This is a genomic window from Noviherbaspirillum aerium, from assembly GCF_008929045.1.
GTDB lineage: Bacteria > Pseudomonadota > Gammaproteobacteria > Burkholderiales > Burkholderiaceae_D > Noviherbaspirillum > Noviherbaspirillum aerium.
Genome location: NZ_VFAH01000019.1, coordinates 55,669 through 107,328, shown reverse-complemented (window position 1 = coordinate 107,328; position 51,660 = coordinate 55,669). Strand labels below are relative to the sequence as shown.

Annotated in this window: 49 protein-coding genes and 1 pseudogene (1 of these 50 only partly in view); 22 read left to right on the top strand and 28 right to left on the bottom strand. The window is 62.6% G+C overall.

Annotation, left to right across the window (positions count from 1 at the left end):
• Window positions 1-118: 118 nt before the first annotated feature.
• From FH061_RS22325 to FH061_RS22310, 4 genes and pseudogenes are all read left to right on the top strand, one after another.
• A complete protein-coding gene (locus FH061_RS22325) occupies window positions 119-1,384 on the top strand; it encodes an IS256 family transposase (RefSeq protein WP_151638042.1) in 1,266 nt (421 codons plus the stop codon).
• A gap of 59 nt (window positions 1,385-1,443) precedes the next feature.
• Window positions 1,444-2,304 (top strand): annotated as a pseudogene (locus tag FH061_RS22320) (DcrB-related protein); the annotation flags it as partial.
• A gap of 51 nt (window positions 2,305-2,355) precedes the next feature.
• The gene (locus FH061_RS22315; protein ID WP_192805202.1) at window positions 2,356-3,558 is read left to right on the top strand and encodes a PAAR domain-containing protein; all 1,203 of its coding nucleotides are present in this window, start codon (window positions 2,356-2,358) and stop codon (window positions 3,556-3,558) included.
• A gap of 36 nt (window positions 3,559-3,594) precedes the next feature.
• Window positions 3,595-4,338, top strand: coding sequence for a hypothetical protein (locus FH061_RS22310; protein ID WP_151638039.1), 744 nt, complete (start codon window positions 3,595-3,597; stop codon window positions 4,336-4,338).
• A 433-nt stretch (window positions 4,339-4,771) separates the two neighbouring features.
• Here the strand turns inward: FH061_RS22310 and FH061_RS22305 are convergent, their stop codons facing one another.
• Both FH061_RS22305 and FH061_RS22300 read right to left on the bottom strand, forming a co-directional pair.
• A complete protein-coding gene (locus FH061_RS22305) occupies window positions 4,772-5,446 on the bottom strand; it encodes a GNAT family N-acetyltransferase (RefSeq protein WP_151638038.1) in 675 nt (224 codons plus the stop codon).
• A 141-nt stretch (window positions 5,447-5,587) separates the two neighbouring features.
• Entirely contained in the window at window positions 5,588-5,947 is a 360-nt protein-coding gene (locus tag FH061_RS22300) for a DUF2917 domain-containing protein (protein WP_151638037.1), read from the bottom strand.
• 129 nt (window positions 5,948-6,076) lie between these two features.
• Here FH061_RS22300 and FH061_RS22295 point away from each other — a divergent pair, with 129 nt between their 5' ends.
• The 4 genes from FH061_RS22295 to FH061_RS22280 all read left to right on the top strand — a co-directional run bounded on the left by FH061_RS22295 (window position 6,077) and on the right by FH061_RS22280 (window position 10,032).
• A complete protein-coding gene (locus FH061_RS22295; RefSeq protein ID WP_225984810.1) occupies window positions 6,077-7,012 on the top strand; it encodes a LysR family transcriptional regulator in 936 nt (311 codons plus the stop codon).
• Between the two features lie 182 nt (window positions 7,013-7,194).
• Window positions 7,195-7,497, top strand: coding sequence for a hypothetical protein (locus FH061_RS22290; RefSeq protein WP_151638036.1), 303 nt, complete (start codon window positions 7,195-7,197; stop codon window positions 7,495-7,497).
• A 238-nt stretch (window positions 7,498-7,735) separates the two neighbouring features.
• On the top strand, window positions 7,736-8,938 hold the full coding sequence (locus FH061_RS22285) for an O-antigen ligase family protein (RefSeq protein WP_151638035.1): 1,203 nt from the start codon (window positions 7,736-7,738) through the stop codon (window positions 8,936-8,938).
• Entirely contained in the window at window positions 8,935-10,032 is a 1,098-nt protein-coding gene (locus tag FH061_RS22280; protein ID WP_192805201.1) for a glycosyltransferase family 4 protein, read from the top strand. Before FH061_RS22285 ends, FH061_RS22280 begins: the two co-directional genes overlap by 4 nt.
• Before the next feature lie 113 nt (window positions 10,033-10,145).
• Here FH061_RS22280 and FH061_RS22275 read toward each other — a convergent pair whose 3' ends face one another.
• On the bottom strand, window positions 10,146-11,006 hold the full coding sequence (locus FH061_RS22275) for a glycosyltransferase family 2 protein (protein WP_151638033.1): 861 nt from the start codon (window positions 11,004-11,006) through the stop codon (window positions 10,146-10,148).
• Between the two features lie 250 nt (window positions 11,007-11,256).
• Between FH061_RS22275 and msbA the strand changes: the two genes are divergently transcribed.
• The 4 genes from msbA to FH061_RS22255 all read left to right on the top strand — a co-directional run bounded on the left by msbA (window position 11,257) and on the right by FH061_RS22255 (window position 15,076).
• Entirely contained in the window at window positions 11,257-12,996 is a 1,740-nt protein-coding gene (gene msbA / locus FH061_RS22270) for a lipid A export permease/ATP-binding protein MsbA (RefSeq protein WP_151638032.1), read from the top strand.
• Window positions 12,993-13,583 carry a peroxidase-related enzyme gene (locus FH061_RS22265; RefSeq protein ID WP_151638031.1) on the top strand — a complete coding sequence of 197 codons (591 nt, stop codon included), beginning with the start codon at window positions 12,993-12,995 and terminating at the stop codon, window positions 13,581-13,583. The genes msbA and FH061_RS22265 overlap by 4 nt, the downstream gene beginning before the upstream one ends.
• Window positions 13,584-13,593: 10 nt before the next feature.
• Entirely contained in the window at window positions 13,594-14,643 is a 1,050-nt protein-coding gene (gene waaF / locus FH061_RS22260) for a lipopolysaccharide heptosyltransferase II (RefSeq protein WP_404822495.1), read from the top strand.
• 124 nt (window positions 14,644-14,767) lie between these two features.
• On the top strand, window positions 14,768-15,076 hold the full coding sequence (locus FH061_RS22255) for an endonuclease domain-containing protein (protein ID WP_404822494.1): 309 nt from the start codon (window positions 14,768-14,770) through the stop codon (window positions 15,074-15,076).
• A gap of 207 nt (window positions 15,077-15,283) precedes the next feature.
• On the opposite strand, the gene hutI is transcribed toward FH061_RS22255, so the two are convergent.
• From hutI to hutU, 5 genes are all read right to left on the bottom strand, one after another.
• Window positions 15,284-16,525 (bottom strand): imidazolonepropionase, encoded by a 1,242-nt coding sequence (gene hutI, locus FH061_RS22245; protein WP_151638030.1) that lies wholly within the window; start codon window positions 16,523-16,525, stop codon window positions 15,284-15,286.
• Entirely contained in the window at window positions 16,509-17,114 is a 606-nt protein-coding gene (locus tag FH061_RS22240) for a HutD/Ves family protein (RefSeq protein ID WP_151638029.1), read from the bottom strand. Before FH061_RS22240 ends, hutI begins: the two co-directional genes overlap by 17 nt.
• A 7-nt stretch (window positions 17,115-17,121) precedes the next feature.
• Window positions 17,122-18,087 (bottom strand): formimidoylglutamase, encoded by a 966-nt coding sequence (gene hutG / locus FH061_RS22235; RefSeq protein WP_151638028.1) that lies wholly within the window; start codon window positions 18,085-18,087, stop codon window positions 17,122-17,124.
• An 18-nt stretch (window positions 18,088-18,105) separates the two neighbouring features.
• On the bottom strand, window positions 18,106-19,644 hold the full coding sequence (hutH, locus tag FH061_RS22230) for a histidine ammonia-lyase (RefSeq protein ID WP_151638027.1): 1,539 nt from the start codon (window positions 19,642-19,644) through the stop codon (window positions 18,106-18,108).
• A gap of 347 nt (window positions 19,645-19,991) precedes the next feature.
• On the bottom strand, window positions 19,992-21,710 hold the full coding sequence (gene hutU / locus FH061_RS22225; RefSeq protein ID WP_151638026.1) for a urocanate hydratase: 1,719 nt from the start codon (window positions 21,708-21,710) through the stop codon (window positions 19,992-19,994).
• A 191-nt stretch (window positions 21,711-21,901) separates the two neighbouring features.
• Between hutU and hutC the strand changes: the two genes are divergently transcribed.
• Window positions 21,902-22,621: a histidine utilization repressor gene (hutC, locus tag FH061_RS22220; RefSeq protein ID WP_151638051.1), complete on the top strand. Its 720-nt coding sequence runs from the start codon at window positions 21,902-21,904 to the stop codon at window positions 22,619-22,621.
• Window positions 22,622-23,258: 637 nt separating this feature from the next.
• Here hutC and FH061_RS22210 read toward each other — a convergent pair.
• Both FH061_RS22210 and FH061_RS22205 read right to left on the bottom strand, forming a co-directional pair.
• The gene (locus FH061_RS22210; protein WP_151638025.1) at window positions 23,259-24,332 is read right to left on the bottom strand and encodes a D-hexose-6-phosphate mutarotase; all 1,074 of its coding nucleotides are present in this window, start codon (window positions 24,330-24,332) and stop codon (window positions 23,259-23,261) included.
• 39 nt (window positions 24,333-24,371) lie between these two features.
• Window positions 24,372-24,743 carry a SirB2 family protein gene (locus FH061_RS22205; RefSeq protein ID WP_151638024.1) on the bottom strand — a complete coding sequence of 124 codons (372 nt, stop codon included), beginning with the start codon at window positions 24,741-24,743 and terminating at the stop codon, window positions 24,372-24,374.
• Window positions 24,744-25,069: 326 nt separating this feature from the next.
• Between FH061_RS22205 and FH061_RS22200 the strand changes: the two genes are divergently transcribed.
• Window positions 25,070-25,315, top strand: coding sequence for a hypothetical protein (locus FH061_RS22200; protein ID WP_151638023.1), 246 nt, complete (start codon window positions 25,070-25,072; stop codon window positions 25,313-25,315).
• A 324-nt stretch (window positions 25,316-25,639) separates the two neighbouring features.
• On the opposite strand, the gene FH061_RS22195 is transcribed toward FH061_RS22200, so the two are convergent.
• The 3 genes from FH061_RS22195 to FH061_RS22185 all read right to left on the bottom strand — a co-directional run bounded on the left by FH061_RS22195 (window position 25,640) and on the right by FH061_RS22185 (window position 26,727).
• Window positions 25,640-25,873: a DUF1653 domain-containing protein gene (locus FH061_RS22195; RefSeq protein WP_225984809.1), complete on the bottom strand. Its 234-nt coding sequence runs from the start codon at window positions 25,871-25,873 to the stop codon at window positions 25,640-25,642.
• Window positions 25,874-25,880: 7 nt separating this feature from the next.
• The gene (locus FH061_RS22190; RefSeq protein ID WP_151638022.1) at window positions 25,881-26,300 is read right to left on the bottom strand and encodes a PaaI family thioesterase; all 420 of its coding nucleotides are present in this window, start codon (window positions 26,298-26,300) and stop codon (window positions 25,881-25,883) included.
• Between the two features lie 70 nt (window positions 26,301-26,370).
• Window positions 26,371-26,727: a MarR family winged helix-turn-helix transcriptional regulator gene (locus FH061_RS22185; protein ID WP_225984812.1), complete on the bottom strand. Its 357-nt coding sequence runs from the start codon at window positions 26,725-26,727 to the stop codon at window positions 26,371-26,373.
• Between the two features lie 230 nt (window positions 26,728-26,957).
• Here FH061_RS22185 and FH061_RS22180 point away from each other — a divergent pair, with 230 nt between their 5' ends.
• A complete protein-coding gene (locus tag FH061_RS22180) occupies window positions 26,958-28,064 on the top strand; it encodes an alpha/beta fold hydrolase (RefSeq protein ID WP_225984808.1) in 1,107 nt (368 codons plus the stop codon).
• Between the two features lie 24 nt (window positions 28,065-28,088).
• Here the strand turns inward: FH061_RS22180 and FH061_RS22175 are convergent, their stop codons facing one another.
• Window positions 28,089-29,234 carry a GGDEF domain-containing protein gene (locus tag FH061_RS22175; protein ID WP_192805198.1) on the bottom strand — a complete coding sequence of 382 codons (1,146 nt, stop codon included), beginning with the start codon at window positions 29,232-29,234 and terminating at the stop codon, window positions 28,089-28,091.
• A gap of 173 nt (window positions 29,235-29,407) precedes the next feature.
• Window positions 29,408-30,319 carry a helix-turn-helix transcriptional regulator gene (locus FH061_RS22170; RefSeq protein WP_151638019.1) on the bottom strand — a complete coding sequence of 304 codons (912 nt, stop codon included), beginning with the start codon at window positions 30,317-30,319 and terminating at the stop codon, window positions 29,408-29,410.
• Between the two features lie 212 nt (window positions 30,320-30,531).
• On the opposite strand from FH061_RS22170, the gene FH061_RS22165 reads away from it, so the two are divergent.
• Complete coding sequence (locus FH061_RS22165) at window positions 30,532-31,425, top strand: DMT family transporter (protein ID WP_151638018.1); 894 nt, start codon at window positions 30,532-30,534, stop codon at window positions 31,423-31,425.
• Between the two features lie 458 nt (window positions 31,426-31,883).
• Here the strand turns inward: FH061_RS22165 and FH061_RS31510 are convergent, their stop codons facing one another.
• The 4 genes from FH061_RS31510 to FH061_RS22145 all read right to left on the bottom strand — a co-directional run bounded on the left by FH061_RS31510 (window position 31,884) and on the right by FH061_RS22145 (window position 36,227).
• On the bottom strand, window positions 31,884-32,702 hold the full coding sequence (locus FH061_RS31510) for a general secretion pathway protein GspB (protein ID WP_151638017.1): 819 nt from the start codon (window positions 32,700-32,702) through the stop codon (window positions 31,884-31,886).
• A gap of 3 nt (window positions 32,703-32,705) precedes the next feature.
• Entirely contained in the window at window positions 32,706-34,535 is a 1,830-nt protein-coding gene (locus FH061_RS22155) for an ExeA family protein (protein WP_151638016.1), read from the bottom strand.
• Window positions 34,536-34,670: 135 nt separating this feature from the next.
• On the bottom strand, window positions 34,671-35,213 hold the full coding sequence (locus tag FH061_RS22150) for a CHRD domain-containing protein (protein WP_151638015.1): 543 nt from the start codon (window positions 35,211-35,213) through the stop codon (window positions 34,671-34,673).
• Between the two features lie 105 nt (window positions 35,214-35,318).
• On the bottom strand, window positions 35,319-36,227 hold the full coding sequence (locus FH061_RS22145; RefSeq protein WP_151638014.1) for a LysR family transcriptional regulator: 909 nt from the start codon (window positions 36,225-36,227) through the stop codon (window positions 35,319-35,321).
• Between the two features lie 64 nt (window positions 36,228-36,291).
• Here FH061_RS22145 and FH061_RS22140 point away from each other — a divergent pair, with 64 nt between their 5' ends.
• Both FH061_RS22140 and FH061_RS22135 read left to right on the top strand, forming a co-directional pair.
• Window positions 36,292-37,500, top strand: a complete 1,209-nt coding sequence (locus tag FH061_RS22140) for a YbfB/YjiJ family MFS transporter (RefSeq protein WP_151638013.1) — start codon at window positions 36,292-36,294, stop codon at window positions 37,498-37,500.
• Window positions 37,501-37,554: 54 nt separating this feature from the next.
• A complete protein-coding gene (locus FH061_RS22135; protein WP_225984807.1) occupies window positions 37,555-38,163 on the top strand; it encodes a carboxymuconolactone decarboxylase family protein in 609 nt (202 codons plus the stop codon).
• On the opposite strand, the gene FH061_RS22130 is transcribed toward FH061_RS22135, so the two are convergent.
• Window positions 38,129-38,887 (bottom strand): hypothetical protein, encoded by a 759-nt coding sequence (locus tag FH061_RS22130; protein ID WP_151638012.1) that lies wholly within the window; start codon window positions 38,885-38,887, stop codon window positions 38,129-38,131. The genes FH061_RS22135 and FH061_RS22130 overlap by 35 nt on opposite strands.
• A gap of 104 nt (window positions 38,888-38,991) precedes the next feature.
• On the bottom strand, window positions 38,992-40,644 hold the full coding sequence (locus tag FH061_RS22125) for a hypothetical protein (RefSeq protein ID WP_151638011.1): 1,653 nt from the start codon (window positions 40,642-40,644) through the stop codon (window positions 38,992-38,994).
• A gap of 216 nt (window positions 40,645-40,860) precedes the next feature.
• Between FH061_RS22125 and FH061_RS22120 the strand changes: the two genes are divergently transcribed.
• Window positions 40,861-41,223, top strand: coding sequence for a hypothetical protein (locus FH061_RS22120; protein ID WP_151638010.1), 363 nt, complete (start codon window positions 40,861-40,863; stop codon window positions 41,221-41,223).
• Between the two features lie 41 nt (window positions 41,224-41,264).
• Here the strand turns inward: FH061_RS22120 and FH061_RS22115 are convergent, their stop codons facing one another.
• Window positions 41,265-41,948, bottom strand: coding sequence for a methyl-accepting chemotaxis protein (locus FH061_RS22115; RefSeq protein WP_151638009.1), 684 nt, complete (start codon window positions 41,946-41,948; stop codon window positions 41,265-41,267).
• 604 nt (window positions 41,949-42,552) lie between these two features.
• Here FH061_RS22115 and FH061_RS22110 point away from each other — a divergent pair.
• A complete protein-coding gene (locus FH061_RS22110; RefSeq protein ID WP_318841042.1) occupies window positions 42,553-43,779 on the top strand; it encodes a malic enzyme-like NAD(P)-binding protein in 1,227 nt (408 codons plus the stop codon).
• 269 nt (window positions 43,780-44,048) lie between these two features.
• Here the strand turns inward: FH061_RS22110 and fghA are convergent, their stop codons facing one another.
• The 6 genes from fghA to FH061_RS22080 all read right to left on the bottom strand — a co-directional run bounded on the left by fghA (window position 44,049) and on the right by FH061_RS22080 (window position 48,728).
• Complete coding sequence (fghA, locus tag FH061_RS22105) at window positions 44,049-44,894, bottom strand: S-formylglutathione hydrolase (RefSeq protein ID WP_151638008.1); 846 nt, start codon at window positions 44,892-44,894, stop codon at window positions 44,049-44,051.
• A 401-nt stretch (window positions 44,895-45,295) separates the two neighbouring features.
• Window positions 45,296-46,402 (bottom strand): S-(hydroxymethyl)glutathione dehydrogenase/class III alcohol dehydrogenase, encoded by a 1,107-nt coding sequence (locus FH061_RS22100; protein WP_151638007.1) that lies wholly within the window; start codon window positions 46,400-46,402, stop codon window positions 45,296-45,298.
• A gap of 171 nt (window positions 46,403-46,573) precedes the next feature.
• Complete coding sequence (locus FH061_RS22095; RefSeq protein ID WP_192805197.1) at window positions 46,574-47,194, bottom strand: class I SAM-dependent methyltransferase; 621 nt, start codon at window positions 47,192-47,194, stop codon at window positions 46,574-46,576.
• Window positions 47,195-47,366: 172 nt separating this feature from the next.
• Window positions 47,367-47,777, bottom strand: a complete 411-nt coding sequence (locus FH061_RS22090) for a DUF2721 domain-containing protein (RefSeq protein ID WP_151638005.1) — start codon at window positions 47,775-47,777, stop codon at window positions 47,367-47,369.
• A gap of 19 nt (window positions 47,778-47,796) precedes the next feature.
• A complete protein-coding gene (locus FH061_RS22085; protein ID WP_151638004.1) occupies window positions 47,797-48,075 on the bottom strand; it encodes a hypothetical protein in 279 nt (92 codons plus the stop codon).
• Window positions 48,076-48,092: 17 nt separating this feature from the next.
• Window positions 48,093-48,728: a LysE family transporter gene (locus tag FH061_RS22080; RefSeq protein ID WP_151638003.1), complete on the bottom strand. Its 636-nt coding sequence runs from the start codon at window positions 48,726-48,728 to the stop codon at window positions 48,093-48,095.
• A 513-nt stretch (window positions 48,729-49,241) separates the two neighbouring features.
• On the opposite strand from FH061_RS22080, the gene FH061_RS22075 reads away from it, so the two are divergent.
• Both FH061_RS22075 and FH061_RS22070 read left to right on the top strand, forming a co-directional pair.
• Window positions 49,242-50,129, top strand: coding sequence for a hypothetical protein (locus tag FH061_RS22075; RefSeq protein ID WP_225984806.1), 888 nt, complete (start codon window positions 49,242-49,244; stop codon window positions 50,127-50,129).
• A 70-nt stretch (window positions 50,130-50,199) separates the two neighbouring features.
• Window positions 50,200-51,660, top strand: partial view of a S8 family serine peptidase gene (locus FH061_RS22070; protein WP_225984805.1) — the 5' portion only. 894 nt of this gene lie beyond the right edge of the window; the window shows 1,461 of its 2,355 coding nt (coding positions 1-1,461); the start codon lies at window positions 50,200-50,202; its stop codon lies beyond the right edge, outside the window.

The following is a 51,660-nucleotide window of genomic DNA, read 5'->3' as shown; positions in this document are numbered from 1 at the left end:
GAGTTAAAGTCGGAAGTGGTGTACGGCAGGGAACTGAGGCGGGAGTAAGGCGGTAGAGGTTTTTGTTGGACAATTTGATTGTCGAAGTCAAAACCAACCAACAAAGGAAACCTCCACCATGCGTAAGTATGAGCAAGAACCGGCAAATGGTCTACCGGAAATCGGTGTCGGCCTGGACGAATTGGTGCGCCGCGGGGCTCGGCAAGTCATTCAGCAAGCCATCGAAGCCGAGCTGGCCCAGTTACTGGAGCAGTATGCCAACGTAAAGACGCTCTCAGGACGACAGGCGGTGGTCCGTAACGGCTATCTACCAGAACGCGACGTGCTCACCGGTGTCGGGCCAGTGGCAGTCAAAGTGCCGAAGGTACGCGACCGCAGCAGCATGGGAGTCAAGTTCAACTCATCGATCGTGCCGCCTTACGTACGTAAGTCACCGCGGGTCTCGGCGGCCTTGCCGTGGCTGTACCTCAAAGGCATCTCCACGGGCGACATGGGCGATGCCTTGTCGGTACTGCTGGGCGATGAGGCCAAGGGCTTATCGGCCAATGTGGTCAGCCGCCTGAAGGCACAATGGTCGGATGAATGGCGGCAATGGGACCGGCGTGATCTGAGTACGGCACGCTATGTGTACTGGTGGGCCGATGGCATCCACACCGGCGTCAAGAGCGAAGGCGCCGACGGTCAATGCCTGCTGGTGATCATCGGTGTCACGCCAGAAGGCAGGAAGGAGCGTGTTGCCATTGCCGACGGCTTCCGTGAATCAAAGGCGTCATGGCAGGAGGTGCTGCTGGACTTGAAGGCACGTGGTTTGCAGGCTGGCCCCTTGTTAGCCACCGGCGATGGCGCCATGGGCTTCTGGGCGGCACTGGAGGAGGTGTTTCCGGCAACCAGAGCACAGCGCTGCTGGTTCCACAAAATGGGCAATGTGTTGAATGCCTTGCCGGCATCACAGCAGGCCAAAGCGAAGGCGGCCATGCAAGACATCTTTATGGCCGCCACCAGAGATGATGCCATGGCGGCGTTCAACCGCTTCATCGCCACTTACGGAGCGAAGTATCCAAAAGCGACCGACAAGCTCGTTCAGGACAAAGTCAGTCTGCTGGCGTTCTATGACTTCCCGGCCGAGCACTGGCAACATGTACGCACCACCAATCCGATCGAGTCGACGTTTGCGACGGTGCGGCATCGAACCACGCGCTCGCGCAATTGCCTGTCGCGGGCGACATTCCTGGGACTGGCGTTCAAGCTGATGGAGGAGGCCGAGAAATCATGGCGCAGGATTCGTGGCGCTGACAAGATCGGACCACTGCTTGACGGTGTGCCGTTCAGAGACGGAATACCGGTGCAAGACGATCCACCGGAACAACAGAAACTCGCCGCCTGAACAACCTATGCTTCAGATGCCGCATCCACCAGATTTGACATTAGCTCGAAGTCACTTTTACCCTTCCCGATGGGCTACGCGACAAAACAGTCCATATGTTTGTCCTGAACGACGAAGGGCCCAATGATTTCAGCATTGTCGTATCCCGTTCAGCTGCATCTGCCACAGAGACACTGGAAGAGCATGTACAGCGTCTGAAACAGGAGTTGACTACGACGCTGCCGAAGTGCGAGCTTATGGATGTGTCTGATCGTCAGTATGACGGCTACCCTGCTGCGGAACTGCGGTATCGATGGTCAAACAATGGCGTGATACTGTATCAGCGCCAAGCCGTCGCATTGATCAAGTCGAGCAATACGGATCACCATGCTGCGCTGATGATCACCGCGACGTGTCCGCAACCTTTCAGCGAGCAGTGGGACAAGGCATTCGCTGATCTTCTGGATAGCGTGCGCATACGGGACGCGCATAGGATTTCAACATTTGACACTGGTAATGAGACATCTGCGGAATTGAATGAAGACGAAGTGCCGGAAGAGAGCCACGCAGCTAGCGAGCTACAACATATCTTTGCACTTTCCATTCGCGACCGTGTGCTGCACGTATTCGATGACGAAGAGCAGGCGTGCCGGCGCGTCAATGCGCTGGAAGTGGAAGACGGCATGTGGGCCTTCTTCAACACCGAGGGAAAGCCCTTGCAGGCGGAGTTCACTACGCCTAATACCGGAAAGATCTGGCGCAGCGAAGGCAAGTATCATCTGCGTAGGCCGACTTTGCCGACCATGCTTTCACTCGAGTCCCATGTTGACAGGATTGTCAGGGTAGTCGGAGCCTCTCCCCTTGACAGTATTGCCGCGATCCGACTCCATCTCGAACGGCAGGCGGGGGCAATGGGCGCTGGCGTCGATGCCAGGCTGTAAACGATGCGGAAAGCAGCAAGATTAGGCGACCCGATCGGTCACAGTCCCAGCATGAGCTGGCTTCTTCGCGGCCTGTTGATCGGGGCCGCAATTGCGGTTGCCGGTGTGGCTATCGCGGGCACTGGAGGCCTGGCTGCCGCGGCGATAGTCGGCGCCTCCGCCGCCGCAGGCGCAGGGCTCGGCGAACTGTTCAGCACCATGAGCTGGGCTCCGAAGGAGCAATGCGGCTTTATTGTTGGCGCATGCTCTTCGAATGTCTTTACCAACGGCATCAGGGCGGCACGTGCGCATGTGGATGTTGCGCAGTGCTCGAAACATTCCATGCCGCACCCGCCAATTGCTACAGGCAGTGCGACTGTTTTCATCAATGGCCTTCCGGCAGCGCGCATCGAGGATTCAATTGCCTGCGGTGCTGTGATCACAGGCGGATCCAATAATGTCTTCATTGGCGGCGGAGTTGCGCAGACTGACCCAATCCAGCCGGAGAACCCGGTGCCAGGATGGGTGCATACCGCTTTGTTTGCTGTCGGACTGGGAGCGGCAATCGTACTCGGCGGGCCGATCCTAGCGGCTGCGGGAACATTTGGCGGTCTGGTTGGCGGCGACATTGGGGGCCGGGTTGGAGAACGGTTTTTCGGTGTAGGAAGCGATGGGCAGAAGTGGTCGATGCTTGCGGGATCGTTGGCCGGAGGGCTTCTAGGGGTGAAGGGGGTGCCTAAGCAGTTCAATTTTCATGTAGATCCTGCTGCTCTCGGTATGAGCGGCGGAAACATAAAATTTTCTCCAAAATATAAAACCAAACCGATGGATTCAGGCTATGCGACCGAAGAAATACCCGGAAATAGTGCGCCGAACTGGCGTGACTTGCCTGGCGGGGCTTTAGTAAAGTATCTGTCTCCAATGCAAAGAGAAAAGGCAAAGCTTCATTTCAAAGATGGAAAAATTTATACGGACAAAGGTAGGCTATTTGACACATCGAATGCCAATGGCGGCAAAGCTATTTTTGTTATGGACGAATCTGGAAAGTTTTATGCTTCCAATCATCATGATGTTGGTGAATTTCATCATTCAAGTTTGCTGGCTGGCAAGCCAGTTGCAGCAGCAGGGGAGATTGATGTTACAGAGGGAGTAATAACTGCAATATCAAATCGAAGCGGACACTACAAGCCATCTCATGACCATCTTATGCAAGCAATAAAAGAGCTGCGAGAAAATGAAATTGACATGCGCTTTGTTTTGATTGATGTTTATTAGTGCGAGACGTTTTTTTAAATACGCCGAGGTGAATTGGTGAGCATTAACAATGAAGTTGCTGGCGCATTAAAGGCAATGTTGATGCCGGCGCGCTGGCATGGATTACGAAGAAACGAGATAGATCGGGTCATGGGTGGGCTAATTTATCCCAAGATATTCAGATATCCGCCTAAATGGTATCTAGTTAAAATTGTGGAGCTTTTGAGTTTGAAGGTGGATTTGACTTCGTTTCTATCAGATAAGCATCCCAGCGAAACTGATCAGGAGGTTAGAAATTTTTTGTCAGACTTGGCAGCGGAGATTGAGAAAACTTTTCCGAATATCGCCCGGTCTGGTCAGCGTGTGAGAATCTCTGGGTATTGGTTTGGAGATGGAACTGGTGCATTTGCATCTCATTTCAATGAAGGTGACATACTGCCTTATCTTGAAAGCGAAACTATAGTATGGGAAAGGAAAGATGACATTGCAGTCTCACCGGAACAAGTGTTGTTACAGGAGTTCTCGGTGTACTACACTCGCCGAACAATAGGGGATAGGGTGCTGTATTTGCATCCTATGGAATTCGCTAAATTATCTGTTCGTCGGATATTTAATGAAGAGGTCAGTCATTTCAAGCCGGACGTTGAAAAGTTATTGTTTGAGATGAGTGAAGATCGATCACATCCACTTACAAAGAAAATTGAAGGTATAACTAAGCAAGATTGGACAGAGGATGATGAAAATTGGGAGTGGTACAGGGGTCTGTTGAGCGCTATGCGTATTGAAGTTGTCAATTCATAGGCCTAGTGTGATCGAGATATCAGTTTTCGCACCTGCTATCGGGGCGTTTTAGTTTGCTCCGCATGAAGCAGTCCCAAAATTTCACCGCATGCGGTCCCCCTTTCAGAGAGAAAGTTCGATTTTCTTGTGAAGTTTCCACTCCTGCCGTTTGTCCTTCAGTCCGCGGTTTTCGATACTCATGCACAGTACGCAGTGACCGAAGGTACATTCATTGCAGGCGCAAGTTCCCTTCATGTCCTGCACCTTGTCCAGGGCGCAGTGTCGCAGTCGTCAGTGCCAAGATCGTTTCAGGCGCATGCGCCGGAAGGGTAGAGGGAGAGGCCTGCAACGCTTACCGTGGAGCGGCATGCGTATGAGAGGGGCAAGCCATTGTCAGGCCAAAGGCAGGTTAAATAAGGTCTTGACGATGCTTCCTGCCGCAGCCTTCATTCCCTCAAACCCCCATCCGCCCCTCAACCCTCCGCTTCGCCCCCTCCGCCAACCGCGCCAGCGGTGAGCATTTCCACTCCGGCGCTTCCAGCACCTTCGATGCCTTCAGCAGATAAGCGCCGTCATCGCTGTCGTCAAGCACGAAGCCCATGTTCACCATCAGCCTCACCATGCCTTCGTTATCCGCCAGAACATCGCCTTGCAGGATTGCGATGCCGGCGGCGCGGGCGATGCAGATCAGGGTCTGGATGAGTTGAGTTGCGAGTCCTCCGCGCTGCCATGCGTCGGCAACGACGACGGCGAATTCGCCGCGTACCGGGTAGGGGTCGGATACATACTGTGCCATCGCGATCGCCACTTCCTTGCCGCCCTGCTGCACAACGGCGAGCAGCGTGATCGCGCCGGTCGGGTCGTTCTGCAGGAAGCGCGCGAGCATGTCCGGCGACAGTTCATGCAGCGGATGAAAGAAGCGGTGGTAACGGCTTTCCACCGACAGTCCGCGTACCAGGTCCTGCATCAAGTCGCCGTCGTCGGGGCGTACCGCGCGCAGGGTGACCGCGGTGCCGTCACGCAGGCGGATGATGTCGCGCACATCCGTATTGCGGACATGATCGCCGACGCCGACGCCGGACGGAAGATAGTCTTTCCAGCTCAGCGAAAAGGGGAAGAGATTGCCCATGACGCTCTCCTATCATTCAGAGCGTCTATCAACATGCCGCTTGCCGCGTTGCACCCGCTTACCGTACGGTTGTACAGTCTTCGTCGGTGCGCCTCGCCATCGGCATCCTGATAGACGCTCTTCGGGTTCAGGCTGCCAGAATCAGGCAAGCGACCATTCAGGTGCGGCATGCTGCGACCGACGGCAGCGCGCTTGCGGCAACGACTGCGGACGAGCAGTCTCCAGCCGCAGGCTGACGCGTGCGTTTCCGAAGGCCGAGAGCAGGGCGGGTACATTGCGGTCCAGCACGAAAGTCTGGCCGGCGCCGATCACCACGTCTCGGATATCGCCGTCCTGGGTGATCCAGACGCTGCCTTCGAGGGCGCGTACGGTCCAGCCGGCGGCGTTGTTCACATGGGCGGCATGCGCGGTGTTGAGAGCGATGATCTGGCCTGCGGGATCGAGTCTGCGCGGGGCCGGTGCGGCTTCCCGGGCTGGTGTCTTGTGGACAGTGGCGTTCATGGTGATCTCCCTTGGTGCGGGTGGGGAAGGTCCGCGGATGGAACCTTCATGAGCACATTATGATTTGTTCCTTTGTATTTACAATCCATCAGAATGGAATAACATTGTTCTCTATTGAGGACAATTAGAGTGGCAACGGGACAGGAGGCGAGCATGGAGCGGCTGGTGGAAATGATGGCGTTTGCCAAGGTGGTGGAAACCCGCAGTTTTTCCGCGGCGGCGGTGGCGATGAAGACCTCGAAGTCGCTGGTGAGCAAGCAGGTCAGCAACCTGGAAGCGGCGCTCGGGGTTCGACTGCTGAACCGTACGACCCGGCGCATGAGCCTGACCGAGATCGGCGCCGCCTACTATGAACACTGCGCCCGCATCGCGCAGGAGATCGACGCGGCCGCCGAAACCGTCACGCAACTGCAGGTGGAACCGCGCGGCGTGCTGCGCATCACCTCGCCGGTGATCTTCGCATCGCTGCACCTGGCGCCGGCGCTGCAGTCGTTCATGCGCCGCTATGACGAAGTCGAGGTCGAGCTGAATGCGACCGACCGTCCGGTCGATATCGTGGAAGAGGGCTATGACCTGGCGATCCGCATCACCGATCATCCCGCGCCGACCATGGTGGCGCGCAAGATCGCGCCGGTGCGGTGGGTGACCTGCGCATCGCCGGCATACCTGGAAAAGCATGGCACGCCGGGAACGCCGCAGGACCTGCTGCAGCACCACTGCCTGCTCTACCAGGGCATACCGGCGCTGCGCAGCGGCTGGCGGTATCACATCGGCGGCAAGGAAGTGTCGCCGCCGATCAACGGCAGATGCCGCGTCAACAATTCCGAAGTGCTGCTCCAGCTCGCGCTCGGCGGCATGGGCATCATCCTGTTTCCGACCTATATTCTCGGCCGCCATCTCAAGGAAGGACGGCTGCGGCAGATCCTGCCCGACTGCGAAGCCAACCCCGGCATGTCAATGCATGTCATCTATCTGCCCAACCGCTACATGCAGCCGAAGGTGAGGGCCTTCATCGATCACTTGATGGAACACTTCGGCCCGGAGCCGCACTGGGACCAGTTCTGAGGCTCGTCCTGCGGATGGGAGTCCATCGGGCGCGGCTACCGGCGAGGCAATATTTCATTGAGGAAGCGATTGCAAAAGATGTCGATAATAAACATGTAACGTTTTATGATTTATTCAATATTTGGATCGTTGATTGTCTAGACTGCTTTTGCAGACTTATCCACCATTTGAGAGGAAAAGACATGAAAAAGCTGATTGCCATGATGATTGCGGGCGTGTTCGCCACTTCCGCCTTTGCGGCTACGCATAGCGCCGCGCCGGGATCGACGATGGGCAGCGAGAGCAAGCAGGACGCAAAAGCCTCCAAGGACGCGGCCAAGGCGGATGAAAAGGCCGCCAAGGCGGAAGCCAAGGCTGACAAGGAAAAGGCCAAGGCCGATGCGAAGGCTGACAAGAAGAAAGCCGATGCGAAGGCCGACAGGGCCAAGGCTGGTGCGGAAGCGAAAGCGGACAAGGCCGAGGCCAAGGCCGACAGCGCGAAATAAGACCACTGGCGGTGCGGCGGTTGCCCATGCGGACATGCCTTGTGAAGAGCGTTGGCCAGCAAACCGGCTGACCGATGCCGCTGCCGCGGTTGGCAATCCGTACCCGCGGCGCCAGTATTAAATCGTTGCAAATCCGGTTTGGCGCGGGCCTATGCCGCTATAATCCGCGTGCCGGTCCATTACTCCATTGCAAGACACGCATGACGACCAGCAGTACTACAGGACAGAATTAAGAGGATTGGTCGAATCGATGAGGCAGTGGGTCACTTCCGGAGCAGCGGCGCAGCTGGCGCTGATCGCATCCTTCTTTTCCCTTTCGATCTCCAAGCCGGCATTCTTTCTATGCCTGCTTGCCGCGATCATTCTCTTCGGGGCAAGCAATCACTTTCCCGCCGCCTGGCGCGACATGAGAATGCTCCCCTGGATGCCGCCGGCGCTGGTGCTGGCGGCGCTGCCCCTGCTGTCGGTGTTCATCCATGGTTATTCCGACCATGCCGAACTGAACCTGAGCTATTACTGGGCGGCCGCATTCCTTGTCTACCTCGCCGCCGGCAGGCTGCCGGTCAGGCCTTGGATGTGGGCGTTTGTGCTGGGCGTCTTCACTGTCTTCTGCTACGTGCAGATCTTCTTTCCGGGCCGGGTGGAGTTTGCAAGGGGGTTGGCGGCGCTCGGCAACTACATCCTGTATTCCCAATTTCTCGCCATCGGCGTGGTGCTGCTTTCCATCCTTTACCGGCATGAGGAGCGGCGTTCGCTCAAGCTGGTCTGCCTCGCGGGCATGGCGCTGCTCTTCTATGGACTCGTGTCGGGAGACGGCCGCAGCGGGCTGGTGTCCCTGCTGATCCTGCTGCCCGTTGTGGTCGGCAATCTGTTCGTGCGCAGCAATCGCCGGATGATCCTGATCGGCTGCCTGATCGGCGTGACGCTGGTGGTCATGTCGCCGCGCGTGCAGAAGCGTATCGATGCGGGACTCAATGACATCAGGCTGATGCAGCAGAATCAGCACAACACCTCGCTCGGCTATCGCTATGACATGTGGCGTACCGCGCTCGACGTCATTGTCGAATATCCGGTGCTGGGTGCCGGTCCGGGCGGTTTCGGCAAGGCCTGGAACCGCCGCCATCTCACCCCGGAAGCCGTCCACTTCGTCGAACCGCACAATGCCTTCCTGTTCTATGCCGCGAGTTACGGCCTGGTGGGACTGGCTGCCTTGCTCTGGCTGTACGCGGCGATGCTGTGGACCGGCTGGCGCTGCCGGCATTCGATGGAAGGCAGCATCGTATTCGCCTTCGCGGTCATCTGCGTGATGGGGAGTCTGACCAACACCATGTTCATGGGCGCGGTCAGCCTTGCATGGATGATGCTGTTTACCGGCTTGCAGGGCAGCCTGCAGGCGGCCTTTCCGAGACCGCTTGCGCACGCCAAGGAAGCCGCCGCATGAGTGCGCCGCTGAAGGTGCTGTTCATCAGTCCGACGGTGGCCTGCTACATCGGCGGCACCGAGACCGTGGTCAGCCAGCTGGCCGAGCGGATCAAGGGCAGGGCGGAACTCACCGTGCTCAGCGCGGTACCGGAAGACGGCGCCCGCCTGCTCATCGATGCCGCCGGCTTCGAACTGATCACCCTGCCTTTCCTCGGACGCGACAGCCGCGGCAACCGCCTGCTGAGCAAGCTGCTGATGACCAGCCGCTTCAAGATTGAAAGCTTCAGTTTCTTCCGCTCCCTGGCGCGCAGCGGTGTCGACCTGGCGCGTTTCGACGTGATCGCCACCTTCTACGAGGCCGATGCCTATCTGCTGGAAAAGCGCTATCCGGCGCTGCGCGAACGCTTCCGTCACCTGTTGCCGGGCGTGTCGATGCGGCGCTTCTTCAAGCGGGTACCCGCGCGCGACGTGTTCTTCTTCGGGTATCGGGCCGCGCCGCGCGCCGAGCGCAAGTGGGGCGTGAAGGTGCAGTCGCTGCCGCTGGGCGTTGACGAGCGCTTCTTCCCGGCAGCGGCGCCCGCCTGGCCGGAGGAAAGACGGCTGGTGTTCGTCGGCCGCCTCGACAAGAGCAAGCATGCGGACTGGCTGGCGCAGTTCTTCGCGGCCAGCGGACTGGCGCAGCAGGGTTACCGGCTCGACATCATCGGCGACGGCCCGCTGCTGGAGAGCCTGCGGGCCGCCCATGGCCCCGATTCCGGCATCCGCCTGCACGGCCGCAAGCGCCAGGAAGAGGTGATCGGCCTGCTGCACGGGGCTTTCCTGCTGCTGCATCCGACCGACCTGGAAAGCTTCGGCCTGACCATCCTCGAGGGCATGGCGGCCGGGGTGCCGGTCATCACGCATGAACTCGACAGCGTGAAGGTCTGGGCCGGAAATCATCCGCGCTATGCCGCGCATCTGGACGAGGCGGCATGGCTGGCGGAGATCCGGCGCTTCGAGGAGAGGGACTACTGGGAGCGGGTCAGTGCGGAAGGGATGGCGTTTGCGCGCGGGCTGACCTGGGCGGGGATTGCGGAACAGGTGCTGGGGATTTTGCGGCGCGGACGGGGTTGATTGCCTGCCTGTCAGGCAGGATCCGAAGCGTGGTGCCAGCGCTGCCTTCATCCCGCCCGCGGGAGAAGGGTATTGTCATGCGCCTGCGCATTTGAGCGCCTCGGGCTTCCCGATCAACCAAAGACCACGTCGATCCGGTCTTCCGCCTTGGGATGGCTGTCCATCCCGATATCGGCCTGCGTCACGCCGGTCCGCATGCGTTCCTCGACCCGCAGGCGGTTTTCCGATTCGGTGGCGCGGGTATTCTCGCGATGCCAGAGGTGAAACACTTCCGTCGAAAACGCGCCGCCCTTGCGCCGCACGCCGAAGCGCGCCAGCCGCAGCACCAGGTCGGCGTCTTCATGCCCCCAGCCGACGAAGCTTTCGTCGAAGCCATTGACGGCCGTATAGTCGTCACGCCAGATGGCGAGATTGCAGCTCTTGATGCGGTTCCACTTGACGGCGCGGTAATGCCGCATCGGTGTGTCGGGAAACTGCAGCAGCGGCACGATCTTGTTGGTCTTGCCGGCCAGCCGCTGCTTCAGCCAGTAGGCCAGCCCGTAGCGGTGCACCGGGACCGCGGATGGGGCCGAGAGCAGTTCCCTGGTGAATTGTTCCGACAGCAGCACCCGGCTGCCCGACACCATGAAGCCGCGCTCGGCCAGCAGGCGGTGGCGCTCGATGTAGTTCGGCCGCGGGACGCAGTCGCCATCGAGAAAGACCAGGTACTCGCCCTTGCCCGCGAACACGCCGAGATTGCGCGCCGCCGACGCGCGGAAGCCGGTATCCGGCTGCCAGGCATGGACCAGGCGTTTCGCACCGGGCGCATGCGGCATGCCGGCGAAAGCGGCCAGCGCATCGCGCGTCGGCTGCTGCGAACCGTCATCGGCGATGATGATTTCGAAATTGGCATCGGTCTGGTCGAGCAGGGCGCGCACTACCGCTGCTAGCGCGTCGGGTCGGTTGTAGGTGGTGACAATGACCGAAATCAGCATATTGAGGAATTGGCAAGGGGCTGGCAACTGCAGTGTCGGGCAGTGCCGGCGGCATGCCGTTGCGCGGGTTGATCAAGGCCGGGAGTATACCCGAGCCACGGCTTCTGAAAGATGTTGCCCGACGGCGCATCCTCTATAATCGAGCACCTACGCCCGGTTCCCAGCCGGGTTTCCTTTTATTCATGCAATTCCAGGCCCGCCGCGCCAAAGTTTGCCGCGCGGTACGGCCGCAAGCAGCGAGCTGATATCTATGACTTTGCCCCCGAACCTGGTACGGATTTTTCGCATGGTGGGTCCGTTCAAGGGGCGCCTGTTTCTCGCCTTCATCGGCATGATCTTCACGGCGGCCACCGAACCGGCCTTTCCCGCCGTGATGAAGGTGCTGCTCGACAAGGGCTTCGTCGGCAAGCCGACCTTCGAACTGTGGCTGGTGCCGGTCGCTGTGATCGGCATCTTCGTCGTGCGCGGCATCTCGACCTTCGCCACCAGCTACCTGATGACCTGGATCACCACGCAGCTGCTGAGCATCCTGCGCGCCCAGATGTTCGCGCGCATGCTCGACGTGCCGGCGAGCTACTACACCACCAACTCCATGGGCAAGATCATCAATTCGATGATGTTCGAGGTGCAGCAGATCGTCGACATGATCCGCAACGTGCTGACTTCCGCCATCCGCGATGTGCTGACCGTGATCGGCCTCATGGGATTCCTGATCTGGCTGAACTGGCGGCTGACCATCGTCGCGCTGATCCTGCTGCCGCTGACCGCAATCGTGGTGCGCATGACCGGCAAGCGCCTGCGCCGCCTCAACCGCGAGTACCAGGAAGTCAACAATGAACTGACCCAGGTGATCGAGGAAACCACCCGCGCCAACCTGGTGATCAAGATCTTCGGCGGCACCAGGTACGAGCGCGATCGTTTCGAAAGCCGCGCCGCCAAGCTGCGCCGCTATTCGATGCGCATGGCCAGCACCTATGCCGCGACCGTGCCGATCACGCAGGTGATGGCGGCCTGCGCGGTGGCGGTGGTGATCGTGATCGCGCTGATCCAGTCGAGCCAGAACCAGACCACCGTCGGCGGCTTCGTCTCCTTCATCACCGCGATGCTGATGCTGCTCACGCCCCTGAAGCGCGTCGCCGAAGTCAACGGCCCGCTGCAGCGCGGCCTGGCGGCGGCGGATGCGGTGTTCAACCTGATCGATTCCGTGCCCGAGCGCACCGACGGCAAGACGCTCGCCGGCCGCGCGAAGGGCAGGCTGGACTTCGTCGATGTCAGCTTCCGCTATCCCGGCCAGACCCAGATGGCGCTGAACCATATCAACCTCAGCATCCACCCCGGCGAGACGGTGGCTTTCGTCGGCATGTCGGGCGGCGGCAAGTCGACGCTGGTCAACCTGGTGCCGGAATTCCATCAGGTCACGTCGGGCGAGATCCGTCTCGACGGCGAGCCGATCGGCAACATCTCGCTGCACAGCCTGCGGGCGCAGATGGCCATGGTCAGCCAGAACGTGGTGCTGTTCGACGACACGGTGGCGGCCAACATCGCCTACGGCGACGCCAGCCCGGACCGTGCACGGGTCGAAGCCGCGGTGCGCGCCGCCCATCTGAGCGACGTCGTCGCCCGCCTGCCGCAAGGCCTCGACACCCTGATCGGCGACAACGGCAGCCGCCTGTCGGGCGGCCAGCGCCAGCGCCTGGCGATTGCGCGCGCGGTCTACAAGGATGCGCCCATCCTGATCCTCGACGAAGCCACCTCGGCGCTCGACACCGAATCCGAACGCGCGGTGCAGGCCGCGCTGGACGAGCTGATGCGGGACCGCACCACGCTCGTCATCGCCCACCGCCTGTCCACCATCGAGCGCGCGGACCGCATCGTCGTGCTGTCCGGCGGAGAGATCGTCGAAAGCGGCACCCATGCCCAGCTGCTCGAAGCCAACGGCGTGTATGCCAACCTGCATCATCTTCAATTCACCAAGGAGAACGTCGCATGAGCCAAGCCAACCAAGCCATCTCCCGCTTTCCCGTTCCCGAGATCAAGGACCTGCCCGAGGATATCCGCACAGCGATTCTCGCCGTGCAGGAAAAGGCCGGCTTCGTGCCGAACGTGTTCCTCACGCTGGCGCACCGGCCGGCGGAATTCCGCGCCTTCTTCGCCTATCACGATGCGCTGATGATCAAGGAAACCGGCAGCCTGACCAAGGCCGACCGCGAGATGATCGTCACCACCACCAGCGCGAAGAACAATTGCCTGTACTGCGTGGTTGCGCATGGCGCCTTGCTGCGCATCTATGCCAAGCAGCCGCTGGTGGCCGATCAGGTGGCGGTCAATCATCTGAAGGCCGACATCACGCCGCGCCAGAAAGCCATGCTGGACTTCGCGGTGAAGGTCTGCCTCGATTCGCAAAGCGTCGGCGACGAGGACTATGCGGTGCTGCGCGGCCATGGCTTCGATGATGAAGACATCTGGGACATCACCGCCATCACCGCGTTCTTCGGCCTGTCCAATCGCCTCGCCAACGTGATCGGCATGCGTCCGAACGAGGAATTCTTCCTGATGGGCCGCGTGCCGCGCCAATGACGGTCCCGCAATGACGGTTCCTGTTACAGGCGTGGCGCGCACGCTCATCATTTCCCCCAACTGGATCGGCGATGCGGTGATGGCCCAGCCCTTGCTGAAGCTGCTGCACGACCGCCATCCGGAGCGGCCCATCGATGTGGTGGCGCCGAAATGGGTGGCGCCGGTATGGCGCGCGATGCGCGAGGTCGATACCGTGCTGGAAGCGCCGTTCCGCCACGGCGCGCTGCAATTGCGGGAGCGCCGCGAGTTTGCGCGCATGCTCAAGCAGCGGGGTTATGCCGATGCCTATGTGCTGCCCAATACCCTGAAGTTCGCCTTGATTCCCTGGCTGGCCGGGATTCCGAAGCGGGTCGGCTACAAGGGCGAGATGCGTTACGGCCTGCTCAACGTCATCCATCATGACAATCGCGCTGCGCCGCGGCCTATGGTCTCGTTCTATGCGGCATTGGCCGATGCGCCGCGTGCCGCCGTGCCGCCGCCGTCCGCATTGCCGCGGCCGAGCCTGGGCGTATCGGATGAACGCAGGCAGGAAGTGATGGCCCGCGTCGGCCTGGAGGCGGCACGGCCGCTGGTGCTGTTTGCGCCAGGCGCGGAATTCGGATCGGCCAAGCGCTGGCCGACCTCGCATTTCGCCGAGCTGGCGAAGATGCTGCAAGCGCAGCGGCCCGGCGTGCAGATTGCGCTGATGGGCTCCGGCAAGGACAGGGAAGTCTGCGAGGAGATCGTCGGGCTTGCGCCCGGCGTGCTCAACCTGGCCGGCGTCACGGCGCTGGATGAAGCGGTGGCGCTGATCGCCGGGGCGAGCGTCATGGTCAGCAATGACTCCGGGCTGCTGCATATCGCCTCCGCGCTCAACCGGCCCATCGTCGCGATCTACGGTCCGACCGATCCGAATCATGCGCCGCCGTTTTCGGATGTGGCGACATCGATCTATCTGGCCCTGGAATGCGCGCCGTGCAGGCAGCGGGAATGTCCGCTGGGGCATCATCGCTGCATGCGGGGGATCAGTGCGGAAATGGTTTGGGAACCGGTGGGGAAGGTGCTGGTGAATCCCGGTTAATCGGGGTTGATGCCGGCGCATCTGTCGTTATGCACGAAGGGTAAGGTTCAAAACGCCGATGTCCCGTCATCCTTCTTCCTTGCCGGACGATCTGCTCCGATTTGCACGCGAGATGCGGGCCGGCATGACCGATACCGAGGCGCTGATGTGGAAGCTGCTGCGCAATCGGCGGATGGCGGATGCGAAGTTTCGCAGGCAGCATCCGATGGGAAGGTTCATTCTGGATTTCTTTTGCGTCGAGAAGATGCTGGCTGTTGAATTGGATGGCGGGCAGCATGCGGATGCGGTGGAATACGATCACGCGAGGGATGCATGGCTACGGCAAAGGGGTGTGCGGGTTTTGCGGTTCTGGAACAATCAGGTGCTGATTGAAACTGAAGCGGTGATGGAGGTGATTCATGCAGCGTTGATGGAGGGAGGCTGTTCCGACTGACGCCCTCACCCCCGGCCCCTCTCCCGCCTGCGGGAGAGGGGAGTAATGAACCGCAGCGCATGGAACCCTCTCCCGCGGGCGGGAGAGGGGCAGGGGTGAGGAGGATGGCCAAGACATCCTCCCTCAACCCTCAACCCTCAACCCTCAACCCTCAACCCTCAACCCTCAACCCTCAACCCTCAACCCTCAACCCTCAACCCTCAACCCTCAACCCTCCCTAACCACTCCCCCAAACACCACTCCCGCGCAAGGATTCCCTCCGATCCCGTAAGCCAGCTCCCCCGGCCGCTCCACATCCCACAGCGCAAAATCCGCCGTCTTACCCACCGACAGCGTCCCGATCTCCCCGCCCAGCCCCAGCGCCGCCGCCGCATTGCGCGTCACGCCAAGCAGCGCTTCCAGCGGCGTCATCCGGAACAGGGTGCAAGCCATGTTCATCGCCAGCAGCAGCGAGGTCAGCGGCGATGTCCCCGGATTGCAGTCGGTGGATACCGCGATCGGCACGCCGGCGTCGCGCAATGCGTCAATCGGCGGCAGCTTTGTTTCACGCAGAAAGTAGAACGCGCCCGGCAGCAGCACCGCCACCGTGCCGGCAGCTGCCATTGCCGCAATCCCTTCCGGCGACAGATATTCCAGGTGATCGGCGGACAATCCGCGATAGCGTGCCGTCAATGCCGCGCCGCCCTGATCGGACAATTGTTCCGCATGCAGCTTCACCGGCAAGCCATACCGCTGCGCCACTTCGAACACCCGTTCCGTCTGCGCCGCGGAAAAGCCGATCCTTTCGCAGAAGGCATCGACCGCATCCACCAGGCCTTCTCCCGCCAATGCCGGCAGCATGACGTCGCAGACTTCATCGATATACGCGTCAGCCTTCCCCGCATAGTCGGGCGGCAGCGCATGCGCGCCGAGAAACGTCGTCCTCACCCGCACCGGCAGCCGCTCGCCGATACGCCGCGCCACCCGCAGCATCTTGCGCTCGGTCTCCAGATCGAGGCCGTAACCGGACTTGATCTCCAGCGTGGTCACGCCCTCGGCCAGCAGGCTGCGCACCCGGCGCAGGCTCGCCTGCATCAGCGCATCCTCGCTCGCCGTTCGCGTGGCGCGCACGGTGGACATGATGCCGCCGCCGCTGCGCGAGATCTCTTCATAGGTGGCGCCGTTGAGGCGGGCCTCGAACTCTGCGCTGCGGTTGCCGCCGTACACGATATGCGTATGGCAGTCGATCAGTCCCGGCGTCAGCAGGCGGCCCTGGCCGTCATGCTCGATCGCGGCGCGGGCGCCTGCGGGCAGTGCGGATCTCGGCCCAAGCCAGGCGATGCGGCCGTTGCGCACGGCGATCGCGGCATCGCGGATTTCGCCGTAGCCTTGGGTTTCGGACAGGGTGGCCAGGTGCACATGGGTCCACAGCGCATCCCATTGCGGTTCGGATTCAGTTGTTGTCGACATTGCGTTTTTGTAGGAGGCGCACGATGTACAGCATGGCAGCCGCCGCGGCTGACAGGTCGATGTGCTCGCCGTCGCCGGCATCGATGAGTACCGATTCGCCTTCGCCGATATCGGCTTCGCGTCCCGCCAGGGTCCGGCACTGCACGGCATCGCCGCGCGCGTTGAGTAGGAAAACCAGATCGGCCTGCATGTCGCATCGCAGGCTGCCGCTGAACTGCAGCTTTTCCAGCGTATGCGTCCAGCAGGCGCGCCGGGTAATGACATTCAGGTCCCTGATCGGGCCGGCGAGCAGCGCGGCATGCACCTGCTGTTCGCCGCGAAAGGCCAGCGGCCTGTTGTCGGGCGTCAGGATGGTGGCATGCAGGCTGTCCAGTTCCAGCGTCAGGCCGTTGCCTTCCAGTATCGCCAGCGAGCGGTCGAAGCCGGCGAACAGGGAAAACGGCCCGGCGCTGCCGATCTCGGCGCTGCTGACCCGCCATTCGAAATTGCTCAGGTCCGCGCCTTCCGGCGCGATCGCCAGCTGCAGGGTGCTGCCGCCGCCGTTTTTCCACGGCATGGATACATAGTCGTCGCGGGTGAATTTGCGCATGGTTTCCTCATGTTCCGGCGCGCTCCGCAAGCCTTGCCAGCAGGCGGGCGGCAATCCTGGCTGTGCGTTGATCGATGTCCCGGCCGGGGTTGAGTTCCGCGATATCGGCCAGGCGCAGCTTGCCGCTGACTGCGATCATGTCCGCAATCGGTTCGACAACTTCCAATGGTACGCCACGCGCCGCCGGCGCGCTGACGCCGGGCGCCACGCCCGCAGGCAGCACATCGAGGCAGATGGTGAAATAGACATGGTCCACTTCCGACAGGAAGGCATCGACCTGGGCGCGCACCGCATCGATGCGAGCCGCGCCCATCTCTTCATCCAGCATCCAGCGCACGTCCAGCTGCCGCGCGCGCTGGAACAGGGCTTCGGTATTGGCGAACTCGCTGACGCCGAGGCAGCAATAACGGAAAGGCCAGCCGCGCGCCGCGCAGTCTTCGGCGATCTGCCGGAACGGCGTGCCGGAACTGGCGCGCTCGGCCATGCGCAGATCGAAATGCGCATCCAGGTTGATGACGCCGATGCGCGGCGCCGTTTCCCTGTTCGCAAGGTGCCGCGCCAGTCCGCCGAAGGAGCCGAAGGCGATCTCATGCCCGCCGCCCATGGCCAGCGGCAGGTAGCCGGCATCGAGCAGGGCGGCGATCCGCTGCGACAATTCCTGCTGCGCATCTTCCAGCGCATCGTCGATGCAGGCAACGTCGCCGGCATCGACGATTGCCGTGCAACGACGCACCGGCATGTTGCCGAGCATGGCGCGGATTGCCGCCGGTCCTTCGCTGGCGCCGGTGCGGCCATGATTGCGCGCCACCCCCGCATCGCAGGCGAAGCCGATAAAGGCAACGCCCTTGCCTTTATCGTTGCCGATGGCATCGTCGTCCAGCGCCTGCATGATCTGGTGCCAGCGCCGGCCTGCCGCGCCTTCGGCTTCATCGATGCGGCCCTGCCAGCGGTTCATCTCGGCTTTGCGGTACATGAGGCTTCCTCGTTCATCTCAGTTCGAATACAGCGGCAGGAACAGGTCGTGGCAGCCGGCGCTCAGGTCGCCGCGCAGCACCATCTGCCTTGCCGCTTCGATGTCGGGCGCGAACAGGCGGTCCTTGTCATAGAAGGGCACGCGCTGGCGCAGGCGCTGGTGCACCTCGGCCAGCAGCGGCGACGTCGCCAGCGGGCGGTGGAAGTCAACGCCCTGCGCCGCGGCCAGCGCCTCGATGGCGACGATGGTGGCGGTGTTGTCCGCCATTTCGTTCAGGCGGCGTCCGGCGAAGGTGGCCATGCTGACATGGTCTTCCTGGTTGGCCGACGTCGGCAGGCTGTCGACGCTGGCCGGGTGGGCGAGCGACTTGTTTTCCGAGGCCAGCGCGGCGGCGGTCACATGGGCGATCATGAAGCCGGAATTGAGGCCGGAGGACGCCACCAGGAAGGGCGGCAGGCCGGACAGCGTGGCATCGATCAGGAGCGCGATGCGGCGCTCTGACAGTGCGCCGATTTCGGCGATGGCCAATGCCAGCGAATCGGCGGCGAAGGCCACCGGCTCGGCGTGGAAATTGCCGCCGGAGATGACGTCGCCTTCTTGCGCATAGACCAGCGGATTGTCGGTGACCGCATTGGCTTCGATGAGCAGCGTGCGCGCCGCGTTGCCGATCACGTCGAGGCAGGCACCCATCACCTGCGGCTGGCAGCGCAGGCTGTAGGGGTCTTGCACGCGTTCGTCGTTTTCCAGGTGAGAGCGGCGGATCTCGCTGCCCTGCAGCAGGGTGCGGTAGATCTGCGCCACCGCGATCTGGCCGGGCTGGCCGCGCACCACATGCACGCGCGGATCGAACGGGGCGTCGCTGCCCTTGGCGGCGTCGACCGACAGCGCGCCCGATACGGTGGCCGCTTCCAGCATGCGTTCGGCGAGGAACAGCCCGTTGAGGGCGAAGGCGGTCGAGACCTGGGTGCCGTTGATCAGGGCCAGGCCTTCCTTGGCGGCCAGGGTGACCGGGGCGATGCCGGCTTTTTCGAGCGCTTCCCTTGCCGGGACGATGCGGCCGTCGACGCGCACGTCGCCTTCGCCCATCAGGGCCAGCGTCATGTGCGACAGCGGGGCGAGGTCGCCGGAAGCGCCGACGGAGCCCTTGCTGGGGATGCAGGGCATGATGCCGGCGTTGTAATGCGCGATCATGGTGTCGATCACCGATGCGCGGATGCCGGAATAGCCGCGCGACAGGCTGCCGATCTTGGTGGCCATGATGAGGCGGGCAACGTTGTCGGCGATCAGTTCGCCGCTGCCAACCGAGTGCGACAGGATCAGGTTGCGCTGCAGTTCCTCCAGCTGGTCGTTGGGGATGTGGGTCTTGGCGAGCTTGCCGAAGCCGGTGTTGATGCCGTAGGCGGGGGCGCCTTTTTCCACGATTTTCTGGATGGTGGCGGCGGAGGTGTTGATGGCCTGGTAAGCGTCTTTGCTCAGTTGCAGGGTGACTGTGCCGCGCCAGATATGGCGGAGGTCGGTGAGGGTTAATTTCCCTGGATTGATTGTAAGAGTGTTCATGTTAGTGGCTCTTTCTCATGCTGTGTTCGGTTCGCTCTTCGGCGATGCGGTGCGATGGTTTCTTCGGACGACCTTGCCGGGACTGGCCCCGGCGGGCCACTTACTTTTCTTGCTTCGCCAAGAAAAGTAAGCAAAAGAAGGCGACCCCGTTGCCGGCGCCCCTTCGGGGTTCCCAAAAGAGCGCTGCGCAAAGCGGGAAGCGCAGAAACTCGCCTGCGGCTCAGACATCTGCGCTTCTGATCCGCTTTACGCAGCGCTCTTTTGGCGTCGGCAAAGGGGGGAACTGCACAGCCTCTTTGGTTTGCCCTGGTCTGTCTTTTTTTGTTCTTTTCCTGTTTGCTGATTGCTTATTTCACCATCGGCAGGTTCAGTCCATTGCGCTTCGCGCATGCTACCGCCGTTTCATAGCCTGCGTCGGCATGGCGCATGACGCCGGAGCCGCTGTCGTTGACCAGCACTCTGGCCAGGCGCTTCGCCGCCGCTTCCGTGCCGTCGGCGACGATGACCATGCCGGCGTGCTGGGAGTAGCCCATGCCGACGCCGCCGCCGTGGTGCAGCGATACCCATGTGGCGCCGCCGGCGGTGTTGAGCAGGGCGTTGAGCAGGGGCCAGTCGGAGACGGCGTCGGTGCCGTCCTTCATGCTTTCCGTCTCGCGGTTCGGACTGGCGACGGAGCCGGTGTCGAGGTGGTCGCGGCCGATGACGACCGGGGCCTTGAGTTCGCCGTTCCTGACCATTTCATTGAAGGCCAGGCCGGCGATGTGGCGCTCGCCCAGGCCGAGCCAGCAGATGCGGGCGGGCAGGCCCTGGAAGGCGATGCGTTCGCGAGCCATGTCCAGCCAGTGGTGCACGTGCTTGTTGTTGGGGAACAGTTCCTTGATCTTGGCGTCGGTCTTGTAGATGTCCTCGGGATCGCCCGACAGTGCGGCCCAGCGGAACGGGCCCTTGCCTTCGCAGAACAGCGGACGGATATAGGCCGGCACGAAACCCGGGAAGTCGAAGGCGTTTTCGACGCCGGTGTCTTTCGCCACCTGGCGGATGTTGTTGCCGTAATCCACGGTCGGAATGCCCATCGCGTGGAAGTCCAGCATCGCCTGCACATGCACCGCGCAGGATTTCGCGGCTTCGGCGGTGAGGCGGGCATGCTGGCCGTGATCCTGCTGCGCGGCCTTCCATTGCGCCACGCTCCAGCCGAGCGGCAGGTAGCCGTTGATCAGGTCGTGCGCCGAAGTCTGGTCGGTGACGAGGTCGGGCTTCATGCCGCCGGCCCTGGCCCGCTTGACGAGTTCGGGCAGGATTTCGGCGGCATTGCCGAGCAGGCCGATGGAGACGGCTTCCTTGCGCTCGCAATGGTGCTTGATCAGGGCGAGCGCTTCATCAATGTCCTTGGCCTGCTTGTCGAGATAGCGGGTGCGCAGGCGGAAGTCGATACTGCTTTGCTGGCATTCGATGTTCAGCGACACCGCGCCGGCCAGCGTCGCCGCCAGCGGCTGCGCGCCGCCCATGCCGCCGAGGCCGGCGGTGAGGATCCAGCGCCCGGACCAGTCGCCGTTGTAATGCTGGCGGCCGGCTTCGACGAAGGTTTCATAAGTGCCCTGCACGATGCCCTGGCTGCCGATGTAGATCCAGCTGCCGGCGGTCATCTGGCCGTACATGAACAGGCCCTTGCGGTCGAGTTCGTTGAAGTGTTCCCAGTTGCCCCATTTCGGCACCAGGTTGGAGTTGGCGATCAGTACGCGCGGCGCGTCGGCATGGGTGCGGAATACGCCCACCGGCTTGCCGGATTGCACCAGCAGGGTTTCGTCATCTTCCAGTTTGCGCAGGCTATCCAGGATCTGGTCGAAGCATTCCCAGTTGCGGGCGGCACGGCCGATGCCGCCGTAGACCACGAGGTGCTTCGGGTTTTCCGCGACTTCCGGATCGAGGTTGTTCTGCAGCATGCGGTAGGCGGCTTCGGTCAGCCAGCTTTTGCAGGATTTTTCACTGCCGCGCGGCGCGCGGATGACGCGGCTGGCATCCCAGCGGGGGTCGGCGGCGAGTTCGACATTGTCGGTGACGGTGTTCATGGGTTCTCCTCCTTGGCGACGATGAATGAATTGGGCCGGGGAAGTTGCCCGACCGGAGCATACTGTGAAGCCAGTTTAAGTTGTATAGACAACTTATGCAAGAAAATCTTGAGTTGACAATACAAGTCATTCCCCTAGAATCGGGCTGCAAGGTCGTTGCAGCAAAAAAGGAGAACAATGTGAAAGCGGACATGGAAGAGGGCGGCAACGCGGAGCGCACGCCCGCCTTCCTGCATATCAAGAATTACCTGCTGGGCGAAATCCAGGCCGGCCAGTGGAAGGAGGGCGACGCCATACCTTCCGAGCAGGCGCTGGCGAAGCAGTTCGGCGTCTCGCGCATGACGGTCAACCGGGCGGTGCGCGAACTGACCGACGAGCAGATCCTGACGCGGGTGCAGGGTTCAGGGACTTACGTGGCTCAGCACAAGTACCAGTCGACGCTGGTGGAAATCAAGAGCATCGCCGACGAGGTGCGCATGCGCGGCCATGTGCATCGAAGCGAACTGCATCTGCTGGAGCGCAGCAAGGCTTCCGAACTGCTGGCGCATCCGTTCGGCCTCAAGCCGGGGCATCCGCTGTTTCATTCCGTCATCGTGCATTTCGAGAACGATATTCCGATCCAGGTCGAGGACCGCTGGGTCAATCCTGAAGTGGCGCCGGATTACATGCTGCAGGATTTTTCGGTCATCACGCCGAATGAATACCTGATGGCGGCCGCGCCGCTGCAGGGGGTTAATTACAGCATCGAAGCGCTGCATCCGCCGCGCGAGATTGCGGAGATGCTGCAGATTCACAAGGACAAGGAAGCTTGCCTGGTGCTCAAGCGGCGCACCTTGTCGCAGGGGCAGGTGGCGTCGGTGGTGACGATGTGGCATCCGGGGAGCCGGTATCAGTTTGCCGGAAGCTTTTGAGGTGGAAAAGACCTCATCTGAAAATAAGCGTAAGAAGGGAGCCTCTCTCCCGCAAACGGGAGAGAGGCAGGGGTGAGGGGAATCGCACAACTTACCAAGTGCCTGTCACCCGCTAAATCCCGATCTTTGCTGCGAGTTCCGCACTCCGGCTGCACCTGCGGACTCCCAAGGTGCTTATGCTTGTTTGAACCCTCTGTGCTCTTCGTCGAAGCTTGCCGGGGCTGGCCCCGGCGGGCCACCGACTTCCTTGTGTCGGCAAAGAAGTCGGGAAAGAAGTCGGCAAGAAAGCGACCCCGTTGCCGCCCCCCTGCGGGGTTCCCCAAAGAGCGATGCGTAAAGCGGGAAGCGCGGAAACTCACCTGCGGCTCAGACAGTCCGCGCTTCCTGTCCGCTTAACGCATCGCTCTTTTGGCAGCGGCAAAAGGGGGAATTCAACAGCCTCTCTTCTCTGACTTGACCGGTGTGGCTCCCTTCTCCCGCAAGTGGGACGCAGGTAGAGGCGGCTCGGGCAGCCAGGGACCCTGGTAGGTTTCAGATTCCAGCCTGGCATGGGGCAGGCGGTCGAGGCAGAGCCGGGTGACCGCCGTTACCAGCCAGGCTCCGGCGCTGCGGATGTTCGCGCCGGCGTTGTAACAGCTCAGCGCCCCGGCAGGCTGAGGATCTGGCTGCCCGTCCAGGTCTGGCCCGGCGCCAGCGTGACCGGCGTGATGACGCAGGCGGCTTCGACGCAGAGCATGTGCAGCCAGTCCTGGTCCGGGAAGTCTGGCAGGGCAGCGGCCTTGACCGGTCCCGGATTCCACACCACCGTGTCTTCGAAGCCATACTGCTCGATCTGCAGCGAAGGCTGCCCGCCTTCCAGCAGCATCAGCTTTTTCGGCGGCGACATGTAGACCCGGTCGAGCTCGGCGGAGATGGTTACCGCGGCCTCCTGCTGCACCACTTCCACATTCTCCGCGGTCGCGTCCTGGTAGCGCACCTGCTGCAAGCCATGCAATTCCACCTGGGCGATGTCGTCCACGCGGAAATAGGTATGCAGCGCCGCGGTGAACGGAAATGCGGTGTCGCCGCGATTGGTGGCCGTCAGCGTGATAACGAGGCGGCCGGCGTCGAGCACCACGCCGACCTCGGCATGAAAGCCGTGCGGCCACATCTGGCGCGTCTGGTCGTCATCCTCGATGAAGAAGGTGGCCACCGAGGGGGATTGCGCCGACGGCGCGGCCGTGACCTGCCACGGCAGGCTGCGCACGAAGCCGTGCTTGACCAGGGGGCCGCGGCCGGAAAACTGGGGGAAGCAGACCGGCACGCCGCCGCGTATCGCCGCCGCAGGCACGGTCTCGTCGGCACGGGTCATGCCGCCGGTGCTTGCCGACAGGTACATGCGTTCCCTGCCGTCAGCCGTCTTCCATGAAACGACCTGCGCGCCCTGGCGGGTGACGAATGCCGATTCGCCCTGGGCATTCGTCAGGCTCAGGCCGGGCAGCGCCTGGAATTCCTCGCTGAAAATGTCGGCGGACCTGGCCGCGGCCGTGGTTGCCGGCATGCCGAGATCGATGCCGCCGAGGTCGGTCACTTCGCGCAGGTTCACTGCATGGCCGACGAAGGGGCTGCGGTCCTCCCAGCCATTGTCGCGCGCCGGCACCTGCCAGTAACCTTGCTCGTCATGCACGATCCAGAAATGGGGTTGCTGGGTGTATTCGTAAATCTTGGTCATGCTGATCCTTGATGTGATGGAGCGCAATGCGGGCCGGTATCAGAGCACCTGCCGGGTCACGGCGACCTTGATGATGTAGGCGAAGATGAGCAGCGCGGTCACGAAGGCGGCAATGCGCACGCCCTTGCTCTTTCCTCGCTTGAGCGCGATGGTGCCGATCACGATGTAGGCCACCAGCGCAAAGACCTTCGCCGTCAGCCAGGACTGGACGAAGGGATACTGCGCGCTCCACACCACCAACACCAGCGCGCTGGCCAGCAGCAGGGTATCAACGATATGCGGCGCAATCCGGAAAAAGCCGCGCTGCAGCGCCGCCGAGTCGGCCAGCATCAGGAGGCCGCGCACGAAGAACAGGATGCCGCTCAGCGCGACGAAAGTCAGGTGGAGATGCTTGACGGCGAGATAGCTCATGGATGGTTGGCGTGGTTGGTAAAGAGGGATGGGCGGTATCCGCAGGACGTTAACCCAGGTTCGTGAAGATGGGCAATGCGATCACGCAAACGGATCGGCAAACGGATCGAATTCGCCTTCGGCCGGCATTTTAGCAATGCAATGGAAGCGCGGCATCGAACCTGGTTATTCACAGTTGTCTTTCCTGAATTCAACGGATTGAACATCTGATATTCCTACAGTGAAATTCATGTGGGGAATATCTGATATCTAAACTTGGAATTGGAATTATATCTGTTCCGTACCTACACTCTATCCGTAACAGACATTTTTGAGAGGAATACACCATGTCTACCGCAACATTCACATCCACCCAGACCGCTGGCCTGAGCTATACCGAGAACCTCGGCCGCGCCGCCCGTGCCTTCCTGCAAGCCCTGCTGGCCGTCACACCGGAAGCCAAGCCGGCCGCAGCAGTACAAGAAAAGCGCGACGTCGCATCGATCGCCCAACTGTATCGCCTGGCACGCAGCTACGATTCGATCCAGCCGAACCTGGCGCAGGAACTGCGCGCAATCGCTGCACGCAACTAACAAGCCATTGAAACAAGCAGTAGAGCAATAGCGTAGTAGATCAGGCAATACGCCCGGGCCAGGGCAGTAGAAAGCAGCATGTCGGAAGCAAGGCGCAAGTCCCGCAACGGGGCTTGACAGGAGACCGCCTTACTTTCCGCAGATTTCCGTCCGTATCCCGGTAGTCAGCAAGAGGGCGGATTCTTCAAATTTCAGAGCCGGCCAAATGCTGATGTTGGCTTGCCGCGCTCAGCAATCTTCGCAATCTCAGCAATTCCCGCTCGATTCCCGATACGTATCCAGTGACGCCGAGGTGAAGCATTCATCCCTGGCATTTTCCTGCCCCTAGATTCCCGCTTCAATCAAGCGAAACCTGGGCAGCTGCCTGCCATTCACATCGACGTGCTCAAAAAACATGTCGGCGTTCCGGTGCACCAGCTGCGGCCAGTCGGTCTCATACAGGGGCCGGTAAACCACGCAGATCTCGTTGGTTTCGGTGTTGCGCGACAGACCGAGCACGAAATACCGCTTGCCTTTGTAATGCTCGTAGACACCCGGCGTGATTGTCATTCTGCTCATGCGGCGCTCACTTCGGCCACAGGATCATCTGGGTACAGCGAAAGGTCGCGATCAGCTTGCCGGTATCGCGGTGCGTGACCAGCGCATCCCAGACCTGGGTGTTGCGGCCGAGATGCACCGCCTTGGCTTCGCAGGCCACCACGCCTTCGCGCGCGGTGCCGAGGAAGTTGCTTTTGAGTTCAATGGTGGTGAAATTGACCGCGCCCTGGGGCAGGTTGGCGACGCAGGCATAGCCGCAGGCCGTGTCCGCAAGCGTGATGATGCTGCCTGCATGCAGATAGCCATTCGGCGCGAGGTGCGATTGCTGCACCGTGATCTGCGCCTGCAGCGTGCCTTCGCCCAGTCCTGTCACTTCGATGCCGAGCAGGCCGGGCAGGTAACCGGTGCCGATGCGGTTGTAATGGGCGAGATCCTTCGAGTTTTCCATGGCGTGTCCTGTCGTTTTGCTCTTGTGTTCCTGAATCGAGTTCGAAGCGGGGCTGCGCAGCCCATGCCACCTATGCTGCCTTGAGCACCAGCTGGTGCACGGTGCGTGTCAATGCATCCAGATCGACATCGCTGGCGAGTTCCGCAAATTCCTTCTGGACATTCGTCCACAGCGGTTCCGCTTCACTGATGCGTTTTTCGCCTTCGCCGGTGATGGTCCATAGCCGCTCGCGCCGGTCCTCGCCAGGGGTGGCCCTGATCCAGCCGCTGTCGCTGATGATCTTGAGCGTGCGCGTCAGCGTGGTGCTGTCCATGGCCAGCAACTCCGCCATCGCGCCGGTGGTCAGGCCGGGATAGGTACTCAGCAGGCGCAGGATGCCGAATTGCGTGATCTTCAACCCCGACGGCTTGAGCGCCTGATCGTACATTTGCGTCACGACGCGCGACGCCTGGCGTAGAGAGCCGCAGTAACAGGGCAAGCGTAAGGGTTTCACGAGGCTGGTCCGGGTAGCGGTAGACGCGACGAATATAAATGCATGTACATGTATTGTCAAACCGGCTTGATTCGTGTGAACCGGACAATGTGAACAAATATGCATTGAACTTCATGCATGTGCTGAACTTCCAACAGGTTTTGTCCAACATGGGAGCAGAACACATGAATCAAACATCCTCGCAGTATGATCCCGATCCGTCGGCCTGGTCCGATGCGCCTGCATCGATGCCCGCTTCGGATTCCGATGCATTCATTGCGGCGAATCCGGGCACGTCGCGGCGCATGACCTGGCTGCTCGCAGCCGGCGCCGCGCTTGCCGCGGCCGCGCTGGTGGTGCGGCAGAAGACGCATCAGGCTGAACTCGAGAATCCGCCGATCGGTGAATTTCTCCACATCGACGGCGTCCGCCTGCATTACCTGGAGCGAGGCCAGGGCCAGCCGGTCGTCTTCCTGCATGGCGACGGCACCATGATCCAGGATTTCGAGACCAGCGGGCTGATTGATCTGGCGGCGCGCAACTATCGTGTCATCGTGTTCGACCGTCCGGGTTACGGCTACAGCGAAAGGCCGCGCAGCACCATCTGGACGCCGCAGGCGCAGGCCCGGCTGCTGCATCGTGCCCTGCTGCATCTCGGAATCGAAAATCCCATCATCGTCGGACATTCCTGGGGCACCCAGGTCGCCGTATCGATGGCGCTTGACCAGCCCGACTATGTGAAGAGCCTGGTGCTGCTGTCCGGCTACTACTATCCGACCGTCCGGGTGGATGTGGCCTTGGCCTCGCAGCCGGCCATCCCGGTGATAGGCGACCTGATGCGCTATACCGTCTCGCCGCTGGCCAGCCGCGTCATCTGGCCTGCCGTACTGCGCAGAATCTTCGGCCCGGCTCCGGTGCCGGCGCGATTCGAGAATGAGTATCCGGTGTGGATGACGCTGCGGCCGTCACAGCTGCGGGCAGCGGCTGCCGAGGCGGCAATGATGATCCCAGCGGCCTACGGATTGCGCGAGCGTTACCATGAACTGACCATGCCGGTCGTCATCATGGCCGGCGCCGATGACAAGCATGTCACGACGCGCCTGCAGTCCGAACGCCTGCACGGGGAACTGCCGCACAGCACCCTGCATGTCACCGCGGGTGCCGGACATATGCTGCATCATCTGGCGCAGGAAGAAATCATGGCCGGCATCGATCATGCCGCCAGTGCGGTGGGCGCGGAATTGCGCAGCGCCGAGGCGCATGTACTGCCAGTCTCGACGCAACTCAATTAATCCGGTTTAGGACCTGTTCACACTTCATTCGCTGACTTCATAGCGGTTGCGGCCAGCCTGCTTGGCCGCATACAGCGCCTGGTCCGCACGCCGGACCAGCTGGACCCAATCCTGCTCCCCTTGCGCCGGCGTCATGCTGGCCAGTCCGATGCTGATGCTGACATTGCGGCCGATGGAAAAGCGATGGGCCGCAACCGTGCGCACCAGGCGCTCCGCCACCGTTCTTGCGGCCGCCTCGTCGAGGCCGGGGAAGACCAGGCAGAATTCCTCGCCGCCGTAACGCCCGATCAGGTCCACGCTGCGGCAGGTCTCCTTGAGCAGGCGCGCCATGTCAATGATGGCGCGGTCTCCCGCTTCATGTCCAAGCGTGTCGTTGATCTGCTTGAAATGATCGACATCGGCCAGCGCCACGGTGATGGGAGTGCGCATGCGCTGCGCCAGTCGCAGTTCGCGCTCGCCGCCGGCGACAAGCGCGCGGCGGTTGAGCAGGCCTGTCAGTTCATCATGCGTGGCGAGGTGATGCTTGTCGGCGATAACGCGCTCGAAATACAGCAGCAACAGGCCATTGCAGAACAGCAGGGTGCCCGCGATCGGAACGAAATAGATCAGGATGACCGCCAGCGGATTGCCGGAACTGGGCAGCAGCTCGGACATGTTGACCGTGGTGGCGATGACCCTGCCGCTGTAACTGACGGCAAGCAGCAGCAGCGAGCCGAACGTCAGCTTGCGCGCAAAGGTGGAACGCGAACCCGGCCCGGTCCACATCTCATACAGATTGACCAGCAGCAGGGCAAGGATGAAGACGGCCGACAGCAGCGCCCGCTGGCCGACGCCGGCATTGCGGACCAGCAGCAGGATGAACAGCCCTATGAAGAGCAGCCACAATATCCATCCTGTCCTGGCCTGCTTTTTTTGAAAGAATGCGCGTATGCCGCACCATTGCAGCACCAGTCCGAGGATGAGCGCGCTGTTGCCGACGACGAGGATCACCGGCCGCGGCGCACCCGCATTGAGCACCACCGTCATGACGCCAATGGCGAAGGACACCCCTGAAAGGGCCCAGAAACGCGTGCAGGTTTCCGTTGGCGCGGCATAGAAAATGCCGGCCATCACCAGCGAAACGCAAAGCTGCACGACGATCAGCGCGGTGCCGGCGGTTAAGACATCCATGGCTTTCCAATCATTGCGGAGCCGGCGTCGTCCATCGATCGTTCCGTCCGCAATCTTTTGTATCGGCATATCTTAGCCGATGGCAATATTGGTTCTACCTGGAAATTTCAACGGGCTTGGTGCAAGCACTGCAAACCGTCGGGCGGCAACAACGGCCGCGGCCCCGGAATTGTCTATTTGCCCAGAATGGCTTGCCGGTAGCGGGAGGGCGACACGCCGCTCATCCTGCGGAAGCGGTGGCTGAAGTGACTGAGGTCGGCATAGCCGCAGGCGTCGGCCACCTGCTGCAATGACAAGCCGGCTTTCCGGAGCAAGGCCTGCGCCTGATCGTGACGGCGGGCGGCGATCCACGCATAGGGCGGCATGCCGAAGGAAATGCGGAACATGCGCGCCAGATGAAATTCCGACATGCAGGCCAGTTCGGCCAGCATGCCCAGGGTAATGGTCTGGTCGAGATGGGTTTCGATATAGTCGGCCAGCCGCCGCCGCATCACCGGTGCCAGCCCTCCCTTGAGCCGGGGAGCCCGGCGCAGCACGCCCTGCGATTGCAGCAGCCGGCTAAGGAGTTCATGCGAAGTTTCGTTGACCCGCAGCAGTTCATCGATGCCCTGCCAGGGCATCTGCTCCAGCGCCTGGCACAGACGGGCTATCTGCGCATGTTCGAAATAGGTGCGGTCGGCCAGTGTCAGTTCGCGCGGTTCGCGATCGAGTTCGATGACGGCGCGCCGGGTGAAATGCTCGGGCAGGAAGTAGACATGCAGGAAACGCAATTCATCACGCACCACCCAGCGCGACTCATGCTCGTCCGGCAATGCGCACAGGCGTCCGGGGCTGCCGAACAGCCCGGGCAGTTCATTGCGTTCGGTGCGGTAGCCGCCGCCGAGATAGCAGGACAAGGTGTGATGGCCGGGCCGGATGTAGGCCGTCTCTTCTTCCGTGGTCTGCCTGTGCCAGATCGCGATGGCCATCTCGTCGCCCAGCCAGGCGAAGCGCTCCAGCTCGGCATTGGTGCCGCGCAGGGTATTGAACACCGCATGCGTGATGCCGCTGGGGTGAGGGGGCAGAGGTGGCGATGGAGTCTGCATGGCAATCGGCCGGAAAGGTGCTGCCTACTGTATCACTTTCCACCGGTTGCGGCGTCAGCACCCGGCGCCAGGTACGGGCCGGCACCTGAAAAGCGCAAGATTGGACAAGATCGGCCCTAGGCGCCGCCGCGGCATACAAGGCCGCAATTCCAGACAAGTCGCCAGGCTGCATTCGGGGCATCCTGCATGCTCGATCACATGGAATTTCCGCGATGAATGCCTTTCTCTATCTGCTCACCGTCCTGATCTGGGGCTCGACCTGGATCGCCATCAAATGGCAGCTCGGGGTGGTGCCCGCGCCGGTATCGATTGCCTACCGTTTCTGGATTGCCGCGGCGGTGCTGCTGCTGATCCTGGTGGCGATGCGCAAGCCGGTGCGTCCGCCGCGCCAAGCCTGGCGATATCTTGTCGCGCAGGGCATCGCGCTGTTCTGCTGCAACTTCCTCTGCTTCTACTATGCCAGCCAGTGGGTGCCCAGCGGCCTGGTCGCGGTGGTGTTCTCGACGGCGCCCTTGTGGAATTCGATCAACGGCCGCCTTTTCCTCGGGCGGGCGATACAGCCGCAGGTCATCTTCGGCGCACTGCTTGGGCTGGCGGGCATCGTCATGCTGTTCCTGCCCCAGATGAGCGGCCACTGGACCGATGGCGAGATGCTGCGCGGGCTGGGCCTGGCCTTTCTCGGCACGCTGTTCTTCTCGACCGGCAACCTGCTGTCGAGCCGCATGCAGTCGCTCGGCCTGACGCCATGGCTGACCAATACCTGGGCCATGTTCTTCGGCGCCGCCGTCCTGACCCTGATCGGCGTTGTGCTTGGACTGCCGTTTGCGCTGGATTCGAGTCCGCGCTATCTGGGGTCGCTGCTGTATCTGGCGATTCCGGGGTCGGTGATCGGGTTTACCGCTTATCTGCTGCTGGTCGGGCGGCTGGGGCCGGAACGGGCGGCTTACTGCACGGTGCTGTTTCCGGTGGTGGCGTTGAGTATTTCCACGGTGTTCGAGGGGTATTCATGGAGTTTGCTGGCGTTTGCGGGGCTGGCTTGCGTGCTGGGGGGGAATTTGCTGGCGTTCATGCCGATGCGCCGGGCGGTGAAGCCGGTAGCTGCGTGAAATGGCGGTTGTGCGGGCTCTCGTGCCAGCACAACGGCTTTCGTCCGGGAATATCTTGAACCTTGTGTTCTTCGTGGCGACTTGCCGGGACTGGCCCCGGCGGGCCACCTACTTCTTTGTGTCGACAAAGAAGTAGGCAAGAAAACGACCCCGATGCCGTCGCCCCTGCGGGGTTCCCAAAAAAACATGAGGCGAAGCGGGAAGCGCGGAAACTCGCCTGCGGCTCAGACAGTCCGCGCTTCTTTTTCCGCTTCACCTCATGTTCTTTTGGCGGCGGCAAAGGGGGATTTCAACAGCCTCTTTGCGCTGGCGTGGCCAGTTTGGCTTGGCTTTCTGATTGGTTCTCTCTTTCATAGGCGTAGCTTCGCAAACCAGGTTGCGCCACGTAGCCTGACTGGCCTGCAATCAGCCGTTGGGTGCGAAACGGCGGCAGGGATGAGGGCGATGGCTGGATCGTCTCAATACGACGCCCGATACCGATAACCCTTGTAATTCAGGACCATGCCGGTCGGCGTCATTCTCTCAAGGGTCAGCCCCGGCGCGATTTCATCGCCCTCGCGCAGCAGGCGCTTGTTGATCACCACCGAGCGGTCGGCCTTGTTGCCGGAATAGATATAGCCGCCGACGCTGTACTGCGGTACTTCCTGCTGGATCTGTGGCGGCAGGTCGCGCAGCGTGCCGACCTGCGGCTCGGGCGCGGGCTTGGGTTTTTCCACCGGTACCGGTGCGGGGACCGCCGGCGCGGCGGCAAGCGCTTCCTCCTGCTGCGGCTTCTTGTTCGCCCTGGCAGCTTCCGGCGCCTTTTTCTCCGCCGGCTTGCGTTCCGCCGGCCTTGGTTTTTCGACGCGCTGTTCGGGCGCCTTGGCAGGAGCTTGGGCCAGCGGCGGCGCTGAGGCGGCTGGCGGTGCCGATGAAGGCGCCGGCGCAGCGGGGGGAGGAGATGCGGGCGCCTGCGCGACCGGCGCTGAAGGAGCGGCAGGTACTGCGGGCACTACAGGCACTGCAGGGGGCGGCTGTGTCGCTGCGGCCGCAGGCGCTTGCGCAGCCTGTGTTTCCTGCGCGGGCGGCTGCGGTGCCGATGACGGCGCTCCGCCGATCCAGATCAGGCCGCCGGCCACCACGGCCGCTGCGGACAGGACCGCCCACAGCCAGGGCCGCTGCCATACCGGCTGGCGCTGCGCATGCACATGGAAGGAGGGCGGAATCGGTCCGCTTGCGTGCTGGCCGCCGCGCCGTTCGGCTTCCGCTTTTTTCAATGCGTCGAGAATATAGGACATGACTTACTTTCCTGCGTTCGCGCGCTCGCGGCCCGCAAGCGGGCTGACGCCCAGGCGCGGCTCGTCGATGCCGGCTGCGCGGTTGATATGGATGGCGGTGACCGGACCGACGATGCCGTCGACATGCAGGCCGTGCGCCTGCTGGAACTGGCTGACCTGCCTGGCCATGCGCTGGCTGAAGGCCTCGCCGGCGGGCGGCGCGTCGACCCCGTTGATTCTTGCCAGGCGCTGCGCCAGCCAGTCCACGGCCGGGCCGCGGTCGCCCGGCTTGACCGGACCGTCGAAACCCGGCGGAATGCGCCACAGGGTCACGAACTCGCCATGGAAATAACGGCCGAGCACCGACAGTTCAACCCGCTGGCTGATATCGCCCACCGCCAGGGTGGCATCCGAATCGCGCAGGTCGGTCAGCAGCACGTAGTAGCTGCGCTTGCGCTGGTCTTCGAGCTTGATCGCCACCGGCCTGTCGATGCTGCGGATCTCGCCGAAGCCGCGCGTGCTCCAGTAGCAGCGCATGCCTGCCTGGACGGCGCCGTCGCAGGGCGCGGCCTGCGACGGCAGGTTCGGGGAGAAATAGGCCGCCAGCTGGCGGATGGCCGCATTTTCATCGAGCGCCGTTCCCAGCGGACTGCCATCGTGTTCGGCGAGCAGGCGCGGCGGCACGCCCAGCCCGGTGGACGCCTGTATCCGGGAGGCTTCCCCCGCAGCGGTCACGGCAGCCTTTGCCTGCTGCGCCACGGCTTCGTCCGGCACATTCGCCGGCTTCGCTCCGGTTGCCTGCTGCGCGGCGCGCGGCGGCTGCGTCTCCTTTGGCAGGTTCCCGGAGGTGTCCTTCTGCACAGGAGCCGGCGTCTCCCGGGCCGCCAGGCCGCTGATGCGTGCCCATCCATTCTCGGCGGCCTGGCGCAGCGCGCCGGCATTGGCCGTGATCATGGCCACGCCGAGAATGATGACGCCGGCCATCGCGCCCAGCAGCGGATAGTGCCAGGCCTGAATGGCCGAGGCGTCCGGGCGGCGCTGGTTGATGAACAGTTCCGCGCCGGCCGCCGCGATGATGTCGCGGTCCACCGCCGGCATGCCTTTCGCATACGCGCCCAGCATCGCCCGGTCGCACAGCAGGTTGATGCGGCGCGGCACCCCGCCGGTCATCCGGTGGATCTGGCGGATCAGGGAGTGGCGGAAAGGCGAGGGCGAGGCCAGCCCGGCCGTCGCCAGCCGGTGCTGGATGTAGCTGGCGGTTTCTTCTTCCGACAGCGCCGTCAGGTGGTAATGCGCGATCACGCGCTGGGCCAGCTGTTCGAGTTCCGGCTTGGCGAGCATGGCCCGCAGCTCCGGCTGGCCGATCAGGATGATCTGCAGCAGCTTGCGTTCGCTGGTTTCGAGGTTGGTCAGCAGGCGCAGCTGTTCCAGCACCTCGGCCGACAGGTTCTGCGCCTCGTCGATGACGAGGACATTGTTGCGGCCCTCCGCATGCGATGCCAGCAGGTAGCCGTTGAGCGCATCGATGTAATCCTTGACGCTGTGGCGCTCGCCGTCGGCGATCGGAATATGGAATTCCTCGCAGATCGACTGCAGCAGTTCGGACACGCTCAGCTTGGGATTGAAGATGTAGGCGACGTTGCAGTTCGCCGGCACCTGTTCGAGAAAGCAGCGGCATATCGTGGTCTTGCCGGTGCCGATGTCGCCGGTCAGCAGCACCAGCCCGCCGCCGCTGTCGATGCCGTACAGCAGATGCGCCAGCGCCTCGCGATGGCGCTCGCTCATGAAGAGATAGCGCGGATCGGGGGAGATGGAGAAGGGGGCCTGCTTCAGCCTGAAGAATTCGGTGTACATGGCGATCGAAAATTGAGCCCGACAGGATAGCATGCATGCGGCGGTGCAATTTGCGGGCTCACAATGCCGCTTCGTTCCGTCCGGAAAGTTTGTCCGGCCGGGAAATTGCCGGGCTGCGCGGCCGCTGCGCCGCGTTCAGCGCAGGGCTGCCGTTCCCGTCGGGCCGCCGACCGGGTTGACCGCGCCGGAGCGCAGCGCAAGCTGGCCGCGGATTTCTCCGGAGGTGAAGGCCGCGCTCGCCGCGCTGAGGTAGAACTGGCCGGCGCGCAGTGCCGCCAGTTCGCCAACGCTCAAGCTGGCCCGTCCGGTCCAGACGCCGCTGCCGGGCGCCGTTTCAAGCAGGGAAAACAGGATCGGGCCGGTCGATCCGGGCGCGCCCTGGTGAAGGGTGACCGCGGTGGCTGTCATGCCCGCCAGGGTAACGCTTGCCGTCATCTGGCGCGTCGCCGGATCCACGCCAACGCTGCCGCTGCCCTGCGCACTGGTGATGCGCGGCGGCACCTGTTCCGCTCCGCTCATGGCGGCGGCATAGGTTTCGGTCTGCGGCTGGGCTGGCGGCTGGGTCGATGGGGAGGAGTTCAGGCTGCCGGAGCCGGTGCCGCTGTCGCCGCCTCCGCCGCCGCAGGCGGCGAGCATCAGCAGAGTGGAAATGGCAAGAATGCGATGGCGGCACGGCATGGTGTCTCCCGGGGAAAGGATGCGGTGTGCTTCTGCCGATCCAGGCAGATTTGTCTTTCGATTGTGCGCCGATCCCGTGCCGGTTCCGCGACGCAGCGCAAGGAATCAGGCTGCCGACCTGATCTCCGCGGCCGCCTGCCCGGCAGCCTTCCTGTCGAGCAGCAACTGCTTCATGGCTTCCAGCGCGACCGACTGGTGCCCGCGCCGCCACACCAGGCAGGTGCGCGCCCGCGCCACCTTCGCCGGCAATTCAAACACCGAGACTTCATTGTCGGCGCGCACCACGCCCAGCACCGAGCGGGGCACGATGGCAATGCCCGAGCCGGCCGCGACGCAGGCGACGATGGCGTGATATGACGCCAGTTCCAGCACCCGTCCCGGCATCACCGACGACATGCTCAGCCATTCCTCGAGAATGCGCCGGTAGGAGCAGCCGCTGGAAAAGGCGATCAGCGTGCGCTTCTGCGCATCCCTGGCCGACTCGATGCGCGGCGCATGCCGGGGCGCGATCAGCACCAGTTCCTCGCTGAAGGCTTCGATCATCTCCAGTTCTGCCGCCTGAAAGGGTTCGGCGACGAAGGCCGCTTCCACTTCGAAGCGGTGCACCCGCTCGACCAGCGCGCCGGAGGTGCCGGTCGCCAGTTCGATCTGCACGTCCGGATAGCTGCGGTGGTACTGCGCCAGCAGCGGCGGCAGGCGCGCGGCGGCGGTGCTTTCCATGGTGCCGATGCGCAAGGTGCCGCGCGGCATGCCGCTGCGCAGGGCATTTTCCGCTTCCGAGGACAGGCGCAGCAACTGTTCCGCATACGCCAGCAGCACCTTGCCCTCGGCCGACAGCACCAGCTTGCCGGCCTGGCGCTGGAAGAGCTGCACGCCGAGCCGCTCTTCCAGGTTCTTGATGCGCGTGGTGATGTTGGATTGCACCCGGTTCAGCTGCGCCGCCGCGCGCGTGATCCCGCCGCAGTCGACCACCGCCTTGAAAATATGCAGCGACTCCAGATCGATGTTTCTCATTTTGAGAACCTCCTATCTTTATTATTCATTTTTCAGAATGGGTTGGTCAAGCTAGACTTGAGCCATGAATCCCCATTCCTCTCCCGCATCCGTTCCCGGCAGCCGGACCTCGTCCGCCGCGACCGGCCTCCTGTCCGCCCTGGCCGGTCTGGCCGCGCTGGCCGTAGCCATGGGCATCGGCCGCTTCGCCTTCACGCCGGTGTTGCCGATGATGCTGCAGGATGCCAGCCTCAGCCTCGCTGCCGGCAGCTGGCTGGCCTCCGCCAACTATGTCGGCTACCTGCTCGGCGCGCTCAGCGCGATGCGCATCCGTTTGCGGCCGGAAACGGCGATCCGGGGCGGCTTGCTGGTGATCGGCATTTCCACGCTGGCCATGGCCGCGCATCTGCCTCTCGCCGTCTGGGCGGCATTGCGGCTGCTGGCCGGCATCGCCAGCGCCTGGGTGCTGATCTCGGTGTCCGCCTGGTGCATGGAAAACCTGAGCCGCTACCAGCGGCCGTTCCTCAACAGCGTGGTATTCGCCGGCGTCGGCACCGGCATTGCCGCGGCCGGCCTGCTCTGCCTGGGCCTGATGCGGGCGCAGGCCGCTTCGCCCACCGCATGGCTGTGCCTGGGCGTGCTGTCGGTCGGCGTCACGCTGCTCATCTGGCGCGTCTTCCATGCTCAACCGCAGGAGGTTTCGCAGACAATGCAGGCGGCGCCATCGGCTGCCGCAGCCGGAACGGCAGGCGACGGCTTCCGCTGGAATGCGCGGGCGGTGCGGCTGGTGGCCTGCTACGGCATCTTCGGATTCGGCTACATCATCCCGGCCACTTTCATTCCCGTCATGGCGAAGCAGGCCCTGCAGGGCTCGGACGCGTTCGGCTGGTCGTGGCCGGTGTTCGGACTGGCGGCGGCGCTGTCGACGCTTGGCGTTGCCGCGCTGGTCAGCCGCATGGGCAACCGCCGACTGTGGATGGCCTGCCACTTCATCATGGCGGCCGGCATCCTGGCGCCGGTGCTGTGGACCGGCCTGCCGGCCATCTTCGCCGCGGCGCTGTGCGTGGGCGGCACCTTCATGGTGATCACGCTGGCCGCGCTGCAGGAAGCCAAGCGCAGCGCCGGGCGCAATGCGACCGTGCTGCTGGCGGCAATGACGTCCGCTTTTGCCGCCGGGCAGATCGTCGGCCCGCTGACCGTCGGCGCGGGCAGCTTCTCCGGCGGCCTGATCGTGGCCGCCGTGCTGCTGGCCGCGAGCGGCGCGGCGCTTGCCATGGAGCGCGATGCGCCGTGACGGGTGCCGTCCGCATGAACCAGACAGACATACCAACTCACCGAGGGAAACACCATGACGACTGCCAAGCCAATCAACCTCCAGGATTGCATGCCGGGACCGGAACGCATGCCGGCGCTGCCGATGGAACAGATGGACGCGGCCCAGCGGGCGGCGGCCGAAGCGCTGATCGCCGGCCCGCGCGGCGCGGTGTTCGGGCCGTTCATCCCGCTCATGCGCAGCCCCGAACTGCTGAACCGGCTGCAGAAGGTCGGCGAATACCTGCGCTTCGACAGCGTGCTCGACAAGCGCATCAGCGAATTCGTGATGCTGATCGTGTCGCGCCAGTGGACCCAGCAGTTCGAATGGTGCATGCATTATCCGCTGGCGCTGAAGGCCGGCGTGCGCCAGGAGGCGCTCGATGCGCTGGCGCAGGGACGCCGGCCCACCGCCATGGCCGCGGACGAGGAAGCAGCCTATGACCTGTGCGACGAGCTGGCGCGCAATCATGGCGTCTCGGATGCCACCTATGCGCGCGCGGTCGAAACCTTCGGCGAACGCGGCGTGGTCGATCTGCTCGGCCTGGCCGGCTACTTCACCACGGTATCGATGCTGATGAATGTCGCCCGCACGCCGCCGCTGGCCGATGCTAGCGCTGCGCCGCTGGCGCCGTTCCCGCTGTAGATGCTGTAGATGTCTTCTCTATCCACCATGCCGCCGCCGACAGCGCCAGGTAGCTCAGCAGCAGCTGCTGTGCCACGCTGGCCGCTTCGGGCGGCTGGTGCAGCAGGCTGACCACCTGCAGCGCGCTCATCACGCCGCCGAGCGCCAGGTATTTTTTGCGTGCCGCGCCGGCAACCGGCAGGCAGAACGCCATGGCCAGCCAAAGCAGCGCCAGCTCCAGCACCAACGCGAAGATCCGGTAATTCCACCAGCCCAGCCCCACCTTCATGCTGTCGAACCAGAGCGGCAGGTCGGGCACATGCACCAGCAGGTCCAGCGTCCAGTGCGACGACACCGTCACGCCGACGACAACCGCGGTGCGCAGCCGGGCGGCACTGCCCGGCGTGGCGAGCCAGCACAGCAGCGCGGCGCCCAGCGACCAGGCCAGCGCGGAAGACAGGCTGTGGGTATAGGGCATGTAGTACAGGTCCAGGTCATTGGACGCGGTGAAGCCCGGCACGATGCGCAGCTTCTCGACGCCCGCCAGCACCAAGGCACCCCAGACAATGTCGATGATCTGGCAGGCGATGAACAGCAGCGGCAGGGGCAGGGCGGGAGCGATGCGCTTGGCGGCGAAGGCGGCGGAGTAATGACCGATGAACATGGCGGGCGATGGTTGGTGGTCCGGGATGGCGGCAAGGCTTGTGTTGTCCCCGATGCGGCGCCATGTCGGCAATGAGGGCATGAAGGGCGCCCCGGGAAAACCTTGCGAATATTGCACAGAAACGCCGCGAAGTGAATACCGGCCTGCGTTTTTGCATCGGCTTGGCGCCGGGATGCGCCGCTATTTCAGCTTGTCCGCCGCGTGCGTACCGTTTGCGGTTCTGCGCTGCCGGTGGCCGAGGACTCGGGATTGATCTTTCCGTCCACCCATTCGGCGGAATCGAGCAGCACCTTTACGGTCCAGGGAAAGCGGTGCATGACCCGCAGCGCCGACGTGGCGCTCTTTATAGCCGCTCCCACCGTAGTGCCATCGGCAAACCGGGTCTCTCGTATCTGCTTCGCAATGCCGGACAGGACGCCCCCGTTTGCGGATGACGGCATCTCTGCATCGAGCCCGGGTGGCAACTCAATCTGGCTCTTCCATTCACGGACCTGCGCCAGCAATTTGGTGACGTTGCGGTGCGTGGCATGCCGCTGCGTCTCCAGCAAGGAGGAGTGGGGCCCGGCCGGTGTATCCGCCGCCTGCGCCGATGAACCGATTCCCAGCGACTCGGCGATCCGGGTCAGCATGGCCTGCCATCGTCCTACCGCTTCCCGTGTCGGCTCGGCTTCCCGCTCGACAAGCTTCTGCAGGCGGATAAGCTTCTTTTCGCATTTTTCAAGAGTGTCATAGGCATGCTTGAGCTCGTCATGGCGATGGCGGTAGACGGTACGCCGCGCCTGCAGCTCTTTCGGCGAGACCGCGCCCCAACGGTCGCGCTGCCAGATCCCGGCCGGCTTTTCTCCCGCCTTCATTTTGATGGAGGGACGGTTCGCCTTGAGTTCGGCAAGCTTTTCACTCAGCTTTACACGCCTGTCGTCGCTGAGGCGGCGCGCCGTACGTGAATACTTGCGGTGATGACGCTGCAGCAGGCGGAGCTGGGCTTGGGGGTCAGGCCCCGTCCGGCTCAGTTCGGACTCCAGTGCGTAGCAGGCCCGTTCGTAGTGGTGGCTTCCCAAATACCAGTCCAGGTGCGGCTTGAAAAATTCAGGAAGCCGGTATATCCCGGCACCTTCGACGGGCTCGCGATCCTTGATGGCTTGGGCTATCGCGTAGGCCGCAATGCGGTCCCGGAATTCCGCCAGGTGTTGCAAGTCCGATTTGTTGGCCGCGGCTTCCACGAGGAATCCGGAAGGCGTCTCGAGGTCCAGCATCAGGTATTCCCGATTCAGTGCCGCAAACCGCTCCGACAGCTTCCTGATTTGCTCGGCATCGTTCCCCGGAAGCCGCCGGTTCCACGACTCGCGGGCGTGCTCATAGTCTGCCGTCGACACCAGGCGGTGAAACGCGTAATCGTAGGGCGATGGAAGTTTCGGCAGAGGCAGGTTCGGCATGCCCAGGGCCGACAGTTTTTCATGTATCACTTCAAGCTCCAGGCGGGTATCCCTCAGCTTTTCGAGCGTCAACTGCTCATTGACCTCCAGCGCCAGCCTGTTTCTGAGCTTGAGATAGCGCGCCTCTTTCATCGCCTTGGACGGGGATGCCAGATCCACCGCTTTGGCGAGCAGCTGTGTTTGCATCGAGTGCTTCGCAGCGCCGTTGAGCACCTGGCCGGATTTGATCTGCATGTGGGCGCTGGCGGCTCCCCAATTCTCGGCCCCTGGAAAGTTCTTCTTGCGACTTTCATCGATGTCTTTCAGAGCCGGCTTGATCTGTTCGGAAATGGCTGCGGCGGCTTCCCTGGTCCGTTCTTCGAGGGAAGGCCGGGTTCCGAAAAATGAAGGGAGCTTCAGTGCCATGATCTGGAAAATTGGTGGAAGTGCTATGTGTGGTTCTGAAACTCCGGGCGGTTCCGGCCAGGAAGCCGGGAAGTCTCATATCAATTGCGAATTGCACCGCGGTGTTTGAACGCGGCTATATTTGTGGCATATTGCTGTATGGCAAGCCGTTTCACGAAGGATGGCTTGTTGCCAAGGCGCCAATCAAGGCGCACTCAATGGAAAGAGGACGGGGACATGTTATTTTTAAAGAGCACTGCCGCGCCGGTGGCGCCGGGCGTCTATGTGGTTGATGTCGCCGCCAAGCCGCCTGGCAAGACTTTCATGATCTATACCGCACTCGATGCAAGCCATCCTCCCGCCGAATTCATCCAGGCGGTCGAGGGTCTCGGCTTCAAGCAGGTGCTGTCCAAGCCCTATACCCACCACGACGGTAAAAAGATCGTCGACATGCATTTCCAGAAGGCGGGCACGGATATCTTCGAGGGCTGGACCGCGGCGGAGAAGGAGTCCAATCTCGCCCAGCTGACCGAGGCGCTGGGCAAGTTCAATATCGAGTTCACGCCGCGCGTCATGTCGCTTGCCGAGGCGTTTCGCTGAGTCCGGATTGACGAGATTGCCGGCATTGCCCGGCAACGCCGTCATGCCACCGAACTGTTCAGGGCTTCATGCACCAGGCCGTCGATTTCGCCGGTGATATCCGACAGTACGCCCGCCACCACCGAAAACTCCTTGCCGGCCTGCCCCGCGCGCGCCGCCACGATCTGCGCATTGAAGGACACCATGCGCGCCTGCCGCGCGATGGATTCGATGTCGCTCATGATGCCGTGCAGCTGCCTGCGCACCTGCGAGGCATGCTTCTTTGATAATTCCTCGTAGACCTGCGTCAGCCGGTTCAGTACCGACAGCAGCGGCGTGGCTTCGCCGACCAGCTGTTCCAGCAGCGCGGGCGCCTGGCGCGCGCCCGCGCCGATGGCATCGAGACAGCGTCCCGCCAGGTCAATGAAGCCGCGAATCTGGCGGTCGCCCTGCGCGCTGCCGAAGTAAGCCGCCTGCAGTTCGGGGCAGAACACGCCCGGAATCTGTTCATTGCCATTGACCAGCGCCAGATGGGCATCGGTAAACAGCTTGAGCGCATCGCGCGAAGTGCCGATGGCGTTCTCGTGGCCGAGCGATGCCAGCACCGCATACAGGACCAGCCGCTGGGAAGTGAAGCGGCGCCGGCCGGACAGGTTGATCATCGAGGCGAACAGTTCGCCGGACAGTTTGACTTTGGCGGAAGGAGCCGTCGGCAGTGACGGCTTGGCGAGACTGGTCTGGGTCATGGCTGCTCCATTGCAACGTAAGTTTCTTTGTGGAAAGCAGATTCCGTACCATCCATCCTGGCCTGATTTCGCACCTGTCGGCATCTCGTCCTGCACCGCGGCGGGGCGGCATGATCCCGGCGCCTGCACCGGTGCGGCGCGTGGCGGCTTCACCCGTGTCGGAAGATTATGCTAGGCTAGCGCTCCCGCCGCATCGGTGCGACCGATCGACCGATGCGGCGGGAGCGCTGTTTGACCGCTTTCTCCTATCCGCGGGAAAGCCGGTGCCGGCCCGCATTGTCGCGGCAGCACCTTCCACGGCACGCCGGGACATTACCAATTCCCGTGCGCACCGCAAACGCTGGCGAAAACGTTTGCACACCCATTCCAACGTTGCCTTCCCGGCCTGCCGCCACCAGCGCAGTCAGGGAATGCCGCACCACGGCGCCAATATGCCGTGAATACGCCGTAAATACGCCGTAAAGACAGGACGCACGGGCAAGACGCATGACAGGGCACGGCCGCAGCCGTCCCCGGATCGCCGGCCCGGCGTCGCCGCGCATGCCCCGCTGGGAGAGGCATGCGCCGATCACTCATCCATTGCGAAGAAAAGAAAAGAATAGATATGCTGGAACAACAAGCACTTGAGTACCATGCCGCCGGACAGCGGGGCAAGATCGCCATCCAGGTCACCAAGCCGGTCGCCAGCCAGGCGGACCTGTCGCTGGCCTACTCTCCGGGCGTGGCAGCGCCGTGCGTGGAAATCAACAAGGACCCGGCCAAGGCCTACGAATACACCGCCAAGGGCAACCTGGTCGGCGTGATCACCAACGGCACCGCGGTGCTCGGCCTCGGCGACATCGGCGCGCTGGCCGGCAAGCCGGTCATGGAAGGCAAGGCGGTGCTGTTCAAGAAGTTTGCCGGCATCGATTCCTTCGACATCGAGATCGACGAGACCGACCCGGAGAAGCTGGTCGAGATCATCGCCGCGCTGCATCCCACCTTCGGCGGCATCAACCTGGAAGACATCAAGGCGCCCGAATGTTTCTACGTCGAGAAGACGCTGCGCGAGCGGCTGGACATTCCGGTCTTCCATGACGACCAGCACGGCACGGCCATCGTGGTCGGCACCGGCTTCCTCAATGCGATGCACTTGACCGGGCGCGACATCTCGCTGGCGAGGGTCGTCTGTTCCGGCGCCGGCGCGGCGGCGATCGCCTGCCTGGAGATGCTGGTCGATCTCGGCGTCAGGCGCGAGAACGTCTATGTCTGCGACAGCCGCGGCGTGCTCACCACCGACCGCGAGCTCACCGAAGAAAAGCGCGCCTGGGCGCAGAAGACCGATGCCAAGACGCTCTCCGATGTCATCGGCATGGCCGATGTTTTCCTGGGCCTGTCCGGCCCCGGCCTGCTCAAGCAGGAAGACGTGAAGAAAATGGCGGCCAGGCCCATCGTGTTCGCGCTTGCCAACCCCGAGCCGGAACTGCGGCCCGAGCTGATCCGCGAAGTCGCGCCGGATGCAATCATCGCCACCGGCCGTTCGGACTATCCGAACCAGATCAACAATGCGCTGTGCTTCCCCTACCTGTTCCGCGCCGCGCTGGACACGGGAGCCAAGACCATCAACCAGGACATGAAGCGCGCCTGCGTTGTCGCGCTGGCGGAAATGGCGCGCAGCGATGACCAGTTCGGACGCCAGTACATCGTGCCGACGCTGCTCGACAAGCGCCTGCTGACGGGCGTGACGCCGCGCATCGCGGAAGCGGCGCAGGCCAGCGGCGTGGCGCGCAAGACGCTGGATGCCGGGGTCTACCGCGCGCAGCTGGAGGCGCTGGCGAAGACTCTGCTTTGAGCTGATGTTGCTGTTGCTGGTCTTGGCGACGCCCCTCATCCCCGGCCCTTCTCCCGCCTGCGGGAGAAGGGAGTTTGCGCATATCGCCTGCAGTGTTTGAGAGTGTTTGAGAGCCCCTCTCCCGCAGGCGGGAGAGGGGTTGGGGTTGGGGTGAGGGCGGTGGTGGCAGCGAAAAGGTTATTGGAGCCCCAGCCATCGTCATTTCGACAGACGCTCTTAAGGGCTGAATGACCCTGCGTCACAAGGCAGGCTCCGCAACATCCGCCGCCTCACCTTCCCAAGTTCTCCTTGTGGAACTTCAAGTGATCTTCCATGAAGCTCGCAATGAAGTAATACCCATGGTCATATCCCTCATGGCGCCGTAACGTCAGCGGCTGCCCTGCCTGCCTGCATGCCTGCTCGAACTCCGCCGGCAGCAATTGCTCATCCAGGAATTTGTCCCCCAGGCCCTGGTCGATCAGGATGCCCTTGGGGAAGGGTGTGGTGCGGCGCTTCATCAGTTCGCTGGCATCATGCTCCTTCCATGCCTCGCGATCGTCGCCGAGATAGTTGCCGAAGGCTTTCTGTCCCCAGGGACACTGGACGGGCGCGGCGATCGGAGCGAAGGCCGATACCGAACAGTATTTATCCGGATGGCGCAGCGCCAGGGTCAGCGCGCCATGGCCGCCCATCGAATGGCCGAAGATGCCCATGCAGCGTTCCTCGACATTGAATTCATTGATGACGAGGTTGCGCAGCTCCTCCGTGACATAGGTCTCCATCCTGAAATGTCTGCTCCAGGGTTCCTGTGTCGCGTCGAGATAGAATCCGGCGCCGTGGCCGAAGTCCCAGTCCTTGTCGGCGCCTTCGATGCCGGTGTTGCGCGGGCTGGTGTCGCAGGTGACGAGCATGATGCCGTGCTCGGCGGCATGGCGCTGGGCGCCGGCCTTGATCATGAAGGTCTCTTCGGTGCAGGTCAGGCCGGCGAGGTAGAACAGGACGGGGACCATTTCCTTGCGTTCCACGGGAGGGTGGAAGACGGAGAAACGCATCGGCAGGCCGATGGTTTCGGAGTCGTGGCGGTAGTAGGACTGGATGCCGTTGAAGCAGCGGTGTTCGGAGAGGATTTCTAGCATGTCGGCACCTTGGGCATGAGTGAAGGTTGCTGAAGGGGGTGTTTTTCGGCTTTTCTTCGGTGAAGCCAAACGTCTGGTTCTTCGTTGATGCTTGCCGGGGGCGGCCCGGCAGCCGCTCACTTTCTTTGCTCCGCCAAAGAAAGTAAGCAAAGAAAGGCGGCCGCAGGCAAGCAGCCCTTCGGGTTCCCGAAGAAGCACGGGTAGAAGCGGGAAGTGAAACAAACTCGCCCTGCGGGCTCAGACAGGTTTCACTTCTTATCCGCTTCTACCCGCGCTTTTTCGGCTGCTTGCAAGCGGTCTACTGCCACAGCCTTTAGTGGCTGCGGCAGGAGGTCTTGCTGGTCTTGCTGGTCTTGCTGGTGTTGCCTGTGTTGCTTCTGTTGTGCTTGCTGCCTTACCGTTTAATACATCACCACCGACCGGATCGACTCGCCGCGCTTCATCAGGTCGAAGCCTTCATTGATCTGGTCGAGGCTGAGCTTGTGGGTGATCAGGTCGTCGATGTTGATCTTGCCTTCCATGTACCAGTCGACGATCTTCGGCACGTCGGTGCGGCCGCGGGCGCCGCCGAAGGCGGAGCCTTTCCATTCGCGGCCGGTGACGAGCTGGAAGGGACGGGTGCTGATCTCGGCGCCGGCTTCTGCCACGCCGATGATGATCGACTTGCCCCAGCCCTTGTGGCAGCACTCCAGCGCCTGGCGCATGACCTTGGTGTTGCCGATGCATTCGAACGAGTAATCGACGCCGCCGTCGGTCAATTGGACGATCGCGTCGACGATGTTTTCATGATCCTTCGGATTGAGGAAGTGGGTCATGCCGAACTTGCGCGCCATCTCTTCGCGCGCCGGGTTGAGATCGATGCCGATGATCTTGTCGGCGCCCACCATCTTCGCCGCCTGGATCACGTTCAGGCCGATGCCGCCAAGGCCGAACACCGCGACAGTGGCGCCGGCTTCCACCTTGGCAGTGAACAGCACCGCGCCGACGCCGGTGGTGACGCCGCAGCCGATGTAGCAGACCTTGTCGAAGGGCGCGTCGGAGCGGATCTTGGCCACCGCGATCTCCGGCACCACGATGTGGTTGGCGAAGGTCGACGTGCCCATGTAGTGGAAGATGGGCTTGCCGCCGATCGAGAAGCGGCTGCTGCCGTCCGGCATCAGGCCCTTGCCCTGCGTGGAACGGATGGCCTGGCAGAGATTGGTCTTGCGCGACAGGCAGAACTTGCACTGGCGGCATTCCGGCGTGTACAGCGGAATGACGTGGTCGCCCTTCTTCAGCGAGCGCACGTCGGGGCCGACGTCAACCACGATGCCCGCGCCTTCATGGCCGAGAATGGCGGGGAAGATTCCTTCCGGATCGGCGCCCGAGAGCGTGTAGTAATCGGTATGGCAGATGCCGGTCGCCTTGACTTCAATCAGCACCTCGCCGGCGCGCGGGCCGTCGAGATCGACTTCTTCCACGGAAAGAGGGGCGCCGGCCTTCCAGGCGATCGCGGCTTTGGTTTTCATTGAGAGGCTCCTGAGCGGTAGATTGATCGTGGGTATTCGATGATCGGGGCGCCGGGAGATTCCATCCCGTTCTCATGCATCGCGCCCGCCATGCGGCCACATTCTACCGGTCCGGATCGAGTCCCGCAGAAAGCCGCCCGGACCCTGCTCCTCGCTCGCCTGGTTCGCCGCTCAGGTATTGCGTATCGTCACCAGCCGCGACAGACCGAACAGGTTCACCTTCTTGACCGACTCGATCTTCCAGTCGTATTTCAGGATCTGCTCGTCGAAACAGAAGCTCGAGCGGAAGCCGATGCGGTTGGCCAGCTTGTGCACCGCGCGTTCCATGAACCACCAGAAGCGGCTGCCGCTGAAGTGGTTGACAATGAGGATGGTGCCGTCCTTGCGGCAGACGCGGCGTATCTCGGCGACCAGCCGCTCGGGATGCGGCGTGACGGAGAGCACATAGGGAATGGCCACGCAGTCGAAGGAATGATCCGGAAAGTCCATCGCCTCGGCATTCATGGCGGCGAGATGGATGCTGCGCTCGGGCATCTTCGCCGCGCGGTCGCGGGCGATGTTGAGCATCTCGTCGGAAATGTCGATACCCACCACCGAGGCCGAGGCGGGGTAGCGGGCCAGGGTCAATCCCGTACCGACTCCGACTTCGAGGATGGAAGCCGGCCGGATGGTGTTCACGGCTTCGGTCAGCGCACGGCGGCCTGGCTCCAGCACTGCGCCGAAGAGACTGTCGTAAAGGGGGGCGTAAAAGCGGTAAGTGCTGACTACGTTATCGACGGAAATCGGATTCATAGGCCTGTGTGAATTGGAAGTTGTCGGGACGGATATTTTATTCTGATCAAAACGATAAGACATTTGGAAGGCAGAAAGTTCATCCTTTCCTTGTTGCGCGCAAAACGGTCCGCTCTCCCAAGCCGGACAGGAATGGTTCCCCGGGGCAAGGTCGATATAACGATCACGGCCGTCACTGCCCCACGTCACGCTCCTGCAGCTTGCGCTTAATATCCTGCAATTCGATCTCGATTGCATTGGTGCTGATCAGGATTTCGTACAGGGAAAATATCAGGGATACCAGCAGCAGCACGATGCTGACGCCGAAAATGAGCTGTCCCGCGCCGATCAGGTCGACAAACACGAACAGCATGGCCAGCGCGCAAAAGATGAAGCTCAGCACTCCCATCGCCTGCATGCGGCGGATCAGCCGGATGCGCAGGCCGAGATTGGATATCTGGCGCACCACCACGTCGGTCAGGTTTTCCTGGTTCTGGCTGTGCAGATGACGGATCAGCTGGGTGAGGACGATGAAGCGGTTGGTGTAGGCGAGCAGCAGGAGGGAAATGGCGGGGAACAGCAGTGCGGGCGTGGTGAGGTTCATTGATGGCCTGGCAGGATGATCAGCGTCGTTTGGATTTGTGGTGCGCATCGTAATACGCCGGATGCTTTTTTTGAACCCAGTTGACGAACTTGCGGATCTCTTCGTTTTCTAGCAGACGTTCGGGCGTGTGGTAATACTGGGCCAGCTCGCGCTCGGTGAAGACCGAATGAATCTTGTTGTGGCAGATGCGATGCATCTTCACCGTCTCGCGGCCGCGAAAGGTGCGCGGCACCAGGTGATGTTCGTTGACCGACGGGCCGTCGATCATTTCACGGCCGCAGAGAGGGCAGGTTTCCATCGCTTATCCATCATCGCTCATGCCGGCTGGCGCTTGACGAAGAAGAGCGTCGCACCGACCGCCATCAGCACGCCGCCGAACAGCTTGTTCTGCCGGCTTACCGAGGCCGCATCGCGCAGGTAGCGCTGCATCGACGAAGCCGCCAGCGCGTAGCCGTGCATCACGGCAAGATCGATGGCGCACATGGTGCAGGCCAGGATGAGCAGTTGCGGCAGCAGGGCGGCATCCTTGGCAATGAACTGCGGCAGCACCGCCACCATGAAGACGATGCCCTTGGGATTGGTGGCGTTGGTCAGAAACCCCAGCAGGAAGCGTTTCGACGCCGGCGGCACGCGGCCGTGCAGCACGCTGACATCGGTGGGCGCATCAGGCCTGGACCGCCATTGGGAAATGCCGAGGTAGATCAGGTAGAGCGCACCGACCGTCTTGACCACATTGAAGGCGGTCTCCGATGCCAGCAGGATGGAGCCGACTCCCGCGCCGGCGATGAACAGCACCAGCAGCAAACCTGCCTGCAGGCCGAGGATGGTGCCGGTCGTTTTCCTGACGCCGTACGACAGGCCATGCGACATGGACAGCACGGCGCCCGATCCGGGAGAAATGGCGATCAGGCATGCGGCGATGAAGAAAGTGATCCAGGTGGAAAAGCTCATGATGGAAATCCTGTAGGCAAGGTCATCATTATGAGGGTTTGATCCCTGGCTTGCAGGCGAGGGCACTCAAGTCTCATCGGCCTGCTCGATCGCTTCGGTGCCGAATCAGCAGGAATTCACTGCGTAGTCATTTCACGATCGCTTGCTAGTTTTCGACCCATTGAAGCCGCTCAAACAGCGCTAAGCCTTCCTTGAAAACCCGGTCGCGGACGACCAAGATGGTCGGGCAGCGAGCAGCCCTATCTTGCGAATGCGTGACGGCGCATGGCGCTCATGAAGCCCGTGCTTCATTGGAAAAGGTTTCCGGCCTCGCGTGCGAAGCGCCGCCGCCGTTGCTGCGGCGAACTTGCCGGCCGTGCCGAGCCCTAGTACGGGCCTGTCGCACGGCCTTTCATTGAAACGTGAAAATGAATGCGTGATGGCCGCAGGACCTGACACGTCCTTGCGATAGCGATACCGATTGCGATTGCGATTGCGCGATCAACGCATTCATGACTTTTAAAGGATATCGACATGACGGATCTTCAAGGCTTCAACAGCGGACTCGCCGGACAGCAGCTGGCGCCGCAAGGCTTTTTCGGCGCATTGCTCGGAGGCCCGGTGGGCGGCCTGGTCGGCAAGGGCATCGGCGGCCTGTTCGGCAATCCCTCGCTGGGTTCACAGATCGGGCAGATTGCGGGCGGCGTCGGCGGAACGCTCCTGCCGTTCGGTGTCGATCCGGCGCAGGCCTACGCGCAGCAACTGCAGCAGGCGCAGCTGGCGCAGCAGCTTGCGCCGCAAGGCTTCTTCGGCAATCTGCTGGGGCAGATCGGCCAGCCATTGGGCAGCGCCATCGGCGGCGCATTCGGCAATCAGCAACTGGGCGGCACCATCGGCGGACTCGCCGGACAGCTGGGCAGGATCCTGCCCTTCAGCGCCGATCCGGTCTCGCAAGCCTATGCGCAGCAGCTTGCGCCGCAGGGCTTCTTCGGTAACCTGCTGGGACAAATTGGTCAGCCATTGGGCAGCGCCATCGGCGGTGCTTTCGGCAATCAGCAACTGGGTGGCACTATCGGCGGACTTGCCGGACAGCTCGGCAGGATCCTTCCTTTCAGTGTCGATCCGTCGCAAGCCTATGCGCAGCAGCTCGCGCCGCAAGGCTTCTTCGGCAACCTGCTGGGGCAGATCGGCCAGCCGCTGGGCAGCGCCATCGGCGGCGCATTCGGCAATCAGCAGCTGGGCGGCACCATTGGCGGACTGGCCGGCCAGCTCGGCAAGATCCTGCCTTTTGGCGCCGACCCCTACGGACAGGCATATGGCCAGGCGGTGAGCGGCATGTCGCCTTACCAGGGCTTCCAGGCGCAGCAAGGCAGCGCCTTCGGCGGACAGGGCGGATTCTCGGCGCAGCCGACCATCCATTGACACACGAGGAATCCACGCATCGCATCCGGCGCAAGCGTGCCGGACCGGTGCGTTTTCAAGGACAGCGAGCATGGGATCGAAATCCAGTGGATACGGCAAGGAGCAGCAGCGGGAGCGCTACATCATCCGGGCGGCCGATCCGGCCAGGCTTTCCGAGTTTGTCGCCAGCGTGTCGGATGATCCGCACATCACCATACTGGATCTGATCGGGCCGGCGGGAATGCAGCACACCGCGGTAGCCACCATGCCGCGCGAAACGGCGCAAGCGCTCGAACAGCAGTTTCGCGCCACCAGGCAACTCATGATCGAGCCCGACCGTCCCCTGTCGCTGTTTTCGGACGGTCCGGCATCTCAAGGAAAACCAATGCCAAAAACAACCGACACCAATCAGCCCGGCGCATCAGGCACGCCGGGCGCTTCCACTTCACCGGGCGCCTCCGGCGTACCGGACAGCGCGCCGGCCAGGCCCGCCGATTCTCCCGCCCGCCATGGCGGGCGGCAGGTCGCCGAACGCAAGGGACAGTTCCTGATCACCGCGCGCCGGCTTCCCGGCCTGATGCCGATGGGCCTGATGCCCCTGCAGTTTTCACAGATCGAACAGACGCTGCGCGCCAGCCCGGACATTGAAGTCGTCGATAACGTCGGCCCGAAGAACATCGTCGGCATGCTCGGCGACGGCATGGGCGACGTGCCGGGCGTGCTGGTGGCGCGCATGACCCACCAGAAGGCCGGCATGCTGCATCAGCAGGCGCAGGGCCGGCTGGTGGTGGAGCATGACCAGGCGCTGGTGCTGCATGACGTGGCCTATCAGCCGCCGGCGCTGGTTGCCGGCACGCTGCCGGCAACCGGTCCGGTACTGTCAGCCGTATTCGTCGTGCTGGGCAAGGACAACGCGCCGGTGCCGGATGCGGAAGTCTATCTGTTCGGCAGCATGCTGCCGACCAGCGGTGTCACCAATGAGCGCGGCGAGGTGACGCTGTCGATGTTCGGGGAGACGCCGCAGACCATCCGCGCCCTGTACGTCAAGCCGAAATCCGACTATTGGACCTTCTACCAGCAGCAGCCCGACATCACGCCGGATGAAGCCAACCTGATCGGCTTGCGGCCATTGTCCGAATGGCCGTCGCTGGCGAATTTTCCGCAGCAGCAGGCAATGGGATGGGGGCAGAGGGCCATGCGGCTCGACCAGCTGCCGGGCAATTACCGCGGGCAGGGCATCAAGATCGCGATCATCGATTCCGGCGCCGCGACGACGCACGAGGATCTGAAGAAGATCCGCTTCGGCGTCGATGTGATCAACAAGAAAACCAATCCCAACGGCTGGACCGACGACACCGTCATGCACGGCTCGCATTGCGCCGGCATCATCGCCGGCGCCGACAATGCCTTCGGCGTGCGCGGCTTCGCGCCCGACGCGGAAATCCATGTCTGCAAGCTCTTTCCCGGCGGCCAGATCAGCCAGTTGATCGATGCCCTCGAATACTGCATCGAGAAGCAGATCGACGTGGTGAACCTGAGCCTGGGCGGCGCG

What these genes read in the sequence shown, in the direction of transcription:
- hutU (WP_151638026.1), bottom strand. Translation starts at nt 21,710, where the DNA reads ATGAACACCGTCACCGACAATGTCGAACTCGCCGCCGACCCCCGCTGG.
- FH061_RS22165 (WP_151638018.1), top strand. Translation starts at nt 30,532, where the DNA reads ATGAATGCCTTTCTCTATCTGCTCACCGTCCTGATCTGGGGCTCGACC.
- FH061_RS22255 (WP_404822494.1), top strand. Translation starts at nt 14,768, where the DNA reads ATGACCGATACCGAGGCGCTGATGTGGAAGCTGCTGCGCAATCGGCGG.
- FH061_RS22130 (WP_151638012.1), bottom strand. Translation starts at nt 38,887, where the DNA reads ATGCCCTCATTGCCGACATGGCGCCGCATCGGGGACAACACAAGCCTT.
- FH061_RS22150 (WP_151638015.1), bottom strand. Translation starts at nt 35,213, where the DNA reads ATGCCGTGCCGCCATCGCATTCTTGCCATTTCCACTCTGCTGATGCTC.
- FH061_RS22315 (WP_192805202.1), top strand. Translation starts at nt 2,356, where the DNA reads ATGAGCTGGCTTCTTCGCGGCCTGTTGATCGGGGCCGCAATTGCGGTT.
- FH061_RS22155 (WP_151638016.1), bottom strand. Translation starts at nt 34,535, where the DNA reads ATGTACACCGAATTCTTCAGGCTGAAGCAGGCCCCCTTCTCCATCTCC.
- FH061_RS22300 (WP_151638037.1), bottom strand. Translation starts at nt 5,947, where the DNA reads ATGAACGCCACTGTCCACAAGACACCAGCCCGGGAAGCCGCACCGGCC.
- FH061_RS22210 (WP_151638025.1), bottom strand. Translation starts at nt 24,332, where the DNA reads ATGACCAAGATTTACGAATACACCCAGCAACCCCATTTCTGGATCGTG.
- FH061_RS22265 (WP_151638031.1), top strand. Translation starts at nt 12,993, where the DNA reads ATGAGCCAAGCCAACCAAGCCATCTCCCGCTTTCCCGTTCCCGAGATC.
- FH061_RS31510 (WP_151638017.1), bottom strand. Translation starts at nt 32,702, where the DNA reads ATGTCCTATATTCTCGACGCATTGAAAAAAGCGGAAGCCGAACGGCGC.
- FH061_RS22100 (WP_151638007.1), bottom strand. Translation starts at nt 46,402, where the DNA reads ATGAAAACCAAAGCCGCGATCGCCTGGAAGGCCGGCGCCCCTCTTTCC.
- waaF (WP_404822495.1), top strand. Translation starts at nt 13,594, where the DNA reads ATGACGGTTCCTGTTACAGGCGTGGCGCGCACGCTCATCATTTCCCCC.
- hutC (WP_151638051.1), top strand. Translation starts at nt 21,902, where the DNA reads ATGGAAGAGGGCGGCAACGCGGAGCGCACGCCCGCCTTCCTGCATATC.
- FH061_RS22200 (WP_151638023.1), top strand. Translation starts at nt 25,070, where the DNA reads ATGTCTACCGCAACATTCACATCCACCCAGACCGCTGGCCTGAGCTAT.
- FH061_RS22180 (WP_225984808.1), top strand. Translation starts at nt 26,958, where the DNA reads ATGAATCAAACATCCTCGCAGTATGATCCCGATCCGTCGGCCTGGTCC.
- msbA (WP_151638032.1), top strand. Translation starts at nt 11,257, where the DNA reads ATGACTTTGCCCCCGAACCTGGTACGGATTTTTCGCATGGTGGGTCCG.
- FH061_RS22085 (WP_151638004.1), bottom strand. Translation starts at nt 48,075, where the DNA reads ATGGAAACCTGCCCTCTCTGCGGCCGTGAAATGATCGACGGCCCGTCG.
- FH061_RS22090 (WP_151638005.1), bottom strand. Translation starts at nt 47,777, where the DNA reads ATGAACCTCACCACGCCCGCACTGCTGTTCCCCGCCATTTCCCTCCTG.
- FH061_RS22095 (WP_192805197.1), bottom strand. Translation starts at nt 47,194, where the DNA reads ATGAATCCGATTTCCGTCGATAACGTAGTCAGCACTTACCGCTTTTAC.
- FH061_RS22205 (WP_151638024.1), bottom strand. Translation starts at nt 24,743, where the DNA reads ATGAGCTATCTCGCCGTCAAGCATCTCCACCTGACTTTCGTCGCGCTG.
- FH061_RS22280 (WP_192805201.1), top strand. Translation starts at nt 8,935, where the DNA reads ATGAGTGCGCCGCTGAAGGTGCTGTTCATCAGTCCGACGGTGGCCTGC.
- fghA (WP_151638008.1), bottom strand. Translation starts at nt 44,894, where the DNA reads ATGCTAGAAATCCTCTCCGAACACCGCTGCTTCAACGGCATCCAGTCC.
- FH061_RS22185 (WP_225984812.1), bottom strand. Translation starts at nt 26,727, where the DNA reads ATGTACGATCAGGCGCTCAAGCCGTCGGGGTTGAAGATCACGCAATTC.
- FH061_RS22305 (WP_151638038.1), bottom strand. Translation starts at nt 5,446, where the DNA reads ATGGGCAATCTCTTCCCCTTTTCGCTGAGCTGGAAAGACTATCTTCCG.
- FH061_RS22145 (WP_151638014.1), bottom strand. Translation starts at nt 36,227, where the DNA reads ATGAGAAACATCGATCTGGAGTCGCTGCATATTTTCAAGGCGGTGGTC.
- FH061_RS22140 (WP_151638013.1), top strand. Translation starts at nt 36,292, where the DNA reads ATGAATCCCCATTCCTCTCCCGCATCCGTTCCCGGCAGCCGGACCTCG.
- FH061_RS22080 (WP_151638003.1), bottom strand. Translation starts at nt 48,728, where the DNA reads ATGAGCTTTTCCACCTGGATCACTTTCTTCATCGCCGCATGCCTGATC.
- FH061_RS22125 (WP_151638011.1), bottom strand. Translation starts at nt 40,644, where the DNA reads ATGGCACTGAAGCTCCCTTCATTTTTCGGAACCCGGCCTTCCCTCGAA.
- hutG (WP_151638028.1), bottom strand. Translation starts at nt 18,087, where the DNA reads ATGTACCGCAAAGCCGAGATGAACCGCTGGCAGGGCCGCATCGATGAA.
- hutH (WP_151638027.1), bottom strand. Translation starts at nt 19,644, where the DNA reads ATGAACACTCTTACAATCAATCCAGGGAAATTAACCCTCACCGACCTC.
- FH061_RS22190 (WP_151638022.1), bottom strand. Translation starts at nt 26,300, where the DNA reads ATGGAAAACTCGAAGGATCTCGCCCATTACAACCGCATCGGCACCGGT.
- FH061_RS22195 (WP_225984809.1), bottom strand. Translation starts at nt 25,873, where the DNA reads ATGAGCAGAATGACAATCACGCCGGGTGTCTACGAGCATTACAAAGGC.
- FH061_RS22290 (WP_151638036.1), top strand. Translation starts at nt 7,195, where the DNA reads ATGAAAAAGCTGATTGCCATGATGATTGCGGGCGTGTTCGCCACTTCC.
- FH061_RS22240 (WP_151638029.1), bottom strand. Translation starts at nt 17,114, where the DNA reads ATGCGCAAATTCACCCGCGACGACTATGTATCCATGCCGTGGAAAAAC.
- hutI (WP_151638030.1), bottom strand. Translation starts at nt 16,525, where the DNA reads ATGTCGACAACAACTGAATCCGAACCGCAATGGGATGCGCTGTGGACC.
- FH061_RS22275 (WP_151638033.1), bottom strand. Translation starts at nt 11,006, where the DNA reads ATGCTGATTTCGGTCATTGTCACCACCTACAACCGACCCGACGCGCTA.
- FH061_RS22170 (WP_151638019.1), bottom strand. Translation starts at nt 30,319, where the DNA reads ATGCAGACTCCATCGCCACCTCTGCCCCCTCACCCCAGCGGCATCACG.
- FH061_RS22115 (WP_151638009.1), bottom strand. Translation starts at nt 41,948, where the DNA reads ATGACCCAGACCAGTCTCGCCAAGCCGTCACTGCCGACGGCTCCTTCC.
- FH061_RS22135 (WP_225984807.1), top strand. Translation starts at nt 37,555, where the DNA reads ATGACGACTGCCAAGCCAATCAACCTCCAGGATTGCATGCCGGGACCG.
- FH061_RS22325 (WP_151638042.1), top strand. Translation starts at nt 119, where the DNA reads ATGCGTAAGTATGAGCAAGAACCGGCAAATGGTCTACCGGAAATCGGT.
- FH061_RS22120 (WP_151638010.1), top strand. Translation starts at nt 40,861, where the DNA reads ATGTTATTTTTAAAGAGCACTGCCGCGCCGGTGGCGCCGGGCGTCTAT.
- FH061_RS22075 (WP_225984806.1), top strand. Translation starts at nt 49,242, where the DNA reads ATGACGGATCTTCAAGGCTTCAACAGCGGACTCGCCGGACAGCAGCTG.
- FH061_RS22175 (WP_192805198.1), bottom strand. Translation starts at nt 29,234, where the DNA reads ATGGATGTCTTAACCGCCGGCACCGCGCTGATCGTCGTGCAGCTTTGC.
- FH061_RS22110 (WP_318841042.1), top strand. Translation starts at nt 42,553, where the DNA reads ATGCTGGAACAACAAGCACTTGAGTACCATGCCGCCGGACAGCGGGGC.